Genomic DNA, 57,671 nt, shown 5'->3' with positions numbered 1-57,671 from the left:
CTTTGCAAGCAACTCCTTGGACCTTTCATCGACCTTCCCCGACGGATAGGCAAAGGAGATTACGGGCCGGCCGATATGTTCCTCGATCTTTTTACGGGAAATCTCGATCTCTTCCAGAATCTCTTGAGATGACGATATGTTGGTAAGGATCCTGTGACTGTCCGTATGAGCCCCGAACTCCACACCACCTTCCGACATGGCTTCGACGTCATCCCAAGAGAGGAGCATTCCCTCGCCCACGGCCGGGGAAATGTCGACGTCGAGCGTTTCTTCGAGGGAGGCTAAGACCCTCTCCTTTTCGTCGTCCCCCATGGTCTTGAGCCAGGCGTCCACCTCCCGGATGGCTCTGCTTCTCTCCCCCCTTCCCCTCAGATCAAAGCCTAACGACGGCGCAACATCCATCCTCTTCCTATCCGTCATCTTGATCAGATAGGCGAGCCTATCCCACCAAAAGAGCTTATCCGTGCCGATATGGCCGGTGGCGAGAAAGATTACCGCCGGAAGGCCGTATTTCTTGAGTATGGGATAGGCATTGGTATAGTTGTCCTTGTAGCCGTCATCGAATGTTATAATGAGGGGATTTTTTGGCAACGCCTCTCTTGTGGCGTATCTGTCGAGGTCGCCGAAGGTTATCACATCGAAATGGCGGGATACGAATTTCATCTGCCATTCGAAGTCGGCCACAGAGGCGTCAACCACCCCCTCGTCGTAGGCGAACGCGTTGCGGTCGATATCCAGAACCCGGTGATATGCAAGTATTATCAGCTTCTTTGAACCGAATATGCGGTTGTAAAGTGTCCGCAGCCACAGGACCCCGCTGTAATACAGAAGCCATGCGAGTGCCTTCTTTTTCATGGTATCGCCTGTTCATCTCATTTTCCGCTCTTCCCCCGGTGCCCAAGCCTCACGCCAGACGGATGATCAAGCACCCCTCTTTCGTCTCCACCAGTCACCGGCAGCGGCAGAAGCTGCCTTCTTACTTGGCAAAGTATCATGCTCTCCAGGTGGTAAAGCCAACACCGCCATCCCCCTCGTCTCCACACGAGCAACAAAGCGCCGTCATCATGTAAGGCAGGGCGGCGGCTTCGGCAACCGACACTTCAAAGGTATCCAAGACTCTCCAGAGATTTTCGCACCGTCTCCTCTACCTCCGTGCTCTTTTGCCGGTCACTCCTGTTCCTCCCCCCCTTGAGTGTTTCAAACAGCAATCCCTTGTATTCTTCAACCACCTCAGGCAGCGCCGCAGCGAGGTCCTCGGATTCCGCCGAGTCGGCGATGACGTCGTAAAGGGCCTCTTCCCCGGTGGAGGACCATACGTATTTGTATCGCTTCGTCCTCAATACCTTCATAACGCAGTCGAGGGGTGGGATGTCATCCCGCTCCTTGAGTTCCGGAAATTTCTCAAACCACGGATCCAGCATCTTGCCTCGCTCGGCTATCACAAACCTCTCTTCATCACAGGACGACAGGAGAGTCCGGCCCTGGAGATGATCGAACCGGCCTTGCGTGGCCACGCCGGCAATGTCGAGGAGAGTTGGGAGGATATCCACGATACTTACGAGTTCATCCCTCTCGGTGCCTGGCTCGAAGAGCGCCGGCCACCGCACAAGAAGAGGTATCCGCAGCACGTCTTCGTTCAGAAAGAAGTGGTGATCGTATCTGTCCGTGACGATCTCTCCATGGTCAGCCATGACAAAAAATGCCGTGTTGTCATAACTGCCGAGCCTCTTCAGGTAATCCATAATTTCGGATATACAGTAGTCCACGGTATATATCTTCGAGTCATAAAGGTCTGTAATGAGCTCCTTGTCGAGTGAGTCGAGTTGGAGTGTAAAATGTGGCCAGTTGTAGTGGGATATCTCTTTCGACAGCTTGAGTTTGCCGTCGCAGCCAATGAACTTGCGGTTGTAAAAGCGGTTGAACGAGTAAGGCTTATGTGCGTCTATGTAGTGGATGAACAAGAAAAAAGGCCTTGAGCGGTCGCATCTGCGAAGCCAGTCCTTAACCTTCCAGTTGACGATCTTACCGGGTATGGCGTCCTTCCACCCCAGGCCGGTATGCTTGGCCAGCAACCGCAACGCCAAATACTTTAACATGTATCTATTGAGATTGGCGCCCATCCCTTCCTTATCGAAGCTCTCGAAAAAGGCATCGAATCCCCTATCCAGCCCTGTGGCCCTGCTTACATAGCCGACGGAACTGAAACCTGCCGTCTGGTAGCCAACCTCCCCCAATATCTCCGCCATCGTCGGATAAGTCTTGTCCAGACTGAGGTATTCCTTACTCGCCCCATGAAGAGAAGGGTATACGCCGGTGAACAGGGAAGCATGAGTAGGCAGTGTCCATCCGGAAGTAGTGATAGCCTGCCTGAAGAGGGTCCCTTCCTCCTTTACCATCCTGTCCAAGTTGGGCGTCGTCTCTCTCCGATAGCCGTAACAGGACATGTGATCGGGCCTGACGCAGTCCATGAGAAAAATTATCATGTTGGGTCTACCGGTACCGCTCATAGTTCATCATCCTTTTAGGCTTGGAGTGTTTATACTCTTATGGAAGCTCTGATTTATTACACTGAGGGAAACTTTCTGTAGAAGGGCCATAGGCCCACGTTTTCCCCAGGCCCTTCAAAGACTTTAAATTCCCTGCGGATCACCCCGATTTTGCAAGCAAAATCGGGGTGATCCGCAGGGCGTTAAAAGTTTTTGGAGGGAGTCTGAGGGAACCTTTTTACAAAAAGGTTACCTCAGGGTAATAAAAGGGGCATAGCCCCGCGGTTCCCTCAGACCTATGGCCCTTCTACAGCAAATTTCCTCCAGGGTAATCGATCAGAGCTTCCCTGACCACCAGCAAAGTCAACCTGCAAGTCGTATACGGCCCCCACCTTCAGGTGTTGATTTGTCGTTTATAGCCTTTCAGTTTACGCAAGGCGCCATTAGCCACCCTGTGGAGCCTTCCTTTCAGCGAGTCGCTCCAGAGCAGAGCGGTGAAGAGCTGTCGCTGGGTCTTAGTGAAGTCGTACTTGTAAGGCTCCTCCCCTTTCAGGAAGTCAAACTCAACAAGACCATTGACGATAGACTCCTCGATTACAAAGGCAATGAGTTGCTTGGCCACTCCAAACTTCGACCAGCTGATATCGTAGCCGGCGTTGTAGTGAAAGAGTCGTCGGTCGTATTCGAAGCCGTAGAGCGCCGCCACCGGCTTGCCGTCGACCTTCAAGAAGAAGATGCGAAGCCAGTTCCTTTCAAAGAGCAGAGGTGCCACTTTCCTGTGGAAGGCCATGACATTATTATGGGCGTCAAACATCCCTTTTTTACCCCGTCCCTCCCAGCGGCCTGAATGTAGGGAGAAGAAGGTACTGAGGGCGTCTTCAACATCCTCTCTCCTCTCAAGCCGCACAAACTCCACACGGTGGTCCTTTTTCAGCAGCTTGAGCCTCCTTCTCATCTCGTATCTCTTCTTGCCGGAGATACTCTTGGAGTATTCGTCCCACGTATCGGGCAGACGGATATACGGACAAGCGTTGTGGGGAAAGTCCCACAACTTCAATCCCCGGCTGTCGGCCATTTTCTTCACCATGGCCATCACGATCGAGTTGGAGAGCACATCGTTGAGAGCAACAAGGTCCCAGTCCCTCTTGCCGGCGCCGAGAAGAAAGCCGGCCACCTCTTCCGCTACTTTGTCGCTCATATTCTTACGGACGATTATGTCGAGGTAGTCGGGCGAGACTTCGTCGCCCGAACCAAGCAATCCCACCGCCGTGAAGTCCATTCCGCAAGTCCGGACACGATGTCTCAAGAAGGGCGCGATACCCACAAGCTCTCCCTCGTCGGTATACACGGTTATTATATACAGTCGCTTGCCGTCACCGAAACACTCCCACCACGTCCAGACCCATTCCTCGGTGAGGAATATGTTAGCGCAGCCGCTCTCCTCCAGCAGTTCATTCCATCTGCCCGAGAGCCGCTTGAGGCCGTCGCACGATTCTATAAGCTCTACTCTCATAACTCAGGCGTACACTGATGGAAGAAAAGTCGATTTAACCCATCTCAGGAAACTTCTTCGATACCCAACGGTGGCCGTCAAGTCGACCGGCTATATCTATTATGGAGACTCTGATGTGTTCCGCCGGGGGAGCCGGCGTATAAGCCCCCGGCTCCCTCAAGGTAGTTAAACACAATTTCCATGGAAGTATAGTGGATCTTCACGCCGGAAATACTCTCAAAAGCGTTCCGGCCCCTACCGCGAAAGCCGTCCATGGAGCTGAGCGCCTTATCCGAGCTGATGATCGCCCGGAACGGACACCAACCCGTCAGTCTCTCCATGTAGACCTGCAACTTCCTCCACTTCGGAGGCGACCAATCCCCTTCTTCATCAACCGCAGCGGCTTAAGGCCCTTGTCCTCAAACACTGCTTCGGATAGTCTGCGAGTCTCTATCTTTTCCACGAGATTACTATAGCATATTCAGGCATACTTGTGGCCGGAGTATTAACAGGCCGTCCCGAAAAGACGTTGCCGATGTCTGAGTCGGCCATGGCGAAAAACAATACTATTCGGTTCTTCATACCGTCCACGGTGGCGATCGTCACAAGTACAGGGACCTTACGACCCTGAATGGTCCGGCTATCCCGTTTTCCTTCCACTCGGGATGGCTCCACAAGAATTGAAATCGCACTTTTCTTACAATATGATGAAGCCACGATATGATCGCCAACGGCGCCAGAAGGTTCCTGTCTATTCCAAGAGCTTCGACATACCTTTCCACAAAGTTTTTCTCCAAGGCATCGAACCTCAACGGCAAGATGACCGTCGCAAAGATATCGCCGAGAGTCTTCCTCTGTTGCACTCTTCGCTTGGAAGCGATCAGCTGAAGGCAGTCAATAAAAGGCAGTCCCTCGTGCTCGGAGAACTCCCAGTCTATGATACCATTAACGGAAGCCGTTTCCGGGTCGACCAAGACATTCTCCAGGCTCAAGTCGCCGTGCTGGAGCACCTTCGGAAGCTCCGCCCCCACGAGCCTCGTCCTCACAAACCTCTCGAAGGAGCCGAGACGACCGCCGTCGGCCTTGTCGAGATTGCTTTCAAGAAAGCTCTTATAGGGTTCAAAAAGCCTTACGAAAGAATCAGCCGTCAATGTAGCCCTTCTTGCGGTTCTCAGGTGCATGTCGATCAAGTAATCGGCAATATTCGTAAAGCAGTCTGCGAAGGAAGCGCCGAGGTTGTCTCTGGCCGAAACACCCGCTATCTTATCCTCCACAAAGAAGGTCAGTCCATTGTAAGTCTTTTTCCAGGGACGGGATATGCCGACCCCCTCCCACTTCATCTCCGCCAGCAAGCTCAATGTGTCGGCGTTGCGCTTGCAAAGACCGATGCGTTCTTTGTCGAGAGGCAAGCGTACGACGAAACCTCCGTCACGTACTTTGTTTTCGTCAGATTCGAGTATCGCTATAGGGACATTGCCCAGTTTGAAATCCTTTATCTTGCATCCTTTCTCGCCCAACCCTGAATAATCGATTATTTGTTCCAAGAATCCTGCCCCCCCGGAAGTTGAGGCAGTGACCACAAAGGCCTGAGCGCATATACCCGAACTCTTGAAGTAATCCTTTATAGCGGCTTTAACCCCCCTGCTCCCACCCTTCTCCCTCCAGCTAAAGTCCATGGGAGAACACAACCTCCTGATTTGTCTCATCTCCTCTATTGAGGGGTTTGCCGCATAGAATTTAAACGAGTTTAGACCGCTTTCACGCAGAACCCTCTTAACCTCATACATTGAGAACAACTCCCTCTCACTTCCTGGAGTTGCAACACCGCTCCCGCGCCTTGTCCGGTGAAAAAGATTATAGAGGCCGAGCCTGTTACCGAACGAAAGGTAAAGGGTACCGGACTCCGCCAAGAGCCTTCTTGTCTCCCCCAAAAACCATTTCAACTTTTCTTTATGTGCCGCCCCGCCGTCAAGATACTGGAATACGACACCCATATCGTGCACGACAATCAGATCAAAGGAGTTATCGACAAAAGGCAGGTCCTTGCCGCCATCAAGCCTGCCATGGGTTACATTTTCAATCTTCTTCTCCTTCAACCTTTCCACTACACATTCCAGTATCCGCTGATCGAAGTGCAGCGTGTGGACTTCGCCGCAATGGAGTGCGAATGATTCCGTTATATTCCCCAGCAGAGTCTCAACTATCAAGGCTCTTCTTATTCCAGAGAGATCAAGGAGCAACTTCCAGCCAACAAAGCCGCCGTTGACGACATTGTCCAGGAGCAATACCTCATCGAAAGGCAGAGACGAGGCCAACAGCGAGAATCCTTTAGTCCACCCACCCCTGCGCACCTCGTTGTATAGCAAATCGATCTTTTCCGAAGACAAAACAGCCACGCCATCCTCCGGTCCCTTGATTTCAACCGCTTGCAGAATCGAATATGGTCGTGCATATCTCGATCTTCGGTCGTTTGCCCCGCCGCGCCCTGTAAGGACGTTTTCGAGCACCCGTCTTACCTTGACGAATGCGACCCGCTTCCGCCGAACGGCATCCGCTGTCCCACCAAAGTCATCAATGGAGAAGCATATGGTGTCGAGCCTTGCCTCAGCGAGCGAGGCTGCGAGAGGGCGGTCGAACAACAGGCTCTCGGCCGGGAAGCAGGTGGCCGTGCCGCTTCGACTACAATACTCTATCAGCCGGCAACAGAATGCCCCAACTCCCTCACAGAGTACGGAACGCTGCGTAGTCACTTGCGCCACAGACGTTTGAAGACATCATACTTCGTTGATTAGACGTTTTTATGTGAGGAACTGGCAGGTTTGCCGTCGCCACGTGGAGCACACGGCGGCGGACCTTCCCGAGACCACGCCATTGCCGGTTCGCCGCGGCCGCCGAATCGTCAGATTATGATGCCGCCGGCGACGGGGTATCCCCTGTGCTCCAGGACGAAGCGCCCCATCTCGGGGATGTCGGCGAACCTGTCGATGACCACCGGATGGTCGAGTCTTATCTCAACCTCGGCTACCTCGGCGGGCTTTATGCGGCTGGCGTCCTTTTCTATGATCTCGATGGAGGCGGGATCAAAGCGCTTGCTGATCTTCCTTATCGTGCCGCGCGCCTCCTGGGTGGCGCACTTCCATGTGACGGGAACGCCCATCTCGTAATCCTTCTCCACCATCCAGAAGATATTGGCCTCTATGGTGTCGGTCACGGTCGCCGTGGGCTTGTCGACGAGCACGTGACCTCTGCGCAGCCCCTCTCCCTCGATCCTCAGCCCCACACACTCGCCGGCGCCGGCGCAGGCCATGTCGTCCTCGCCGAATTTCTTCACCTCAAGGATCGTCACCTCCCTGTTGTCGGGAAGGACTATCGCCTTGCGGCCCTTTTCGATCCGTCCGGCCTCCACCCGGCCCACGGCGACGGCGACACCGTCGAGGTCGTAGATGTCCTGGACCGGGAACCTCAACCCCTTCTCCTCCACCTTGAGGGCCTCGAAACTGTCAAGGGCCTCGAGCACCGTTGGACCGTCGAACCAGTCGAGCCGCTCGCAACGGGCCGCCACGTTGTCGCCCAGCTTTGCGCTGATTGGTATCACATAGGAAGGGGTCACGCCGAGACCTTCGAGAAGCGCCGTGATCTCCGTTGCCAGGGCCTCGAAGCGCTGACGGTCGTAGCCGACCATGTCCATCTTGTTGACCACCACCGCCACCTGTCTCACGCCGAGCATGCTCAGTATGTAGCAGTGCCTGCGGGTCTGCTCCCTTATGCCCTGGCTTATGTCGACGAGAAGGAGCGCCGCCTCGGCCTGCGACGTTCCGCTTATCATGTTCTTTATGAACTCCTTGTGGCCGGGCGCGTCTATTATGACGTAGCGGCGCCTGTCGGTGGTGAAGAAGGTATGGGCTATGTCTATGGTGATGCCCTTGTTGCGCTCCTCCTCGAGGTGATCCATCACATAGGCGAACTCCGTGTCCCTGCCCTGGGAAGCGCTTATGCGCCTTATCTCTTCGAGCTTGTCGGGGGGGAGGGAACCGGTGTCGTAGAAGAGCCTCCCTATAAGGGTGCTCTTGCCGTGGTCGACGTGCCCTACTATCACTATGTGAAGCGAATTCTCCTCCATCATCGCGGTTCCTCCTTACATGTAGCCCAGCGAGCGCAGTTTCTGCATGGTGTAGGCATCCTCCTTGTCCTGGGCCCTTCCGGCGCGCTCCGAGGTCGTGGAGTGTTCGATCTCGTATATAATCTCGTCCACGTTCGACGCCGTCGACTCCACGGGGCCGCAGCATGGCACGCATCCCAGGCTCCGGTAGCGCTTGCCGTCCCTGGCAAGATACAGCTCCGAGAGAGGGATATTCTCCCGCCTGATGTAGCGCCAGATGTCAAGCTCCGTCATGTGGAGTATGGGATGTATCCTGAAGTGATTGTCCTCGGCGGCGGTGGACTTGTACTGGTCCCAGAGCTCGGCGGGCTGGTCCTCGTAGTTCCACTTGAAGTCGTCGTCGCGCGGCGAGAAGACCCTCTCTTTTGCGCGTATTCCGTGCTCGTCGCGCCGTATGCCCAGCAAGAGCGCGTCGATCCCGTACTTCGCTATGGTCTGCTTGAGGGCGTTGGTCTTGAGCTCGTTGCAGCAGTCGAGCTTTGCGCCCTTGTCGGGCCCCATGCCCTCGGCTATCTTCTCCTCGTTGCGCCCCACTATGAGGTTGAGCCCCCATTTCCTGGCGTACTCGTCCCTGAACCTGTACATCTCGGGGAACTTGTAGCCCGTGTCGATGTGGATTACCGGAAAGGGTATCCTGCCGAAGAAGGCCTTGCGGCAAAGCCACAGAAGGGTGGTAGAGTCCTTGCCTACAGACCAGAGCATGGCGATGTTGCGGAACCTGTAGTAGGCCTCCCTTATTATGAAGATGCTCTTGTTCTCCAGCGCACTGAGATGATCCATGGCATGTAACTCCTTTCCGAACTAAGCGCCTCGACCGGCGAGGTATTCCAGGGCGATCCAGGCGAGGTTCTCTATCTGAAGGCGCTCCGGCGTCCGCGCTCCCTCGGGCAGCACGCAGTGGGCGTCATAGGATGTGTGCATTCCCGTAAAGTGTCCCTTTCCGAAAGGCTCGTCCTTTTTCAGGGCGCCCTTGATATCGAAGCCGTCGCTGGGGAGACAGACCAGGTCCGGCCCGCTGGCGCGCATGGGTCCGTCGTAGATTTCGTCGCCGTCGTATATCTCCCTTACGACCTTCCTGCCGTCACTGTGGCGGATCTCCGAGAGGAGGGACTTGAGCTCCGACTTCACGGCGTCCCTGTCGGCGGCGGCGACACCGGAACGCGGATACCTCCCCTCGACGTTGATGTATATCCTGGCGGGATCGAGCGCAAAGGCCCTGGTGCCCGCGGCCACCTGCTCGTAGAAGCTGCCCGAGGGGTCGAGCTTGAGGAAGCCCTCGCGCCTGAGCCATGCGTTGATGTAGAATTCCCTCTCGAGTGTAGTGAAACCGTGGTCCGACATGGTCATGAAGAAGCCCTCGCCGCCGGTCATGTCCATGAAGGTGTCGAAGAGCGAGCCCACGAGCGAGTCGATCTCCCGGTAGAGGTCGACGAAGACCCGGTGGCGCGGGTCGCCGTCGTCGCGGGCCGCGTGGAAGAAGAAGTGGTGGAGCCTGTCCGTCTCGGTGACTACGCCGATGAAGAGGTCCCACTCCTCGTTCCTCATGAGGTGCTCGTAGGCGATCCTTCGCTTTTCGAGGGCCTCGAACAGCTCCCTGAAGAAGCCGTCGGCGTCGCTCACCGCCCTGGTTGCGTCGACGTCGGAGAGATAGCCGATGGAGTCGAGGTAGCGGTAGAGCGAGTCTGGGTAGGTGCCCTTTCTCAGGTCGGGGCAGACGAACCCGGCGGTGAGCAGGCCGTTCAGAGGCCGGGCCGGGTAGGTCTGCGGTATGTTGAGCACGACGGAACGAAGAGGCTCGCAAAGGCGGTCTCCGTAACTCTCGGCGAGAGTCGACGTCTTGCCGTCGACTCTCTTCCCGGCGATGTCCCAGAGCGCCGGGGCCTTTATGTCCGACGAGTTGGGGAAGAAGAGCTCGTAGCCTCCGGGCCGCAGGTCCATGAAGCCGTAGATGCCGTGCTCGGCCGGGTTCACGCCGGTCATGAAGGAGGTCCACGACGTGGACGAGACGTCGGGGATCGAGGCGTCCATCTGGTGGAGCCTGAAACCGCCATCGAGTATGCGCGACAGGGACGGCAGATACCCCTTGTCCATGTATTCCTTGAGCAGCGTGCAGGGCACGCCGTCGAGACCGACTATGCAGAGCTTCCTGCTGTTGCGCTTTTTCCTCAGAAGACCTTTGAGCATTCGGCCGTCACCTTCTTTGTCGCACGGCGTCGGAGGGAGTCGCCGGCCGCCGGCACCGTTACAGAGTTCTACGCTTCACCAGTTCAGCGGACGCCGGAGTCGAAAGACCCGACGCCAAAGGCCGCGCACCTGCAAACAGCCCCACCTCCGGCGGCCTTCGGGACCGAGCTACAACCCCTCACCGGCCGCGAGCCTGCCGGCACCGGAACCGGCGGGACGGGAAGACTGTAGACGTCAACACCGGCGGCCCAACCTGCCGTCACCCCACTGCCGATATCTACATGAAAATGGAAAGGCTCCTGGACACCCGGTCACGAAAGGCATTGGTCGAGCGAATAAAGGCGTCACCGCAAATGTCTGTGCAGAATCGAAATCGAAGGTCCCGCCGCACAGGGCTTCGAGGTGTCCGCTTGAGCACCGGAAGGGTCAAGCGACAACCGACCGGGCGACACCGGCCCGGAAGGCCGGTTGCGAGAAGACCGCATCAACGATTGCTTTCCATTATATCCGATCATCAAGAAAAAAACAACCGCATTAAAGGGATCGCCGAAATTCACCCGTCCCGTGACCCACGTCACATATGGCGGCGCGCCCGGACGGCTATAATCAAACAGGGCTCACCCGCCGTCTGCAGCTCTCTGCAAATAGCGCAACCATCGAAGGGCCGCCTATGCTTGACCCCCACAACCGGAGAAGGATCGAAGAGGGCATGGCCCTTGCGCGGGCCGGCCGCTACGCCGAGGCCATAGAGGTCCTCGAAAAGGACCTGCTCTTCACCATGGACGCCGCCGCCCTTTCGTACTACGCCCTCAGTATAGCCAGAGTGGAAGGCGACTACGAACAGGCCCTCTCGCTCGGCATAATGGCCGTTCGACGAGAGATCCACAATCCCGACATATATCTAAACCTCGGTCGCGTCTGCCAGCTCGGAGGATGCCTGGAGTTCGCCGCCAAGGCCTTCAGAAAGGGCCTTGAGATCGACCCCCACCACGGCGAACTGAAAAGGGAGCTGAGGGGGATGGGGCTGCGGCGAAGGCCGGTGGTCGGCCTCCCGCCGCAAGGCCGGCCAGCCGGGCTCGCCGAGTCACTCGGCGACGGCGCCGAACTCGAAAGGAGACTGGCCTTCCTCGACGACCGGTAAACGGGCGGGGCGTGTTCCGCCCCGCCCGTAAGAGACAACCCTCTCCCGCCGTAACGAGACCGGGGGAACCTCCAAAGACCTCTCATTCGCTCTTCGAGCCGCGTCCGCGTTCATGCCCGAAGGAAGGGAACGAGGCCCTTCGGCCCGAGTCAGAGTTATCGAAGTGGTGTGCGGGCGGGGGAGGCGGGCCTGCTCAGAGAGCTTCCCCGCGGGGCTCGGGGTCTCGTCGAGACGGTCTATGCGTCGTCGCCGTCGGCGCCCTTGACCACCACCCGGTCCTTGCCCGTCACCTTGGCGCGGTACATGGCCTGGTCGGCGGCCTGGACGAGGTCGTCGTAGCTGTCTACCTTCACCTCCGGGAGACAGGCGATGCCTATGCTCATGGTCACACCCCGGCCCATCCACTCGAACTTGTGCTCCTTCACGGCGGCGGCCACGCGCTCGGCGAAGACGCGGGCGTCCTCGCCCTTCGTGTCCGGCAGCACGATGACGAACTCCTCTCCACCGTAGCGGGCTGCGATGTCTTCCTTGCGCACGCATTTTTTGATGGTGGCGGCGATGTGCTTGAGGACCTCGTCGCCGCGGTCGTGGCCGTAGGTGTCGTTGACGGACTTGAAGTTGTCGACGTCGGAGAGGAAGATGGAGAGCGGCTCCTTGTGGCGCAGACTGCGTGCCCACTCCTCGCCGAGCCGCTTGTTGAGGTAGCGGCGGTTATAGAGGCCGGTGAGGGCGTCGGTGATGGAGAGCTCCTGGATCTGCTGGTGCATTATGGCGTTGTCGAGGGCGATGGAAATCTGGCTGGCCAGGTAGTCGAAGAGCTGGACCTCGTCTTCGCTGTACCGGCCCGAGCTTCCCACGACGAGCACGCCCAGCAGCTTTTCCTGGTAGGAAAGCGGTATGTAGGCGACCTCCCGGGGCGTGACCTTGGCAAAGCCGAGCTCCATGAGCTCCGCCTCGGCGCCCTCCGGCGTCGCCACGATGAAGGTGCGCATGTCCCTGGCGGCCCGGCCGGGATAGCCGGAGTCAATCTTCAGGGTCTTGAGCTCCGACGCCGTGCCGTAGCGCACGCGCGGCGAGAGGACCGCCTCGCCGCCCTCGTTCTCGCACAGGTATATGATCCCAAGCTGCGAGTCCGTCACCTCCACGACTATGTCGAGTATCCTCTCGAGGAGTTCCTGCAGGTTGAGGGTGCTCATGAGCAGCTTGGCGACCTCGTTGTGCTTTTTCAGACGCTCTTCCCGCCTCTGGATGCCCTGGGCCATGACGTTGAAACCCGAGCCGAGGGTTTCGAACTCGTCGCCCGTCTTGAGGTCGACGCTTATGTCGATCTCGCCTCTGCCGAAGGCCTCCATGGCCTCCACCAGAAGCTTCATGGGCCTGGTGATGTCGGCATGGATGAAAAAGGTGACTACGGCGGCTATTACGAGACCGAGCAGGGCCGCAATGGCAACGCCCTTGGCGATGGTGCGGAGCACAAGCCCCTCGATCTCCTTTGCCGGCATGCTCACGCCGAGGGCGCCGATGATGCGGTTGCGGCTGTCCTTCAGGGGCTCGAAGGCCACGAGGTTTTCCCTGCCGTCTACGGTCACGATGCCGCTGAAGGGCCTGCCGAGCGATATCTCGAAGTTGAGCTTTTCGGGTATGGGCTGGCCGATGACCCAGGTGCTCCTGGGCAGGGAGGCCGTGGCGTGGAGGAAGGAGTACTCCGGGGGCTCGCCTGCGAAGAGCGCGAGCTCTATGCCGTAACGCTCGTAGACCGCGTTGCCGAGCCAGGGGTCGCCGGAGAGGACCATGCCGGCCACGAGGGCGCCGATCACCTTGTCGCCGCCTCTCACAGGAGCGACGACGAACTGGGCTATGGCCGTCTTGTCCTTTATGCGCTCGGTGAGCTCCCGTGACTCGCGGGCCAGGAACTCGGTGCTCACAAGCTCCACCGAGCTTGTCACATCGCCCTGGGTTATGGCGTTGGGGATTGTGTCGCCCAGGCGCATGATATCGCCGCTCGCGCCGCTTCGCCTGGCCACGACACGCTGCTTGTCGTCTACGAAGGCCCAGATGTCGATGAAGGGATTGCGCTTTCCGAGCTCGAGCAGCACCGACCTCAGGGCGGCCTCGTCACGGCCCGCAAGCGCCGAGCGCACCTCCTGACGGCCGGCCGCCTCGGCGGCCAGACTCTCCACCACCTGGCGGCGCTCGCTGAACACCCCCTCCGCCCCCTTGAGGTGGATGTTTATGGAACCGAGCGTCTCTTCATAGACTATGCTCTTGAAAAAGAAAAACAGGACGGCGGCCAGTCCCACGATGGGCACCCAGAATATCACCGACAACGCCATCCATGTCTTGGGACCTACGCCTATCTTGGGCCTGTACAGTTTCAACGAGTACCTCTTGCCACCGCCGGACTGAGACTCTCCGCGAGGAGTATGCACAGTCCCCCTCCTTTTGATGAAATGTTCGGCAAACTCTGATTAATTACCCTGGGGGAAACTTTCTGTAGAAGGGCCATAGGCCCACGTTTCCCCCAGACCCCCTTCAAAGACTTTCAATACGAGTTGGTTTCCCCCTGTTTTGCTTGGCAAAACAGGGGGAAACCAACTCGTATTGAAAGTTTTTGGAGGGAGTCTGAGGGAACCTTTTTTCAAAAAGGTTCCCTCAGGGTAATCGATCATATGAGGCCGTCTCATGGAGCCGATATAATACTTTTCGGAAGGGGGACGGCTTTCTTTAGCAGGTGTTGACAAAAAAACGGTGTGTTGGGGGTGTCGGCGGGCCGTGCCCTACCGGTCGGGGCGCTCCTCTTGAGCGGCCAGGTAGTTCTCCATCTCGGAGAGGCGTTTTTTGTAGTCTTCGTTGTCGGGGCTGAGCTCTGCGGCCCTGCCCAGCGCATCGGCGGCATCCTTTACGCGCCCCTCCATCATGTAGGTGCGCGAGAGGGCGTCGTACACCTCGGGCATGTCCTTGCGGCTCTTGACGACCTCTTCGAGCTGCTCTCTCGCCTTGGCGACCTCTTTCATGCCGAAGTAGAGGGTGGCCAGCTCGAAACGTTTCTCCCACGAGGCTCCGGGTCTCTGTATCTCCTCTTCGAGCTCGGCTATCCTCTTTATGAACTCGATCTTCCGCTCGGCCCTCTTTATCATCTCGTCGAGGAAGGCCGACTGCTCCGGGTCGAGCTCCATGGCGGTATTCCATGCGGAGACGGCCTTCTCGTACTCTCCGCTGCGGAAATAGGCCATGCCGAGGGAGACGTAGGTCTTGTAGAAACGGGGCCTGCGCTCGGCCACGTCCTCGAGCTGGGCCACGGCCTCGGCGATGCGGCCGCTCTGGACGTAGGCCACGCCGAGACGGTAGGCGTCCTGCCAGCTCAGACCCCTGCTCTTTTTCAGGCCCTCGAGCCTTTCGATGTCCTCTTGCATCTGCGCCGCGTCGGTGTAGACGACCTGCTCGGGCGGCGTGTTCTTGAGTTTGTAGCCGTAGTAGCCGCCGTAGATGACCCCGCCTATGAGAAGGGCCATGACGACGACAAGACCGATCTGTTTCATGGACGTTCCTCTTTCCCCTCTGGAAGATATGATTCGTTCACTGCCGGCGTGGAACCCTTTCCGAAGAAGGGAGCCCGGGCCCAGCGCCCGCCTCGGATTCCCCGTCTATTGCGGCCTGCCCGCGTAGCGGAGGCCGCGAGGCCGGAGCGCAAAGGCGTAACAAACCCCGCCTGGCGCGCTCAGGCCTCGCGGCTGCCCATGAGAAGAGGCCTCTGCCGGGAGGCTCCCGAATCTCGCCCGGAACAAGCCAAGAGGGATGCGGCACGGCGGTGGGCCGCCTGAGGCCGGCTACTGGTTGTGGCACTTCTGGCAGACGTTTCGGAGCATGCCGGTGGAGGTGTTGTAGCCGCTCTCGATGTTGAGCTTCGGCGGCACCGACGTATCGAGCTGCACGAGGTTGCTGTGGTCGTAAGCCGGGTCGGTGGCGCTGTTGGGGTTGCCGCCGCCGTGCGCATAGTGGCAGGTGAGGCAGAAGGGCTGCTCGTCGGCCACGCTGGAGGTCGGGTCTACGTCGTCGGGGTTGACCACCCTGAGCTGGGCGGTCGGATACTCGGAGGCCCAGTTGGCCCTGTCGGCGTGCATGTTGGTCTGTCCCTCGTTTATATCGACGTCCCGCACCGGATGGCGTTTCCACGGGTTCCCCGTGTTGGTGTCGCCCGAGGGGCTTCCTCCCATGTTGGAGGCCCCGCCGGCGCCGTGGAAGTCGTTGTGGCAGCCGCCGCACCATGCGGCGATGCCGTTGGTGTTGCTGGCCGTCCTGGTGAACGTCACGTTGTCGCGCTGGTACTTGGTGAGATTGGCCTGCGAAAGGGGGTTTGAGGTGGTATCGTTGTTCACGTCACAGGGCGTGGAGGTCCCGTCCGAGCACTGCGAGCTGTTGTCGAGCCTGTAGCTGACCGTTATGTCCGATGTGGCGTTGCCGGGACGAAAGCGCAGGTTCCTGAAATTCGTGTTGCCGTGCTGATCGTGGCAGCTTATGCAGCTGAAGTAGGGTATGGTGAGCGTCGGGTTGGAGCCCGGCGGAACCTTGTTGCTCTGCCCCACCGAATGGCGGTTGGCCTCGTTGGCCGGAGAGACCCCCCTGTCGTTGAAGTCGCCGGCCGAGGCCACGTAGCCGAGCGTGTTGTTCCACACGTCGGGCGGCGTGGGATTGCTCATCCCCAGGGAGTTGGCCTCGTGGCAGGTGCGGCACAGCTCCACTATGGAGGCGGCGCGGATGAGCGCCGGATAGGTGGCCGTCCCCCCCGTGTATATCATGGACGCCCCGCCCTGGGTGCCGTGCATGGTGTGGCACTGCGAGCAGGCCAGTGTCTCCGTGGTCTTGGAGAAGGTCTCCTCCTTGGTGGCGTGATACTCGCCGGCCAGGCCGACGCCGATGCCGATATGCAGCGCCGCTGCAAGAGAAACGACCCTGCTTATCAGCCTCCAGAGGGCTCCACGGTTTGAGACTCCAGTCGACAAAGGCATTCGCTTTCCTCTCGGGGCTGTGTGGGCCTATCCCTGCCACGGCCGGCCCGGGAGCCGGGGGTACTGGCACACTTCCGCGTTGCTCTCGCCGTCTACCGCCGGACTCAGTCGAGCATCCTGAAAACGCTGATTCTTTTAGTGCCTTTTTCTAATAAATATACCATATTTTCCCTGCCGAAATCAATATCGACGGGGAAAAAGACCTCTCCACGGGCCGTTCCGTAGCGGTCGAAACGCCAGCGCTCCCGTCCGTCCCGGTCGTAGACCACCACGCCGCGGAGCGCATCGACGAGCCACAGGTTCCCGGAGGCGTCGACACGGCCGTCGATGGGGAGCCCCAGCGTCCCCCCCCTCGTCTCCAGCGCCTCGTAGCTCATGATGAAGGCGCCGTCGAGGCCGTAGACGTTGACGGCCTGCTCTTCGTAGGGGGTTATGAGATACACCCTCTCCTCGGAGACGGCCACGGCCGTCAGCGAGTTGAAGCGCCTGCCCACGGCGCCCACGTAGTTGAGCTCACTGTCGAAGACGATACAGGTGGACCGGGCCTTGTTCACCACGTAGAGGTTTCCCGCCACGTCAAAACGCATCTTGCCCGGGCTGAAGGGGACGCCGCCGTCCGGGGCTATGCGTCCCACGCTCTCGCCGCGGTAGTTGAATATCTCGATATAGTCCTTTCCCTCCTGGCTGAGGTAGATAAGCCCGTCCCTCACGGCCACGGCCGTGGGATTGGAGACGCCCTGGCGCCTGCCGAAGCGGAAGATGGGGGTGCCCTCGAGGTCGAAGATGAAGACCTCGCTCCTTCCGCCGTCGACGAGGTATATCTCCTCGTCGTCGAGGCTCACGAAGATGTCGAGCGGCGTATCGAAGGTCTCGCCGTAGTAGCGCTCTATGGTGCTGAGCAGGCGCAGTCCATGGACGCTGCCCAGGGCCTCCCCGCCTCCGGCCCACGGCGCGAGCAGGAGCGCCGCGGCGGCGAGGACGAGGGCGCCTATGCGGCAGGCGCCGGCCATGGACGCCGCATCACGCCGTGGGCGCCGGCGCAAGGAAGCTCTCTGCGGGGACGCTTCGCTCACTCCACCACCTCGAATACCTTGATGACCCCGGTGTTGTCGGCCACGTATATGCGCCCCTCGAAGTCCACGCCCACGGCGCGGGGCCACTTGAAGACCGTGGGGCCGCCGAACTCGAAGAGGGCCTTGCCGTCCCAGTCGAACCCTATGATCATCATCCTGTTCGTGTCGACTACGATTATCCTCCCGTTGGCCTTGTCCACGGCCATGCCCGTGGCCATGCTGAACCCTCCCATGAGACTGGAGACACGGCCGAAGCGGTGGATGAACTCGCCGTCGAGACCGAAGATGAAGACGCTGAACATGCCGGGATCGAGGAAGACGAGCTCTTCGTTCTCCTCGTCGACGTAGAGGCCCTTGACATTGCCGAAGACCACGTCGTCCCTCACGAACTGGCCGACGAACTCGCCGTCGAGGGTTACGGTCACCACCCTGCCGAGCGTATTGTCGCCCATGTATATGCGGCCGCCGCCGTCGTCGTCGTATACGATGTAGAAGGACTGTATCTGGAGTCTTTCGTAGTCCGGCACCTTGGTGAGGTCCACGTCGCGCTTGTAGTCTCCCCTGTAGTTGAGCACGGCGATGCGGTTGTTCTCGGCCATGTAGATGTCGCCGTTTCGGGGATCGACGGAGAGGTAGCGGGGGTTTGAGAGTCCGGCCTCGCTGTAGCGGAACTGGTAGAGGAAGATGCCCTCCCTGTCGGTGACGACGACCCGACTGTTGCCGGAGTCGAGGAGGTAGACCTCCTCGCTGGCCGGGTCGATGAAGATGCAGCTCACCCAGGTGAGGGGTGTGCCGCTGAGCTTTGCGTCGAAGCCGAAGAGGAACTTCACGTAGACGGTGGCCGGCCCGCGCTGCTCGTCCTGTGCGTGGACGCCTGACGGTGTTGGGAGCAGCAGGACCGCGGCCGCAACAACCGCGCCTATGAGCCTGTAGATGACTGCCGACATCTGCGCACCCGGTTTCCCGGCCCTGTCGCGGCGGACCGTTGAAGCCCTGAGTTACCTTTCTCTCCGGTCTCCTCCCGCCGGCGACAGCGGCCGCCACAAAAAAAGGGGGGAGTGTGAATCCCTCCCCCCTTCAGAAGTTCAGCCTTGTCGAACCGTCGTCCGACTACCGGTCGTCTTTACCTGTTGTGGCAGAGCTGACAACCGACGGTCGAGGCGATGGAGTTACCGGACTGACCGGCCGAGCCGCCCGGCCACACCTCACTGAGGTAGTCCCACCTGAGGTTGTCGTAGTAGGGACCGCCGTGGGCGAAGTGACAGGAGAGACAGAAGACCCTGTCAGTGCTGTTGTAGCTCGCCGGGTCGAGGTAGTATACACCGCTGCCGTCGGACGCGTTGTTGGCCACAGGCAGCGCCTTACCGGCCGCGATGAGCGCCTGGGTGTAGTTGCTCAGGTTGATGATGTCCACGCCGGCGCCGGACTTCTGGTTGGCGTTACCGGGGGCGTAGATTATCTCGTCCACCGGGTGGCGTCTCCAGTCGCCGCTGCCCGTGTCGTTGGTCGTGGCGATGTCCTCGTGCCAGTTGTCGTGGCAGGTGGCGCACCAGTTGGAGATGCTGTCGCCCGAGTTGACGGGGTAGTAGTTGGATATCGCCTGGTCGGCCGTGCCGCCGTCACCGACGAGGGTGTTGTCCGAGTCGTAGACGGGCCAGATGGCCGTCGTCTTGTCGGTACCGATCATGACGGCGTTGGCGAAGGCCGCCGAGCTCTGCCCGCCCATGCCTATCCAGCTCGTCGTGTTGTCGTTGACGTTGACCGAAGTGGAGCCAGAGCCGGTGGGGGTCTTCCTCAGGTTACGATACTTGTCGACCGTGCTGGTGTCGGCGTCGTACGCGCCGTGCGGGTCGTGACAGCTCGTGCAGGAGAAAGCGGCGAGGTTGCCGTCGGCCGAGCCGGGAGGCAGCACGTTGGTGGCGCCCAGCGAATGGCCGAAGCCGCGGGCTATGTTGTTCTGGCCCCTGTCGGTCCTCACACTCCAGCCGGAGCTGTTACCGGTGAGCTCGCCGGAGAAGTCGCCGCCGGCGCCTATCTGGCCGAAGTCGCCGGTGCTCTTGAAGTCCACACCGGTACCGCCTATGCCGCCGCCGTCGGAGCCGTCGATGTAGACCTTGGGAGCCGGGTGGTTGTTGTTGAAGGTGTCGCCGGCCTGGGCGCCGTTGGAGGCGTGACACTGGAGACAGAAGTTGTGGATCTCCTGCCTGCCGGAGACGTTGCCCCTGAGAAGCACGAGCGCCCCGGTACCCGTGGTACCGCCGATCTCGCTGTTACCCTGACTGTTGTGCATGGTGTGGCAGTTGCCGCATGTGAGCTTGTTGTCGAAGTTCTTGTGGAGAGCCATGGACGGCCCGGCCGCGAAGAGCCCGACAGCGACAGCTGCGAGGGTTGCCACCACAAGCCTTTTCATACCCTATCCTCCTTTCCTGATGGTACGGTTAAAAAACGATTATGAGCCTGAAACCCTTTGCTGAACCCTGACGCCGCCCTTTCGAGACACAGAAAAAGCCTCAAAAGTATAGTGGAGACCGTCACCTGCAGTAACCGTGTGAGGCTGCCGTAACCTCTGAGGCCGCGCAAGGCGGATACTCGAGCAACCGTCGCTCCGCAGGGACGCCCCTGTCATGATCCGTCCCCTTCAACTCCGCCTTTACCCTCATGTTATCAGACAACGGTGCGGGTGTCAAGCTTAAAATTACAAACTTTTAATACACGATTAATTCTGGAACAACCGGCCAGCCGCTTTGCCGGGGCTACATGAGTTTGCTCGCCGAGATGACCATCTCCGCGATATCCTTGAGTTTCCTGTTCTCCCTCTGCGAGTGGGCCTGGAGCATCCTGAAGGCCTCGTCCTCGCCTACATTACATCTCTTCATGAGAATGCCCTTGGCCCGCTCCACCAATTTGCGCGTTTCGAGGGCCTCCTTGAGGTTGTCTATGCCCTCGCTCAGCGCCCTGAACTCGCCGTAGCGGGCGAGCGCCAGCTTGATGGCCGGCTGGAGCGCGGCGCGGGTGACCGGTTTCGTGAGGTAGGCGAAGACGCCGGCCCCGGCGGCGTCGTCCATGAGCTCCTCCTGCGAGTGGCCGGTCACGATGATGACGGGGCAGGGGTGTCTCTGGCTCACGAGCCTCGCCGCCTCGATGCCGTCCATGCCCGGCATCTTGATGTCCATTATCACGAGCGAAGGCCTTATCCGCTCCACCTGCTCGACGGCCTCCTCGCCGGAAGTGAGCGCGCCGGCCACCTTGAAGCCCAGCGTTGTGAGCTGGTCGCAGAGACACCGCCTCGTCGCCTCGTCATCCTCGACGACGAGGACACCGGCCGGGCGGCTCTCAGACCCTGGTCTCATCTGCTCGGTCCTGGTCATCGGTGGAAAGATGGAAACCCTGATTAATTGCCCTGGGGGAAACTTTCTGTAGAAGGGCCATAGGCCCACGTCTCCCCCAGGGTAATGAAAGGATAACATTGCGGGAGGCGGAAGACAAGCACAAACGTGCCGGAGGGGGAGAAAAACGGGTCAGACGCCGATGGCCCGGGCGGGGGTGCGCCCGGCGGTGCCTTCCTCGCGGAGCAGGCCGGCGAAGGCGTCGACGAGCCTTCTGTCCCAGAAGCCCTTGATCGCCTCGGCCTTCATCACCTCGACGGCCACGTTGGGCGGCATGCCGCGCCTGTAGGGCCGCACCGTGGTGAGGGCGTCGTAGACGTCGACGATGGCGATTATCCTGCCGCCCAGGGGGATCTCTTCGCCCGCGAGGCCGTCGGGGTAGCCCGTGCCGTTGTGCTTTTCATGGTGGTGTCTGATGGCCGGGAGGAAGGGCTGCGCGAACTTAAGCGGCCTGCATATCTTCTCGCCCACCACGGGGTGCTGCTTCACGTGGTCGTACTCCGTGTCGTTGAGGGCGCCGGGCTTGTGGAGCACGCCCTTGTCGGTCGCTATCTTGCCTATGTCGTGGAGGATGCCGGCGTTGCGTATGTTGCCCTGCTCCTCCTCGGAGAGGCCGATGAAGGCCGCGAGCCTTGCGGCGTACTCGGCCACCCGCTGGGAGTGGCCGTGGGTGTAGGGGTCGTTGAAGTCGAGGGCCACGGCGAGGCTTATGAGGACGTTGTGGGCGTTCTCGAGCTCGTCGAGCAGACCCTTGACCCGCACCAGCGACTTGACCCTGGCCAGCAGCTCCGGGCGCTGGAAGGGCTTGGATATGAAGTCGTCGGCGCCGGCCTCGATGCCGCGCACCCGGTCCTCGAGGCTGTTGAGGGCCGTCACCATGACAACGGGGATAAAACGCGTCTTCTCGCTCTCCTTGAGCCTGCGGCACGTCTCGTAGCCGTCCATCACGGGCATGAGCACGTCGAGGAGGATGATGTGGGGCGGGTCCTCTTCCACGCGCTCCAGCGCCTCCCTGCCGTTCGAGGCCCTTACGACCTCGTAGCCGCTCGTGGTCAGCAGGGCGTCGAGAAGCTCCAGGTTCTGGGCATTGTCGTCGACGATGAGCACCCTGTGAGGCCTGGCTATGGAGCCGCCGCTGCCGGTGTGGCGCGCCTCTTCAGTCTTGTACCCCATGGTATCCATGAGCTCGCCTTTCACCATGTTTCGGGCCCGGCCCGCCGGAGGCGCGCACCAACCCTCGGAGCGGCCTCACCCTCGAACGAAGAGGCCCGCCCCCCCATGATTCATCAATCCAGACCGGAAACATCCCAAGGAAACATTACTATTATAACTCAGGGAACAAAAAAAATCAACCTGTAATCGTGACAGGGCGTCACCGGGGGAGATCTCCCTTTGACCGCGCCTTCACGGCGTCCTCCGGGAGGTCGGGGCGCGCCGGGACGGGATTATACGCCCTTGCGCCCCGACCTCCCGGAGGACGCCGCTGGGAACCACCGGGGACAGGGGTCGGAGGCCGGCTGCGGCTCCGCGGCCCCTTTTTCAAAGGTTCCCCCGCCGTTCAAACGGCGGCCGCCGGGGCCCGGCGCCGATCAGTCCTCGAGCCTGTGGGCGTAGAAGGGAAAGCGCTTGCAGAGGTCCCTGACCTCGGCCTTTATCCTGTCGAGCCCGGCCTCGTCGGCGCGGCCCTTGACGGCCCGGTCTATGAGGTCCCCTATGAGCCGCATCTCGTCCTCCTTCATGCCCCTGGTGGTCGCGGCCGGCACGCCGATCCTTATGCCGCTCGTCACGAAGGGGCTTCGCGTCTCGAAGGGTATGGTGTTCTTGTTGACCGTTATGCCCGCCCTCTGGAGGGCCTCCTCGGCCTCCTTGCCCGTTATGTCGAGCGCCGTGAGGTCCACGAGCATGAGGTGGTTGTCCGTCCCGCCGGAGACGAGGTCGTAGCCGAGCTCCATGAGCCTTTCGGCGAGCGCCGCCGCGTTGCGCACTATCTGGCGCTGGTAGTCCCTGAAGGACGGCTCCAGGGCCTCCTTGAGGGCCACGGCCTTGGCGGCGATTACGTGCATGAGCGGGCCGCCCTGCATTCCCGGGAAGACGTGCTTGTCGAGCGTCTTTGCGAACTCCCGGCGGCACATGACCATGCCGCCTCGCGGGCCGCGGAGAGTCTTGTGGTTGGTGGTCGTCACGAACTCGGCGTGGGGCACGGGCGAGGGGTGGATGCCGGCGGCCACGAGTCCCGCTATGTGGGCGATGTCGGCCATGAGCATGGCCCCCGTCTCGTCGGCCACGGCGCGGAAGGCCTCGAAGTCTATGGTCCTCGGATAGGCGCTCGCTCCCACGACGATGAGCCTGGGCCTGTGCTCCAGTGCAAGGCGCCTCACCTCGTCCATGTCTATGCGGTGGGTCTCCCTGTCCACGCCGTAGAAGACCGAGCGGTAGACCTGGCCGGAGAAGTTGACGGGGCTTCCGTGGCTCAGGTGGCCGCCGTGGCTCAGGTTCATGCCGAGAATCGTATCGCCCGGCTTGAGCACCGTCATGTAGACGGCCATGTTGGCCTGCGTGCCCGAGTGGGCCTGCACGTTGACGTGCTCGCAGCCGAAGAGCCTCCTGGCCCTGCTTCTCGCAAGCTCCTCGGCCATGTCCACGTACTCGCACCCGCCGTAGTAGCGCCTGCCCGGATAGCCCTCGGCGTACTTGTTGGTCATGACGCTCCCCTGGGCCTCGAGCACGGCCTCGCTCACGATGTTCTCCGAGGCTATGAGCTCGAGCTTGTACTCCTGGCGCTCCGTCTCGAGCCTTATGGCCTCGTATATCTCCGGGTCGAATTCCTTAAGCACCGACATCTCACGTCTCCTACCATCTCAGGGAAGCCCTGATCGATTTACGCCGGGGGAACCGCCCCCCCTTCTTCAGATCCACTTCCCCCGCCCCCGCGAGGGGTCGGCCCGCGCCAGGCGGGGGGGGTACGCCTTTGCGGCCCGACCCCTCGCGGGGGCGGGGGGAAACATAACGACACACAAGGCGACTCGAACGAACCTCGGCCCTCAAGCCCCTTCACGAAGAGGCTCCGCCTGGGAGGACTCAAGGTTTGACCATCCTGGCCTCTATCTCTCTTATCTTGTCGAGGCGGCGCTGGTGGCGTCCGCCTTCGAAACGCGCCTCGAGCCAGGCCCTGACCATCTCGCGGGCGAGCCCCTTGCCCACGAGGCGGCCGCCGATGACGAGCACGTTGGCGTCGTTGTGTTCCCTCGCCATCCTGGCGGCGTATATGTCGCCCACCAGGGCGGCGCGCACACCCTTGAACTTGTTGGCCACGATGCTCATGCCCACGCCCGTGCCGCACAGGAGTATGGCCCGCTCGATCTCGCCGCTCGAGACCTTCTCGGCCACGGGGATGCCGTAGTCGGGGTAGTCGACGGAGGCGTCGCTGTTGACGCCCATGTCGAGCACCTCGTAGCCGGACTCTTTGAGGAACTCCTTTATGTCCTCCTTGAGCTCCCTGCCGGCGTGGTCGCTCGCTATGGCCACGACCCTGCTCTCCCGCGCGCCCATGGCCTGCGCTACCCCCGGAAGGCCCGGAAGGCGAGCACGGCGTTGGTGCCTCCGAAGCCGAAGGAATTGCTTATGGCCGCCCGGAGCCGCGCGCCGCGCGCGCTGTTGGGCACGTAGTCGAGGTCGCAGTCCGGGTCCGGGTTCTCGTAGTTCACGGTCGGAGGCACGACGCCGTCGTGTAGCGCCTTTACGGTGAAGACCGCTTCTATGCCGCCGGCCGCGCCGAGGAGATGGCCGGTCATGGACTTGGTGGAACTCATCATGAGGCGGCGGGCGTGGTCGCCGAAGACCCTCTTGACCGCCATGGTCTCGTACATGTCGTTATAGTAGGTAGACGTGCCGTGGGCGTTGATGTAGTCGATATCCTCGGGGTTGAGCCGCCCGTCCTCGAGGGCCATCTCCATGCAGCGGGCCGCTCCCTCGCCGCCCTCGGAGGGGGTGGTCATGTGGAAGGCGTCGGAGTTGAGGCCGTAGCCGACGAGCTCGGCGTATATGCGGGCGCCCCGCTTTCTGGCGTGCCCGTACTCCTCGAGCACCATTACGCCCGCGCCCTCGCCGACGACGAAGCCGTCGCGCTCGGCGTCGAAGGGGCGGCTTGCCCGACGGGGCTCGTCGTTGCGGCGCGACAGGGCCTTCATGGCGTTGAACCCGGCGATGCAAAGGGGCGTTATGGTCGACTCGGCGCCTCCGGCTATCATCACGTCGGCGGCGCCGCGCTCTATGAGCTTGGCGGCGTCGCCGATGGAGTGGGTGCCGGTGGCGCAGGCCGTGACGGCGCAGCTGTTGGGCCCCTTGGCGCCGAGCCTTATGGAGACCTGGCCGGAGGCGAGGTTTATTATGACCATGGGGATGAAGAAGGGGGTCAGCCGCTCCGGCCCCTTTTCGAGCATAACGTTGTGCCAGTGCTCGATGGCGGGAAGCCCCCCCATGCCGGCGCCGATGTACACGCCCACCCGCTCGGCGTTGTCCTCGTCTATGACCAGCCCCGAGTCCTCGAAGGCCATGAGACTCGCCGCCATGGCGTACTGGATGAAGAGGTCCATCTTCTTGAGGTCCTTGCGGGGGATGAAGGGCGAGGGATCGAAACGGGGCACCTCTCCGGCTATGCGCACCGGGAAGCCGGAGGCGTCGAACCTCGTTATGGGTCCGATGCCGCTGCGGCCCTCCCTCGCGGCCTCCCATACGGCGTCGGTGCCCGTCCCCAGCGGGCAAATGATTCCCAAGCCTGTGACAACTACCCTTCTCATCTGGCCGTATCTCTCCGTTCTCCGGGGTCGCGGGCGTACACGGCGGCCGCCCGGCGGCGTCTTCTCCGGCGGTCAAAAAGAAAACAGGACGCAAGGCCCTCGGCCTACATCCTGTTCCCGGCGGGTCTTCGATGCCCTACTTGGCCTTCTTGTCGATGTAGTCGATGGCGTCCTGGACGGTCAGTATCTTTTCGGCGTCCTCGTCCGGTATGTCTATGGAGAACTCCTCCTCGAAGGCCATGACCATCTCGACCCTGTCGAGCGAATCGGCGCCGAGGTCGTCGACGAAGGACGCCTGGGGCGTCACCTCGTCCTCCGAGACGCCGAGCTGGTCTACGATGATCTTCTTAACCTTGTTTGCGGTCGACATTTCCTGCACCTCCTGAAGTGGTTGACCCCGCCTGAGCGGGCCTCGTCCCCCTCAAACCGATAGCGTCGATTGAAGCGGAAGCCTTTGGATAATGAGAACAGACCGGGCCGGGGCCGCCCGAAGACCAGAGGCCGCGGACAGCGCCCCCCTTTACTCCCAAGCAAGCTCCGATTAAGCACTCCGGGGGAAACTTTCCGAAGAAGGGCCATAGGTCCGCCCCTCCCCCCGCGCCCCTCGCATGTTATTGTGATCTCCGGCGGCGCCGGGGGTGTCCGGCCCGCGCCGGGCGGGGTTTTACGCCCTTGCGGCCCGGACACCCCCGGCGCCGCCCCCCGAGGCGGCCGGCGCGGGGAGGACGCCCCTTCAAAGACTTTCTATTGGGGCCAAAGGAATCTCATATCCTCCGGCCGTCGCAAGAGGCGACGCGGCTCGAAGAGCGAAATAAATCGGAGTTTCCTTAATCAGAGCTTCCCTGACGGTCGTTCGAAAGGACGGCACACTGTGTATACCATCCTTTGACGACGATTGTCAATTTCCCCGGGGAAACTTCCCGCGCAGCCCCCGCGGCGCTCCCCCCTTCCAGGCCCCTGCGAGGGGGGCCTACGAGGGGTCTCACATGTACATGCCGCCGTTTATGCTCAGCACGTGTCCCGTTATGTAGGACGAGGCGTCGGAGGCGAGAAAGAGCACGCCGTCGGCCACGTCTTCCGGCGAGCCCAGCCGTCCCATCGGTATCCGGGCGGAGAGCTCGTCCCTCACATTCTCCGGGAGTTTGTCGGTCATGGCCGTCTCTATGAAGCCCGGGGCCACGGCGTTGCAGGTGATGCCCCGGCGGGCGAACTCGCGGGCCACCGTCTTGGTGAGGCCGATGAGCCCGGCCTTGCTGGCCGAGTAGTTGGCCTGCCCGACGTTGCCCATGAGCCCCACTATGGAGGCTATGTTCACTATGCGGCCGTAGCGCTTCCTGCTCATGTGTCTCACGGCCGCCTTGGTGCAGTTGAAGGCGCCCTTGAGGTTCACCGCCATGACGAGGTCCCAGTCCTCTTCCTTCATCCGCAGGAGGAGGCCGTCGCGGGTTATGCCGGCGTTGTTCACCAGTATGTCGATGGACCCGAGGGCGCCGGCCGCGGCGTCGACCATCGCCTCCGCCTCCTGAGCCATGGAGACGTCGGCCTTGAGGGCCGCCGACTTCCTCCCCATGGCCTCGACCGCCGCCGCCGTCTCGGCGGCCTTGTCGGCGTTCACGTCGGCGACGGCCACGTGGGCCCCCGCCGAGGCGAGCCTCAGCGCCACAGTCTTTCCTATGCCCTGACCTGCGCCCGTGACGAGCGCACACCTGCCATCCATTTCCTCACCTCCCCACAGTGCCGCAGCGAAGCGTTCTCCCCGCCGCCCTTTCGCGCCCCCGGTCCGCGCCCCCCGGTCTCGACGGCCTACGCCTCCCGCAACGCCGCGACCACCCCTTCGAGGTCGGCGGGGGAGTCTATGTTGAGCGTTCGCAGGGACCTGTCGATGCGGCGCACGAGGCCGCTCAGGACCTTGCCGGGCCCGATCTCGACGGTCGTGGTCACGCCGGCCCGGGCCATGAACCTCACCGACTCGACCCAGCGCACCGGACAGATGAGCTGGCGCGCAAGCAGCTCCAGTATCGGCCCCTCGTCGCTCACCGCAGCGGCCTCGACGTTTGAGACGACCGGCACCCTCGGCTTCCTGAATTCCACGCCCTCGAGCTCGGCCGTGAGTCTTTCCACGGCCCTGCTCATGAGATGGGAGTGGGACGGCACGCTCACCGGCAGGGGTATGACCCTTCGCGCGCCGCGCTCCGAGGCAAGGGCCGCGAACCTCTCGACGGCCTCGGCGTGGCCCGAGACGACCACCTGCTCCGGGCTGTTGAGGTTGGCCGCAACCACCTGCGTCGTGTCGTTGGAGGCCTCCCTGCACAGCTCCGAGACCGTGTCGGCGTCGAGCCCTATGACGGCGCTCATCCTGCCGACGCCGTCGGCCACGCACTCCTGCATGAACCTGCCGCGCAGCCTCACCAGACGCAGCGCCGTCTCGAAGTCGAGGGCGCCGGAGGCCACAAGCGCCGTGTACTCGCCGAGGCTGTGGCCCGCCACGAAGGCGGGCTCGCCGTCGCAGGCGCCGCGCAGGGCCGTAAGCGCCGCCACGCTGGCCGTGAGGATCGCGGGCTGGGTCTTCTCTGTCCTGTCGAGCTCGTCGCGGGGCCCCTCGAAGCAGAGGGCGGCCATGTCGTAGCCCAGACATTCGCTCGCCCTCTCGAAGACATCCCTCGCGTCCCTGCGGTCATCGAAGAATCCCTTGGCCATGCCCACGTACTGCGAGCCCTGGCCCGGAAATATGAACGCCGTCCTCTTCACGTCTTGTCCGCTCCGTGGTGTCTTTCCTGCTGACCGCGCGCCGGCAACCGGCCGCGGCGATGGCGCCCTACCACCTGACGGCGGTGGCGCCCCAGGTGAGCCCCCCTCCGAAGGCGACAAAGAGCACGATGTCGCCGTCCTTTATCCTGCCGTCGCGCACGGCCTCGTCGAGGGCGAGCGGTATGGAGCCCGCCGAGGTGTTGCCGTAGCGCTCGATGTTGGAGTATACCCGGTCCTCGGCAAGCCGCAGCTTTTCGCTGAGGGCCTTGATGATCCGTATGTTGGCCTGGTGCGGGATGACGAGCGAGACGTCCGACATCGCAAGGCCCGTCTCCTCGAGGAGCTCGCCGCATACGGCCCTCATCGTCTTTATGGCTATCTTGAAGGTTTCGTTGCCCTGCATCTTCAGCGGCCCCGGGTCCTGGCCCCTCTCCCCCCTCTCGAAGGGGCTGGCCGCGGCCGGTCCCCTGGCGTAGAGCATCTCCCAGCGCCTTCCGTCGGAATGGATGCGCGACGAGAGTATGCCTCGCCTGCCCCTGTGGGCCGTGAGCGCCACGGCCCCGGCGCCGTCGCCGAAGAGGATGCAGGTGGAGCGGTCTTTCCAGTCCACTATCCTCGAGAAGGCGTCGACCCCTATGACGAGGGCGTTTGTGCAGGCGCCGCTGCGTATGTACTTGTCGGCGGCGTCGAGGGCGTATATGAAGCCCGAACATGCGGCCGAGACGTCGAAGACGGGCACGCCGCTTCGTATGTGGAGCTGCGACTGGACGAAGCAGGCCGTCGACGGAAAGGTCATCTCCGGCGTTACGGTGCCGACGACGACGAGGTCTATGTCGCGCGGCGCCAGGGCGGCGCTGCGCAGCGCCGCCCTGGCGGCCTTGGCGGCCATCTCCGAGGGGTTCTCGCCCGTCGTGACCCTGCGCTCGCTTATGCCCGTGCGGGTCCTTATCCACTCGTCCGTGGTCTCCACCATCAGCTCGATCTCGCGGTTGGTGACCACACGTTCGGGCGCATAGGAGCCCGTGCCGACTATCCTCGCACGCACCACGGCCCGCCTCAGGCGTTCATGACCCCGCCGGCCTCCCCCCTGGCCAGCCTGTCGAGGTCCCTGTTCCTCTCGAGCTCTTCGAGCAGGTGGGTGTTGACCTTTATCCTCGCGTACTCGGCGGCGAGCCTTATGGCGTTGCGTATGGCCTTGGCCGACGAGCCGCCGTGGCTTATGATGCAGACCCCTCCTATGCCCAGAAGAGGCGCGCCGCCGTACTCCGAGTAGTCGAGCTTCTTTCTCAGCCCGGCCAGGGCCCCCCTGCCGAGCAGGTAGCCGAGCTTCGCGGCCGGACGCTTTGTTATCTCGGCCTTGAGCATGGCGCCCGCGGCCTCGACGATGCCCTCGCTTATCTTGAGCGCCACGTTGCCTACGAAGCCGTCGGTCACCACGACGTCGACGTTGCCGTAGAAGATGTCGCGCCCTTCGACGGGTCCCATGTAGTTGAGCGATGTCTTCTTGAGGATGGCGTGGGTCGCCCTGGTGAGCTCGTTGCCCTTGCCCTCCTCCTCGCCGTTGGAGAGCAGCCCTATGCGGGGGCGGTCCTTTCCGAGCACGTACCTCGCGTAGACCTCGCCCATGATGGCGAACTGCACGAGGTGAACGGGCTTGCAGTCCACGTTGCCGCCCACGTCGAGCATGACGGCCGGCTCTCCGAGGGTGGGCATGCAGACCGTTATGGCCGGACGGTCCACGCCCTTGAGCTTTTTGAGCACGAAGATGCCCGATGCCATGGCGGCGCCCGAGTTGCCGGCGCTCACAACCGCGCTCGCCTCGCCGCCGCGCACCAGGTCGAAGCAGACCCGTATGGACGAGTCCTTCTTCTTTCGGAAGGCGAGAACGGGAGACTCGTCCATGCCCACCACCTCGGAGGCGTGCTTCACCGAGACGAGGGGGTGCTTGGAGCCGAGCCTTGCAAGCTCGGCCTCTATCCTCTCCCGGTCTCCCACGAGGATGGAGGCGATGCCCAGGTCCTCGGCGGCCTGGACGCTGCCCTCGACGACGACCGCCGGGGCGTAGTCCCCTCCCATCGCATCAACGGCTATCTTCATGCGTCAAAAGGACCGGACCTTCAGACCGTCTCCCCGGTCCTCAAGACTTCCCTTCCCCTGTACGTGCCGCAGGCCGGACATGCGTGGTGGGGACGCTTGGGTTCGCCGCACCTGGGACAGGTCGACGCGGCCGGAGCCGCCAGGGCGTCGTGGCTTCGCCTCATGTTGCGCTTGGACCTGGACTTCTTCTTTCTCGGAGTGGGCATGGGTCTGTCACCTCTCTTTTTTCCGTTTCTTGTTCCCGCCGGCCCGGGCGCGCGTCCCGGCGACGTCCGCTCCCCCTGTCCGCCGCTTTGGCCGCCCCCTGGCCGCCTGGCAGCCCCCCTGGCCGCCTGTCCGCCTCCCTTGCCGCCCCCTTGTCGCCTGGCAGCCCCCCTTGTCGCCCCCCGGCCGCCGGCTTCGGCCGTGAGATTCACTTCTTCCTGAGTCTTTCGAGAACGGCGAAGCGGGGGTCCACCCTGCCGGCGGCAGCGCAGCCGCACTCCGTCCTGTTGCGGTCGGCGCCGCAGACCGGACAGAGCCCCTTGCACTCCTCCGAGCAGAGCGGCTGAATGGGCAGCTCGAGCGCCAGTTGCTCCACGACGAGCTCGGTCAGGTCGAGCTCGTCGCCCTCGAGGATCGCCGTCTCCACATCCCGGGGGCCGAGCTCCACATCCCCGGCGCGGCGTCTCCCGCCTCCGCCCGCGCCCTTGCGGCCGGAGGGCGCCGGGACGGCGACCTTGAAGTGGCGCGAGAGCCCGGCGTCGACGGTATGGGGGAAGGTCTCGGTGCAGCGCGAGCAGACAAGCGAGCAGACGACGGTCATAGTCCCCCGGACACAGACGTCCGCGCCGCTGCGCGTCACTTCGAGACGGGCCCTGAGCGGGGAGAGGAAGACGTAGCCGAGCCCCCGCGTCTTCTCGTCGAGGTCCGCAACCGACTCCGCAAGCTCCACGGTGCGGCCGGCTTCGCCTATATCCCGGACGTTGAGCTTCATTGGGGGAGCCCGCATTAAAGGGTAATAATATACTTGACTTTCACGGAACTTGTCAACAGCTTTTCCGCGCCGCGCGGAGCCTGAGCGCCACGCCGGCCTTCTCAAGCCACGCCCTGCTCGCCGGGGCGGCGGCGCTCTCCATGAGGGCGGCCAGGTCCCCAGGCCGGTCCACGTCCCGCCACGGCTCGAGCAGCGAGAAACGGAGCCCGGCCTCCTCGAGCCTTGCGACTGTTACGTCCAGCACCCTCTCGCTGCTCCACGGCACCTCCCGGAAGGGCGCGCCGTGAGGCCCGGACATGGCTATGAGGCAGTAGCCGCCGTCGTCGGCCGGAACGAGCACCACGTCGTCTCCGCCGTCGAGCCTCGAGAAGGCCTCGGCGATGAGCCGCGGCGGCAGGTCGGGACTGTCGCCGCCGATTACGGCCGCCCGGGCGTATCCGCGGGCGAAGAGCCCGGCGAAGAGGCGCAAGAGCCGCTCCCCCAGGTCCCGGCCCCGCTGGGGCTCGAGGCGCCAGCCTGGGGGCACGAGCGCCCGGACCCGCGAAAGCGCATCGTCGGGGCTGTAGACTCCGAAGCGGTCGGCTCCCTCGACGGCCGAGGCGAGCGCGAAGGTGTCGGCCAGAAAAGAGCGGTAGAGCGAGGCCGCCTCGTCCGCCGTGAGCGGCGGCACGAGCCTCGTCTTCACCCGGCCCGCCTCTGGCGCCTTGAACATGACGGCAAGGGCCTTTCTCGCTCCCATGACGGAGAGCGTACCACGTCCCGGGGCCGATGGCAACCGCGCCCTCCCGGCTCCGGCGCTCCCCCCTGACGGAGGCAGCCCGCCGCGCAGTCAAGCACGATCGAGACGAGGCGGAGAGCAGGGAGTCAGGTAAAGCTCCGGTCGGCCGCCATGGGGGAAACTTTCTTCAGGGAGTCCGAGGGGACCGGAGGTCTCCGGCCCTTTACAAGAGGCTGCCCCGGCGGAGTAAGTCGGAGTCTCCCACGAGGCATTCGGAGGGGATGGGGGACCCCGCGGGCGAGGTCCCCCTCCGGCGCGGGCGTGCGCTCAGAGGCGCTCTCTTTCGTTGGTGTAGGCTATGGTCCTCTTGAAGCCATTGAAGGGCTTTCCGTCGACCTCGATATAGGGGTCGGGTCCGAAGTAGTTGAGGGGCTCGCCGTCCTGGGGCGGCATGAGCACTATGTCGCGCCCCCGGCTGAAGCGTATCCTGTTCTCGCAGAGGGAGCCGAAGAAGTAGTCACGACGGGAGGGGTCCTTGTCGGCCTCCGATATGTCGACCGGCACCCAGCCCGCCTCGGGTATGTAGAACCTTGCCCAGCAGTGGTAGCCCCCCTCCTTCGGCTCGCGCTGCTCGCCGCCGGGAGCGAGGGGATAGCCCATCTCGAAGACTACGGGTATGCCCTGGGCCTGCATGAGCGAGGAGAAGAAAGAGTGGAAGTCCGTGCAGTTGCCCGTGCCCTTGCCGCGGGCGCCGATGGACAGACAGACCCTCTTCACGTCGCCGCGGCCCCAGCCGGGCGTTTTCTTGTCGTAGTCCATCTTTTCCAGCACGAAATCGTATATGGCCCGCGCCTTTTCAAGCGGGTCGCTGCGGCCGTCGACGGCCATGCGCGAAAGCCTCTCCACCCTCTCGTCACGGACGGCCAGCCTCGAGGGGGCCAGGTACTTGGCGAAGAGCCTCCGGTCGGCCGCCGTGGCGTTACGTATCTTGCCGAGGTCCTCGGACCTCGCCTCGCGGCGTTCGACCCTGAACTTCATCTCGAAGGTGAAGTCGCGGGGCTCGCCCTTGAAGTATATGATGGCGTTGCCCCATACCTTGTCATAGTTGATCTCGAAGGGAAAGGGGCTGTTGACCCTCATGTCGTAGATGCGCTGCTCGGCCGTGTCCGTGGGAAAGGGGACCCAGACGCGCACGCTGCGGGCCCCTTCCGGGATGCCCGTGACCTCGAAGGCGTAGGTTATCTCACTCTTTCTCGTCTTGACCGGCTGCGCCGGCGCGGCCGAAGCGGCAAAAAGCAGAGACGAGACGACGACAAAGGCCGCGGCGTTGAGTAGCATCTTCTTGCTCATAACCAACTCCCCTTGCTCAGAAAGACCGGACGGAAGGACCCGACAACACCCGTTACCGCCCGGCGCCGGTGAATACCGGGGATACTCTGATTAATTGCCCCGGGGGAAACTTTCTGTAGAAGGGCCATAGGCCCACGTTTCCCCCCTCCCCCACCGTATGTTACTCGGATGTCTGTGGCGGTCCTCTGGAGGTTCGGCCCGCGCCAGGCGGGGTTTTCTTACGCCTTTGCGGCCCGAACCTCCAGAGGACCGCCACCCCGGCCAGCCAATGCGGGCAGGACACCCCCTTCAAAGACCTTTAATTCCCTGCGGCTCATCCCGATTTTGCAAGCAAAATCGGGATGAGCCGCAGGGCGTTAAAAGTTTTTGGAGGGAGTCTGAGGGAACCGTGGGTCTGTGACCCTTTTACAAACCTGACCTGTAGTAAAAGATACCTCAAATTCATGAATAAGTCAAATTGGAATCATCAATAGAAGGCGGCGGTGTCTTTGATGCGGCCTATGGAAATCTACGGACGCGCCGAGAGGAAATCGAGGAAGGAGACGGCTATGGGCGAGAGGAACCTCAGGCGGTGGGTGATGACGTAGAAGCTCCTATCGAGGTTCAGGCCCTTCACCTCCACGGCCTTGAGCGTACCGGAGCGGAGCTCCTCGGCGACGGCCATCCTGGAGATGAAGGCGAGCCCCATAGCGGACTTCACCCCCTCTTTCAGCGCCTGGGTGGAGCCGAGACTGGCGGCGTAGACGAGCGTGGCCGGGTCCACGCCCGCCTCGGCGAGACGGGCCTCGACGGAGCTGCGCGAGCCCGAACCCTCCTCGCGGGCGAGCAGCGCCACGCCGGCCAGCTCTCCGGGGGCGAGCGCGGAGCGGTCGAAGTCCGGCGGCGCCACAAGGACCATCTCGTCGCTTGCGAAGGGGGCGCACCGCACGTTCCTGTCCTTTATGGGCGAGCCGACCACGCCGACTTCCACGCGGCCCGCCAGCACCTCCCCGTAGATGGAGCGCGTATCTCCCACCCGCAGCACGGGCCGCACATCGGGATGGGCGCGCTTGAACTCGCCTATCAAGCGAGGCAGGATGTACTCTCCGGGTATGGTGCTCGCCCCGACCTCGAGCACGCCCTTCATGGTGCCCGTGAACTGGTCTATCGCCTGGCGGGCCTCGTGCTTGAGGCGCACTATCTTACCGGCGTAGCGGTAGAGGATGGCGCCGGCCCTGGTGGGCGTGACGGTGCGGCCCAGCCTGTCGAGGAGTCTTACGGAGAGCTCTCTTTCCAGGGCCTTGATGTGGATGCTGACCGTGGACTGGGTGAGACAGAGGGAGGCCGCGGCCTTCGAAAAGCTGCGGCACTCGACGACCTTGCAGAATATCTCGAGGTATCTGAGTTCCATGGCCGAAAGCGGAGGCCACGCCTTCGCGCGGGGAACCGGCCGCGCGGCCGGTCAGACGGCGACGTAACGGGCCCCCTCTCTGCGGTAGACGGCCCTGACGGCAGGGCCGCCCCGCTCCAGGGCTTCCATCGCAGCCGAGAGCGCTCCTTCGCCATCGACGGCGATGACGAGGTCGCAGGCCCTGTCCATCCCCCTGGGCCCGGGCATGAGACGGAAGGCGGCGCCCGCCTCCCTGAGAACGCTCTCGGCCTTGAGGGCCTTGTGGGCGGAGCCGAAGGTGAGGATATACTCGCTCACATGACAATCCTGAAGCCGAGACGTCCCAGTCGTCAAGAACGGCCGGAGATGGACTCCGACCGAGAAAGCTCCGATTCATTGCACCGGGGGAAACTCTCTGTAGAAGGGCCACAGGCCCGCGTTTCCCCCTGCCCCATCGTATGTTATTCGGATCTTCGGCTGTACCGGGGGGGCGGCCCGCGCCAGGCGGGATTTTTTTACGCCTTTGCGGCCCGACCCCCCGGTACAGCCTCCGAGGAGCCGACGCGGGCAATCTGGGGGAAACTTTCTGTAGAAGGGCCATAGGCCCACGTTTCCCCCAGACCCCCTTCAAAGACTTTTAATTCCCTGCGGCTCATCCCGATTTTGCAAGCAAAATCGGGATGAGCCGCAGGGCGTTGAAAGTTTTTGGAGGGAGTCTGAGGGAACCGTGGGTCTGTGACCCTTTTACAAAAAGGTTCCCTCAGTGCAATAAATCAGAGCTTCCTCTACTTTATGCCCATGGTTTTCTTCTTGACCTTGTGGCAGCGCTGGCAGTTCTCGAACCCCTTGGGCTGAAAGGCCACCTTGCCGTGACAGCGGCCGCAGTACTTGCCTTCCCAGACGTCGTACATGGTAAAGACGTTGGCACCCTTCTTGGCGACGAATATGCCGGGATGGCAGACCTTGCAGCCCAGCCAGTAGGAGTGCACTTTGTGGGGGAAGAGGACGTTGGCCATGAGCCGGTCGTTGATCTCGAAGACTATGTCCAGGTCGTAGGGCGCGTCTTCTATCTCGCGCTCCACGTCCTCGAGGGTTATCTCCTTGCCCTTCTTGACCTCTCCGCTGTCGCTGAGCTTGAGCATCACGTCCGAGGAGACGGCCCACTGCCAGTAGTCCCTCTGGTACTCGCCCTTGACCTTCTTGTTCAGAAGCCCCGCCCTGGGCATGATGATCCCCTCCTGTACCGAGGCCGTCCAGTCGGGATAGCCGAACTTGTCCTTGGGGAAGGCCCGCAGGGCCTTGGGTAGCGAGGATGCGCTGCGGTAGGCCGGCGGGATCCAGGGGTCCGGTATCTCCAGCGACGAGGTCTCCTCGCCCCTGAAACGCTCCTCCAGCGCCGCCTTCCTGTCCTGCTCGGCGAGCCTCAGGGCCTCGGCAGTGCTGAAGGATACGGAGCCCTTCCTGTAGACCGGCACGGTGTCCAGGCCTGGATGCTCTTCGAGGAGCGCCGGGTTGTCAACCCTTTTTACCGGCGGCTCGCAGCCGACGAGCAGGAGCGCGGCCGCGAGGACCACTGTTGTGAGGAGAGGGCGGGACATGGGGGGTCATCCCTTCTCGCCCTTGAAGACCTGTATCCTCGTTACGTCTATCGTATAGAGCCTGCCCTCCCCGTCGAGGTAGATGTAGAAGGGGTAGGAGAGCTCGCCCTCGCGGAAGCCGGGCCTTGAAATGGCGCGCAGGAATATGCCGCTGCGGTCGTAGACGAGGACCATGCCGCCGTGGCGGTCGGCGACGTAGATATGGCCGTTGCGGTCCACGGCGATGCTCGTGGGGAAGCGCAACATGCCCCGTCCCGTGCCGCGCCTGGAAAAACTCTTGACCACCTCGCCACTGCCGTCGAATATATAGATGGTGCCGCTGAGCGTGTCGATGGCGTAGACCTCGCCGTTTTCGGCCACCCTCACGTCGGCGAAACCGGTGAGCCTCTCGTCGCCCGGCACGGTGTACTGGGCCACGAAGACGCCGTCGCCGTCCAAGGCCAGTATCCTCTTGTTGAGCTTGTCGACGACGTAGAGTGTGTCGCTGCCGTCGATGGCGATCCTGCCGGGGATGAAGGGCTCTCCGGCCTCGGGCACGCCGCTTGGTTCGATGGGCTCGACCACGTTGTTGCGCACGTCTATCCTGAGGATGGCGGCCTTGCCGCTGTCCACCACGTAGAAGAGACCGGCGCTGTCCTTGACGATGCCGGAAGGGAGGTCGAATTCCTCGAGGTAGAGCTCGGCCAGGTACTTGTACTCGTTGTCGAAGGAGACGAGACGCCTGTTGCCCGTGTCGGCGACGTATATGCGCTTTTTCACCTCGTCGAAGAAGAGGGCCGAGGGGTTCTTGAGCCGCCCTATCATCTCGTTGCCGCTGATGACGGCCAGCATCTCGGTCCCCTCGTCCTGCGACGATACGGCCTGCGGCGCAACAAGGGAGACCGCAACGGCGGCCGCGGCGAAGAGGCTCCGGCCCAGCACAGCCCGCACCGAAGCAGCCGGGGCGCGCTCGCTCACTCCCGCCGGCGCCGACCTGTAAATCCCAGAAGCCATGAAACTCACTCCCTCTCTCTTAAACCTGGTGACACTGTATGCACAGCCCCCTGTCCTTCTCGTCGCGCAGTATCGTCTCCTCCGGCGAGCCCATGGGGTTGTGGCAGGTGTTGCAGTCCATGGCGCCTCCCGAGCGGGGATCGATGACGTCCTCTCCTATGGGATGGGTGAAAGTGCCCTGTGTGGCGTGGCACCGCGACGACGAGCAGGTCTCGGCCCCGCGGGCCATGAGGAACGGCTCGTTGGAGCCGTGCGAGGCGTGGCACTCGGTGCACTTTTCGAGGTCGGGATGGACGTAGAGGCTGTCGGCGACGAACTGCCTGGCGTCGCTGTGACATCTATAGCAGATGCGCGACTCCTTGTCCCTGAGCAGCGCCATGCGGTCCGAGCCGTGGGGGTTGTGGCAGTTGGAGCAGGCGTTGCCGCCGCCGGGAGCCGGCATGAGGTGGCTCGCCAGCTTGTTGAAGCCTTCCATGACCTTTTCGTGGCACTTCAGGCACACCGCTATGCCGGGCCTGACCTCGCCGCCGTCGGCTCCGCTGTGGCAGGCGGCGCAGTCCTTCTTCTCGAAGGGGTCGTGGAGCGAGGCCCTGAGGATGGCTCTCCTGTCCGACGAGTGGGGGCTGTGACAGCCGAGGCAGTCGGTGCCGGCCACCTCGTAGGGGCATGGGATGACGGGCGCGCCGTCCTTGTAGTGGCAGCGGGCGCACACCGAGTTCCTGTCGGCGGTGAGAAGTCCCACGTTGTCGGAAGAGTGCGGGTTGTGGCACGCCGTACAGTGGTCCTTTTTCACCTCCGGGTGGACGTTGGCCCCCGCCACTATCTCATCGCGCTTGTGGCAGAGGTAGCAGCCCTTGCCGCCGGCCACCTTCAGGAGTCCGGCGTTGTCGGAGACGTGGGCCTCGTGACACTCGAGACAGCGGCCCGAGGCGTAGGGGGCGTGGAGCACCGCGCCCTTGAAGCCCTCGTCCTGCTCGTGGCAGTTGAAGCAGAGCCTGCCGCCCTCCTCGCTGAGCAGCCCGGCGTGCCTGGAGGCATGGGGGTTGTGGCAGGCCGTGCACTTGCCGAGCTCGACGGGCCTGTGCTGGTAGGGCTTGGCCGCCAGGGCGCGTGACGTGTCGTGGCACTCGGCACAGAGCTGCTTTGTCACCCTGTGACTCACCTCGCCCGCCTCCGCCGCGGCCGGCCCGAGGACCGAGGCGGCGAGCAGGGCGGCGGCGCCGGCGAGGGCCGTTAGGGCGCCCGCCGCGGGCCGTCTCCGTCGCTTTGCGTATACCATCCTCTTAACCATCGACTGCGCCCTCAAAGCTTCTGGTGGCACTTTTCGCAGAGTCTCTTGCGGAAGGGTTCATGCTTCACCTTGTGGAGCAGCTTGGCGTCCTCGGCCGCGTGGGGCTCGTGACAGCCGAGGCACTCGACCCCCTCGGTCGGGATGCCTCCGTGGGCCGCGGCGTACCCGGGTGTCTTCATGCGCTCGCCGTGGCACTCCACGCACAGGGCCGCGCCCGTGGCGACGAGGAGGTTGTCGTTGTCGCCGACGTGGTGGTCGTGGCAACTGTCGCACCGCCCCTCGGAGACGGGCTTGTGGCTGGTGAGCGATATGTCCTTGAGCCTTGCCTGGAGGCCGTCGTGACAGGAGTAGCAGAGCGCGTCGAGCGGCCTGGGCAGCGAGCCCTCGATCTTGCTGCCGTGGGGCATGTGGCAGACCAGGCACCTGCCCTGCGATATGGGCCTGTGCCTCGTCGGCGCACTGTCGAAGGCGGCCTTCGTCTCTTTGTGGCACTTGTAGCACAGCGAGCTGTCCACGGCCAGAAGCTGCATGGCGTTCACGCTGCCGTGGGCGTCGTGACAGCTGAGGCACTCGCCGCGGCTCACCACGGGGTGCTCTCCCGCCATGTCCCGAAGCTTTGCGTAGCTCTCATGACACGTGAAGCACAGCTCCCGGCGCCCGCTCTTGAGGAGCCCCTCCCTCGCAGAGGCGTGGGGCGAGTGGCAGGCCGTGCAGGCCCCTTCCCTCACCTTGGGGTGCATGGAGACCTTGGTGAAGCGCTCCTTCTCGGCGCTGTGGCAGCCGTAGCAGAGCGGACCAAGCGCCGCGGTAAGCTGGGACGGCTCGTCCGAGGCGTGGGGGTCGTGGCAGTTGAGGCAGTCGCCCTCGCGTATGGGGGCGTGCGTCACGGCGTCGGCAAAGCCGTCCCTGGAGTGGCACTCGTAGCAGAGGGCCGCGCCCGTGGCCTTGAGGATCATCCTGTTGTCCGAGCCGTGGGGCAGGTGGCAGGCCGAGCACTTCCCCTCCTCCACCACGCCGTGGACGAACTTCCTGTCGTGACGGGCCGCCGAGTCGGTGTGGCAGCCGTAGCAGAGCTCTTTCTGGGGCCTTGAGAGGATGCTCTCGTAGTCGGAGACATGGGGGTCGTGACAGGTCGTGCAGCGCCCCCCGGCCACGGGCTCGTGGCTGTGGGTCCTGTTGAACTCGGCCCTCTGCTCGTCGTGGCACTCGTAGCATAGCCGCTCGCCGCCGACCTTGAGGGCAAGGGGGGGGCTGGAGTCCGGTCCCCGGTGGCAGTCGGCGCAGGCACGCCTTGCGAAAGGCTCGTGGACGTAGGCCCTCACGAGCCGGTCCTTGTCGGTCGAATGGGGCTCGTGACAGGCCAGGCAGGCCGTGCCCTCGACGTCGTAACCGGAGTGGCCGCTGCGGAAGGCCGAGGCCCCGGGGTCATGGCAGTCCAGGCACAGTCTGTCGCCCTCGGCCCTGAGTCCGAAGGGAAGGTCCGAGGCGTGGGGGTCGTGGCAGCTCATGCAACCCTTCTCAACCGCGCCGTGGACCGTCTTGCCTCCGCTGTAGGAGTCCCTGTCGTGGCACTGGTAACAGAGGTCGTTGCCCGCGGCGCTGACAAGCCCCCTGCTGCCGGGCGCCCTGTATGACGAATGCGAGTCGTGACAGAAGAGGCACTTGCCGTCCCCGAAGGGCCGGTGGACGCTCTTCTTCTCCAGCGTCTTTTTCTGCCCCTCGTGGCACTGGTAGCACAGCGGCGCGCCGTCGGAGCGCAGGCTCAGGCCGCCGAGAAGACCGTGGGGCTTGTGGCACTCCTCGCACCTGTTCTCCGCCACCGGGGCGTGCAGGGTTCCGGCCTTGTACTTGTCGAGCGATGCCTGATGGCAGTCGACGCACTGCTTCCTGAAGGCCTTTTTGGGCTGAGGCGCGCACCCGCCGGCAAGGCCGACCGCAACGGCAAGGAGCAAAAGACTCAAGACCCTGTAGATCCTCAACTCTCCCTCCTCACTCACCGCTTATCCGCTTGAGTTCGTCCTCGTTTATCTCGATGGGGACGTGCTCTCGCAGACGCGCCACATAGGCGTTGAGCTGCTCGTCGAACTTCTCCCTGCCCAGGCGCTTCACGATGGAAGACCTGACCTTTTCAACGGGCACGTACTCGCCCTTGCTCATCTCCAGCAGCTTTATTATGGCGTACTTGCCGTTGAGCGTGAATGGACCGAGGATATCGCCCTTGTGGGACCTGTAGAAGAGGGTGTATATCTCCCGCGCAAAGACGTTGACCGGCACCGACGTCATGAGCCCGCCCTTCTCGGCAGAGGAGTCTATGGAGCGCTTCTTGGCGAGATAGGCGAAGTCGGCCCCCTTGCGCAGCTCTTCGAGGAGCGAGAGGGCCTCGTCCTCGGTCTCGACGATGATGATCCTGAAGTCCACCTCATCGGGCTTGCGGTAGCGCTGCTTGTTCTCCTCGTAGAACTTCTTCACCTCCTCGTCGGTGATGACCACGAGGGGGCGTATGATCTCGCGCTTGAAGATGTCGACGAGGAGCTTTTCCCTGTAGGCGGCAAGCTTTTTGCGGACCTCTTCGTCCTCCTCGTAGCCCCTTGAGAGGGCCTCGTGGTCGAGGGCGCGGTGGAGTATGAGCGCGTCGAGGCGGCGGCGCATCTGCTCCGGGCCGGGCACGCTGTCACGGTTTACGAGCTCCACGGCGTAGATTGGGTCGCCGTCCACCTCGGCCACGACCCTCTCGCCCAGGTCCGGGTCGTCGAGGGAGATATCCTCGAGGTTCTCTTCGTAGACGACCACCTGGGCCTTGGACTTGACGGCCTCGAAGTACTCCTTCTCCCTGGCCGAAACCTTCTCCCTGTAAATCTCGCGCCAGATGTTGCCCTTCTCCACCGCCGGGAGGGCCTCGAACCTCTCTTCCGGGGTCTTGGTCTCCTCGGGCTGCTCCTTTTCTTCCTCCCCCTCCTCCTCGGCCTTCTTCCTGCGCTCCTCTTCGGCCTTGCGGAGCCGTTCGAAGAAACGGGCCTTGACCTCGTCGTCGGTGACGGTCACCTTGTCGAGCACCTCTTCCTGGCGGAGCCTTTCGAGAAAGAGGTTGAGCCGGAAGGTGTCGTACCTGCTTCTGAAGAGCGCCCCCTCGTCAAGACCGAGACTCTCGCTGTCGAGGATGATGAGCTTTTTGTCTATCATCTCGTCGAGGAAGGCGCGGTAGTTCTGTTTTGTGAAGGATTTGTCGTGGCTTTCGGCCAGGGCCTTGCCGACGCGGTTAGACGTATGGAGCTTGTTTACGGCCTCGACGAACTCCCCGGTCGTTATGACCTTCTCGCCCACCTTGGCGAGGTAGGGCTCCCGGGGCGAGGAAAAGGGCCAGAACCCGAAAGAGCGGCCCGGAAGCAGAAGGACCGTCAGGACGACAAGAAACCTTGCAAAGAGTGCGAAGCTGTTCACGATCTCCCTTGATGCGGCGGACCGGACGGCGGAGGCCGCCTGAAAGTTCCCGTCCGCCGGTATGCCGTCGAAGAGCCCCGGCGGACGCCTTCTATCCGTGACCATGGGCCGGGAAGACTTGCCGGCTCCGTCCGACGCGGGGCAAGCGCCGCGGGCTTTGCGCGCCAGCGGCCCACGGCTGCATGGCGGCCGTCTGGCTCGGAAGGCTGCGTGGTCCCTGCGCGAACCCCCAAGGCCCCGGGCTTCCGTGACCGCGGCCTTTCCCCTTCACGCCCCTTCGCGCCCCGGACGGCCGGTTCGATTGCAGAACTCTCACCCCGGGTATGACCTGGCTGGCGGCTTTCCAGACCTTCACGCCCCGCGCGGCCGGTTCGACTGTAAAACTTAACACAAGAGCGCCGGCCTTTTCCAGGGATTTCTTGACTCCCTCCCCGGCGTTCGCGCCGTCAAATGAGGGTCTCTATCATCTCTCTCACGACGGTTCCGGCAAGACCGGTCACGGTCCTTATCTTGCCGAAGTCGAAGATTATTATGAAGTCGTCGCCCCGGCGCTTGACGTGGTGCGACCAGACGATCCTGCCCGTGGCGGAGTCGATCATCCTCGCCGAGAGCGAGACCACGGGCACCGACGAACTCTTGGAGGCGTCCTCGAACTCCTCGACCTGGCCCACTATGACGGCGTCCACGTTGAGCCGCTTGCCGAGTATCCGCACCCTGTCCAGCTCCATCTCGCCGAGGCTGTCTATGCGTTCCTGAATGAGAAACTGCATGACGTTGCCGGGCTCTTCCACGTCGAAGAGGCCGGTCTTGAAGAGCTCGGTGATGAATATGTTGGAGACTATGCGGCCGGCGTCGCGCCTGCCGCTTATATTGCTGAAGGGGATGACGGCTATCTTGTGTATGGCCGAGAGGTCCGGCCGCGGCACCCTTGCCCGGCGGGCGTAGCAGCCGGCGGAGACTGAAAGCAGGGAGACGACGAGGACGGCGAGGCAGGCGGCGGAGAATACGCGTCTCATAGCTTGAATTCTTTCAGTGTCTCCCTCAGGCGGCTCTCCACGTCGGCGAGCCTGGTGTCAGTCTCCGCTCCGCCGCCTCCGGCGCGCAGCCCCTCCAGTTCCCTCGCCGCCGACTTCACCTCGGCGAGCCTCTCCCTGAAGTTGTCGACCACCTCGTTGAGGGCCGTCACGAGATCGGTGAGTTCGTCGCCCTCGCGGAGTCTGAACCTGACGGTCAGGTCCCCCCTGGCCAGCCTCTCCTTTATGTCCTTTTCCAGCCTGTAGACCGGTCCCGCTATGTTGCGCGGGAAAAAGAGCGTCAGCACCGCGGCCGCCGCGACGCCGAGCACAAGCGATATGCCGATGACCGGCAGGAGGTAGTCGAGGAAGTTCCTGGCCTGCACGTGGAACTGCCTGTAGGAGCCCGATATCTCCTGGTAGCTGTAGAGATAGAAGACGATGGATGTGGCGGCCACGGAGCAGAGCACTATGATCATTATCCTGGCGAAGATCCTCAGTTGCATGGCACGCTTTATGCTGAAGTTCAACATGCGCCTTCTGTCTTTAACCCTGTCTTCCATTTGCCATACCGCCTTTTATTGAAGTGGACACGGCTCCGCCATCGTGGTGTCACATAAAAGGCTCGCCGATGTGGCATTCTACGCAGAGGTCCCTGTTCTTGTCGAGCCTCGAAAAGTGCCTCGCGTCGCCGCCGTGAGGATAGTGGCAGGTTACACACGTCAGGAGGCCGTGCTCGATGGTCGGCAGGTTCGGCGGGATGCGCGTCTTTCTGCCGTCGCTTCTTACGGCCACGGGGTGCGATACGCCGTCGGAGTGGCACTTGAGGCAGGCGTCGATCTGGACGTATCGGCTCCTGCTCCCCGTCGCGCCGTGTCCTCCGGCAGCGGCTCCCGGGCCCGCGGCCGGGGCGCCCGCCTCCGAGACGCGCACGACGGCCCGCGACGGTCTCCTGGTCCTGACGAGCAGGTGGATCAGGCCCGTTGCCGGGACCTTGACGAAGTCTTCCGCTCGAAGCGAGGGCTTCTCCAACCCGCCGCCGGGGTTTCTCTTCTCCCGCAGGCGCCTGGGCTTTCTGGCGTCGAGGATGTACTCCTTGGAGACGCCCCTGTTGCCGAAGATGTCGGTGGAGACGACGCGGAAGCGGTAGACCTCGGCCTTGAGGCCCTTGAGGACGGCCCTGTGCTCCTTGGAGTAGACCTGCGGCGCGGGCGATCTCTCCAGGACCACGGCGTCGCGGGGGCCGTACTCGATGTACGAGGTCGCGGCCTTGTCGGTCTTCCAGTCGATCACCGACTCGATGAAGACGGCCTGCTTCACCCCCACCACTTTGACGTCCGTCGCCCTGGGCTCCCGGCCGTCGTCCTTAAGCGAGCTGCTCACGGACCGGGGGTCGAGGTCGAAGCCGGCCTTACCGATGACGCGGCCGCGCTCGTCCTCGATGGTGAGGTCCACCCTGTAGGTCGAGCCGGCCTTGTCGGCGGCCACGGGTATGTAGCGTCTTCTCAGCCCGCCGGGTCCCTTGATCGTCTTCGTCCCGCCCGCCGCGGCGCCGAAGCGTCTCGACGGAGAGGTGCTGACGCGGTGGCAGATCGTGCAGTTGCCCTGGATGACCGGCGTATGGGGGAAGCGGTACGAGGCGATCCTGCCGTAGATGTCGACGAGACCGCGCTTGCGCGCTTCGGGACCGGCATGGCAGCGGCGGCAGTCGCCGCCCCTGGGCTGCGCCAGCCCGTCGCCGCTTATCACTGGTGACATGGCAAAGATGGAGAGGATGACGGTGAAGGGAAGAACCTTGAAAGTGAACTTCGACGCTCTTCTTTTCATCTAATCAGAAATCCTTCATCATGAAACCGCCGTCGCCGCGCAGTTCGGCAAAGGGTCGCTTGCGTGAGAGGATCGTGGGCAGCGCCTTGGAATACTTGAAGGGATTGCCGGCCTTGTCGGTGGCCGTCACGACAAAGGCCATCTTGCTGAGGTCGTAGTCCCGGCCCACGGGGTACTCGACCCGCGATGGAAGCGCTCCTTTTCCGTCTATTATGTCGAGTATCCGGCCGTCGAGGTCCTGGATGGCGATCTGCCAGCGCTCTATCTTCTCCTGCGGGTCGTAGTCGAAGGAGAAGATGAGCTTGTCCCTGACGAACTTGCGCAGCTCCTCCACGTCGACCTTGACCTTGTCGAGCTTGAAGGGGTTGCCGGCCCTGTCTGTGGCCGTCACCGAATAGGCGAGGTTCGTCGCGTCAACGCCCGGAGCCACGGGGTACTCGATTTGCCGGGGCAGGGGCCCCTCGCCGTCGATGACGTCGAGGACCTCGCCGTCCTCGCCGAGTATGGATATCCGCCACGACTCTATGGGCTCGCTCGTGTCGTAGTTGAACGAGAAGATGAGCTTGTCGGAGACCCGGTCCTCAACCTTGATGTTGGTGAGCCTCATGGGGTTGCCGACCTTGTCGACGGCCGTCACCACGAAGGAGAGCCCGCTTGCGTCCACCCCCTCCTTCAGGGGGTATTCGAGGCGCTCGGGCAGGGGGCCCTCGCCGTCGATGACGTCGATTTCGGCGCCCGAGGCGTCGAGTATGGCGAGTCTCCAGGCGCTTATCTCCTCGCTGCGGTCGTACCTGAAGGAGAAGATGAGCCCGCCCTCTTCTTCGCCTCTGTCGAGGTCTATCCACACGTTGGAGAGCTTTGTGACGTTGCCGTCGCTGTCGACGACCGATACGGAGCAGGTCATCCTCTCCACGTCGAGCCCGGCCTTGAGGGGATAGTCGAGCCGCTCGGGCAGGGGGCCCTCGCCGTCGATGATGTCGATCACCCGGCCGTCCTTGTCGTTTATGGTGAGCCGCCAGGACCTGACCCTCTCGCGCCCCTCGTAGTTGAAGCCGAATATGAGCTTGTCCTTCGCCCTGACGGGCCCCCTCACCTTGTCGACGTCGACCTTGATGTCGGGCGGCTTGTTCTTGACCTGGAGCTTGCCGTCGACGGTGCTCGTGTTGCCCGCCGGGTCCTTGATGATGAACCTGTAGGTGTAGGTGCCGTCGTCGACCATGCGCCTCTTGTCGGTCTCGCCCTTCCAGACGAGCCCCTTGGGGAGACTGCCGAAGCCCCTGTCGTTTCTGATGACGAGGCCGTCGGCGTCGAGTATCTCCATCTTCCATTCGTCGACGATGTCGAAGTTGTTGAGCCTGGGCGTGAAGATGACGTAGCCGCGCCTTCTGGGGGCGAAGATCGTCCTGGAGAGGGAGACGTCCACGTCGGGCGGAGTTGTGTCCACGCTCACCTGGGCGGCGGCGTCGAAGACGAAGGCCTTATGGGAGTCCCTGGGGCGGGCGATTATGGTCACCGGATAGAGCCCCTCCCGCCGGGGGGCCGGTATCTCGGCGTCGTAGTAGCCGCCGCGAGAGCGGCGCAGCTCGGTCTGGCGGCCGTCGATGACGGCCGTGACCGCCGCGGGCAGCTCGCCCTTGAGGCTCAGAAACCTCACGCGCAGGTCGATGGGCTGCCCCCCCTTGGCCACCTTGGGGTTCAGGTATATCTTCTCTATCTCGTAGGGACTCAGCTCCGAGAGCTCGACGGCGTAGCTGTCGGGCAGACCGGCGACGAGGCGGTGCACGATCCTCTCCGAGAGTGTTTCCGGCGAGGTGATCGTCCCGAGGCCGAGTATGCCCTGGAAGTCGAGCCCGGCGTAGGCGAGGTTATCGGCCCACATGATGGAGCCGTCGACGGTGTTGACGAGCCTCATGTTGATGCTCACCGCCGAGTCGCGCCCCTCTGCGGAAAAGAGGTCTATCGATCCGAGCAGCACGGCGTCGATGCCGAAGATCTTGCGCATCTCGCGCACGCTGGTCCTCGTGATGGCGCCGGTGTAGCGGATGCGTCTCTTGGCCAGGTACTCGTCGACGAGCCTGGCGCCGGAGACCACGCGCCAGCCCCTGCGCCCGATCTCCTGAGCGACCATGTCCGCCACGAGCTTCGAAGCGCCGGGGTAGTCGGTGAGGTTCTCGAAGGGGAGTATGGCGATGCTGTCGATCTCGACTCTCTGCGACGAAACCTCGTCGCCGTGACGGGCCGACACCGACGCCCATGCGCTCGGCGGGGCGGACAGGTCCGCCGCCGTGAAGAGAAGGACCGCTGCGGCCACCAGTGTCGCCGCGAGACTGCGCGGCAGGCGGCCGGGCGGGGAACCTTCACGGGTCACAGGCAAACCGACAGCTATTTGGAGGATGCCTTTCATAACGAATCATCCTTAGCCGCTTGGCGGCCTCTTCCCGGCGACGGCAGCGGGTCCCGGGCGATCCCGGCGCAAGCCGCTCCCCTACCGCCTCCCGTCACACCCTTGTTCGCGGGGGCCGCCCCCGCCCGGAGCCGGCAAGAACCGCACTCTGCGCTCCGGCCTCAGACCAGCGTGTCCAGTGCCCTCTTCACGGCCCGCTGGGTAAGGACGCTCTTGTCTATGTCCTCCAGGCCGATGAGCTTGCGCCATATGCTGCCGCCCAGCTCCGTTACGCTCACCTGCCAGAGGATGATCCCCGAGCTCGTGTCGAGCATCCTCAGCGAGATGGAGACGACCGTGTTGCCGCCGTAGCGTCCTCCCGAGTACTCGTCGACGCTTCCGAGGATGACGGCCTGCACGCCGAGACGCTGCTCTATGAGGTTGAGCGTCTCCTTGTCGACCTGCACCGCCCTCCCCTCTTCGAAGCCCTCTTCCCTGAAGATGATGCTCAGGACCTTGGAGACCTCGCCCTGCTCCATGACCTCGAAGACCTGGCGGCTCATGAGGTCGACGGTGACGATGCTGCGCACCCGCTCTCCGGCGTAACGGTCCTCGCTCAGGTTGTTGAAGGGCAGCACGGCCACCTTCTTGATGTAGGAGAAGTTGGCCGAAGGGCTTATGTATATGAGCGATGTGGGCGCGCAACCCCCTGCCAGCAGCGCCGCAAGCACAAGACCGCAAACGATGTGTCTTCTCAGTAAATTATACATTATCCCCTCATGGCTTTCAATGGTTTTATATGTTACACTTTTCAAACCGAAAACAATCGTACTACGGGGGAGCGACAAAAGACGCCGATGAACCCGCAAATCCGGCCGGTCCGACCGGGACCTCCGGAAAAACAGGTTCGTACGGAGATTTATTAAAAAAAATTAACCAATAGGCATTATACCTTTCAATCCCTGACAGTTCAACCACTTTTCTTCCTTTTCCGGCGCATTCCCTCCGTTTGCCCGGCGCCGCGTCCTCCTCTATTCGAAGCGGGCCGAGAACCTGGCGTAAAAGGAGTCCACCTTGGTGACGACGCTCCTGCTCACATCCTCCGTCTCCGCCCTGTTGTAGCCCACCGAGACGGAGAGCTTGCGTATGGGGCTCCAGCTGAGGTCCAGGCCCGCGTTCGTTGTGGTATCGGTCAGGCCGTAGCGCATGTTGAGCTGGAAGGCGGCGGTCGGCAGCCACGCCAGCGTGACGATCTTCGCATCCGTGGGCTCCATGGTCCATACCATGGAGAGGTAGAGCTTGCGCGTCGGCGTGTAGGAGAGCATCATCTCCAGAGAGTTCAGGTCCGAGTCCCTGGTGCCGGACTTGGAGTGCACGCTGCTGGAGATGAGGCCGCCGTTGAAGATGACCGTCACCGTCTCCCAGGGAGTGAGCCGCAGGTTGTAGAGATGGGAGACGGAATCGGTGGTCTGGTCGGAGCGGAACTCCTCTATGTTCGTGACCGTCGAGGTCAGAGTGAGGTCTATGCCGGAGTAGAGGACCATGTTGGCGGCCAGGTTGGCGTTGCGGTTTGTCGATATCATTACGCCGTCCTCCTTGGAGTCGAAGCGGCCGAAGGTGAGGCTCGAGCTCAGGGTGTCGAGGGGGTTGGAGCTGAGGGTGAGCGTGTAGTTGGAGCTCTCCGTCTCGAGGGAGGTGGCGGTTGTGGTGCCCGCGAGCCGCTGGGAGGAATCGAGGATGTTGCGCGACAGGCCCGACTGTATGACGAGGTAGCGCGGCGAGACGACGAGGCTTGAGTTCACGGCGTGGGTGACCGACGTGTTCTCAAGGTCGTTCGAGTCCTGCCTGAAGTGTTCGAACGACAGGTCATAGCGGATGTTGAACCACGAACGCGGGGAGAAGGCGAGGCTGAAGCCGCCGAAGTCCCTGTCCGTGCCGAAGGTGATCGTCTCCTTCGGCGTCGTGAGGATATATCTCAGGGCCTCGATCTCGGTGGCCGACACGGTCTGCGAGACGAGCGGCACCTGGGTGTTGACGACCTTGAAGTACTTGGCGCTCGTCTCGACGAAGTTGAAGACCAGGCGCTTGAAGGCCGAGTCGTAATTTATCGTCAGGCCCGTGACCGCCTTCCAGTTGGTGCCGTCGTTGCTCCAGTAGACGTACCAGCCGTAGTTCCTGAAGACGTTCTGGAAGTTGGTGTAGTCGGTGGTGGTGATGTAGTAGTAGAGCTTGTGGATCGTCTGGGGCAGCGTGAACTTCAGACCGATGCTCCTGTAGGGCTGATCGAGGTCGATGCCGGCGGAGCTCGACGTGTTCTTGTCGGTGAGCTCGGTGACGACGCCGGTGTCGACGAGCGTCGTCACTGCGGGCGTGTCGTCAAAGGGGACGTAGAAGCCGAAGTCGGGGCTCGCCGTCTCTTCGAACCTCGTGGGCGTGCCGATGCTCGTGCTCTTGGTCTCCTGGGTGTAATAGCCGGCGTAGCCCCTCACCCAGAGCGCCTTCCTGAAGAACGAGCGCGCCAGGTTGGCCGTCACGTTGTGTGTCGGCGACTCGGTCTCCACGTCCGAGACCCTGTCCTCGGTGACGGTGTTGTTGAAGGAGTAGCTCAGGGCCACGTCGGTGTCGAGGAGCGTGGTGTTGTAGTCGGCCGTGGCGCCGAGGATGCTCGAGACGGAGTCGGTCTTCTTGGGGACGGCGAAGTCCTCCATGGTCGACCGGTTGTAGGTGAGCGAGACGGAGGGCCACTTCTCGAAGGGGAGCACGAGCGAGGCGTTGAGGATCGACGTGGAGAGGCGGTCCCCCTCGGACGGAGCCGTCTCGGTCCTGCTGAACCCCATGGTGAAGTAGTAGAAGCTCGGCGGCCTGAAGTCGAGGGTGAGCTGCGGGAAGAGGCTCTCGCTCTTGTCGCCGTCCACATCCGAGACGGTGAGCCGCACGTCGGCGGCGAGCCTTATGGTCCTTGTCAGGTCCCGGCTGAAGCCGAGGGTGTAGCCCTGGACCAGGCGGACCTGCTCGGTGTCGAGGGTCGCGCTGCGGGTCCTGGACTTCTGGTAGTTGAGGTCCGCCTGGGCGTAGACGTCGGCCATGGCCCGGCCCGAAAGGGGCCACAGCCACAGCGCCGCCAAGGGCAGCGACACAAGGAGCTTTGCCAGGGGAGATCGTCTCATGTCACCTGTCTAAGATGAGAAGCCCGTAAGGATTTTCCCCGACGCGAAGCTCCTTCAAGAGCCTTTCGGCGAAGGGGTCGGCCACGGAGACGGTGTCGCCGTTGAAGTTGGAGATATAGAGGCGGTTGCGGCGCTCGTCGCCGGCGAAGGCGATGGGGCCGGGGCCTGCCGGTATGGTCCTGGTGGGGACGTTGAGCGTGTTGAAGAAGGTCAGGGTATCGACCGCCGTGTTGGCCACGAAGAGCCTGCCGCCGAAGCCGACTGCGCCCCGTCGCGGCGGGTCCACGACGGTGAACGTGCTCACCACCTTGCGCTGCGACGGCGAGACTATGTTTATCCTGTTGGCGCCCTCGCAGAAGACGTAGACCGAGCCGTCCTTGACCGCCACCCCGCCGGGGTTCTGGTCGACGGGCACGACGGCCACCACGCGGTCGTCGACGGCGCTTATGATGTGCAGGTCGTTGGACCTCTCGTTGACCACGTAGAGCTCGCGGCGCTCCGGGTCCGATGCTATGAAGGCGGGCCTCATGCCCACGGGGATGACGCCGATGACGCGCCTTGCGGTTGTGCTCACGACGGTCACGTCGTTGCTGATGCGGTTGACGATGTAGAGCTTCCCGTCGGCCGCGCCCTCCCTCTCCGGCATGAAGGCTATGTCCGTGGGATCCACGCCGGTGGTGAGGACGATCCTGTCGAGCACCTGGAGGTGGACGGCGTCGACGACGGTGATCTCGCCGGAGCCGCGGCCCACGACGTAGATACGGTTGGCCGTCTCGTTGAGGGCCATGCCCATGGGCCGCGAGCCCACCGTCACGGCGCCGACCACCCTTTCGAGGCTGCGGTCTATGATGGAAAGGTAGTTGGAGCCGCTGTTGGAGACGAAGAGCAGAAGCCCCCGGGCCGAGTGGACCTGGACCTCCATGGCGATGTCGGGCGAGAAGCGGTACCCCTTTTCAATCGACCTGTCGGCGTCCCAGGCAAAGGAGAGGACCGTGCTCTCGCCGCGCTCGAGCTTGAGCTGCCTTGTGAAGACGACGGTGCCCTCGGGCTCGGGCAGCGCAAGGCTCACCCTCTCGCCCTCGCCCCCCGTGGAGGCCCGGCTCACAACGAGCCTCACGGCCTTGTAGGCGCCCGGCCTTACGAAGCTCTCGCCAAGGAAACGCTGACCGGCCGCAAGCACCCTGGAGTCGACGTCTATCGTCCTGTCGACGAGGGTCCCCCACTCACCGTCGGCCGACTCTATCTCTATGGACTCTATGGTGAAGGCCACTTCCGGCGGCGACGGCGACGTGGAGTGGATGTAGAGGAGCAGCCTCGATGCCGCCGGGTCGAAGGAGCCCCTCCCGCCAAGCGGCACAGCCTCGCAGGAGAGCAGCACAACGGCCGCCAGAGAGAGCACGGCCCACGCCGGAACAAGACGTCTCATATTCCACCTGCCAACTCGATACGGATGCCCCGCCTGCCGCGGGCACAAAAAAACGCCTCGCTGGAGCGGCCCTCCCCCGATTGAGGCGTCCGTGCCTCGGTTCTTCGGCCGTACCGGGGTTCGGCCCGCGCCAGGCGGGATCTTTACGCCTTTGCGGCCCGAACCCCGGTACGGCCTCCCCGAGGCAACCGCCGCGGGCATACGACGCCCCCTTCAAAGACTCAGGCACACCATCCCACCTCCCCACCACGGCGGCGAGCCAGGAGGCTACTTACCATATCGGACGATGATTATCAATAGGAAGCTCTGATTTGTTTCACCGGGAGAGACTTTCTGAAAAAGGGCCACAGGCCCGCATTTCTCCCGGACCCATCGTATGTTATTCGGATGTTCGGCTGTACCGGGGGTTCGGCCCGCGCCAGGCGGGATTTTTACGCCTTTGCGGCCCGAACCCCCCGGTACAGCCCCCCCGAGACGGCCGGCACGGGCAGGACGCCCCCTTTAATTGCTCTGGGGGAAACTTTCTGTAGAAAGTTTCCCCCAGACCCCCTTCAAAGACTTTCGATACGAGTTGGTTTCCCCCTGTTTTGCCAGGCAAAACAGGGGGAAACCAACTCGCGTCGAAAGTTTTTGGAGGGAGTCTGAGGGAACCTTTTTTCAAAAAGGTTCCCTCAGGGCAATTATATAAGCTTATCGCATCGTGAGGGCCGCAACTTGAGTCCTCCCGTCCGAAGGCCCGAAGCGACGGCGCCGGTTCCATGTTTTTCCTTGCCAAGCTGGGTATTTTTTAATAAGATCAGCGGGCTTGATAAAGGCGTCTAACCAAGGAGACTGCCATGCTCGAATCGATCCATCCCGCAGAGGAGACTGTCGCAGGGGGGGTGGCCTGCACGCTGTCGGGCTCGCCCATCCCGCCGCTCACAAGGGGGCTGCCCAAGACGGTGGACTCCATATGCCCCGAGTGCCTGAAGGTGGTCAGGGCGCGCTACTTCGTCGAAGACGGCCGCGTCATGTCCGCCAAGACCTGTCCCGACCACGGCACGTTCCGGGACCTCGTCTTCTCCGACGCCGAGCTCTACCTCGAGCTCGAGGACTGGCACTTCGGCGACGGCCGGGGCCTTGAAAACCCGCAGGTTCGCGGCGCCGCGCGGTGTCCCTCGTCGTGCGGCATCTGCAACATGCACACCACCCACACCTCGCTCGCCAACGTGGACCTCACGGCCCGCTGCAACCTGAGCTGCAACGTCTGCTTCGCCGACTCGAACACCAATCCCTACGAGCCCTCCTACGAGGAGATCGTCTGCATGCTCGAGAGGCTCCGCGCCCAGCGGCCCGCGCCGGCGGCGACGGTCCAGTACACGGGCGGCGAGCCGACGGTGCACCCCAGATTCATGGACATCGTAAGGAAGACGCGCGAGCTCGGCTTCACGCACATCCAGTGCGCCACAAACGGGCTGCGCTTCGCGGACAAAGGCTTCGCCGCGGCGGCAAGGGAGGCGGGCCTCCAGTACCTCTATCTCCAGATCGACGGCACCGACGACGCCGTCTACGAGAAGATCCGGGGGCGCGGGCTCTTCGACAGGAAACTCGCCGCCATCGAGGGGGCGAGAGCGGCCGGGCTTCGCATAATCTTCGTGCCCACCATCGTCAGGGGCGTAAACGACGGCCAGATAGGACCTCTCCTGAGGCTCGCCTTCGAGAACCTCGACGTGGTGACGGGCATCTCGATCCAGCCCGTCGTCTTCACGGGCCGCTACCCCGAGGCCGAGCGCCTGGAAAAGCGTTACACGCTGGGCGACATGGCAAGGGACGTGAGCCTCCAGACGGGACTGACCGACCCGAGGACCGACTGGTTCCCCGTGAGCTCGGCTACCCCCTTCGTAAAGCTCGGCATGGCGCTCACGGGCCGGGACCTCACAAACCACACATGCCACCACCACTGCGTCATAGGCACGCTCCTCTTCGTGGACCGCCGGCGGCGCGCCGTGCCGGTGACGCGCTTTCTCGACTACAAGAAGGCCCTGGCCGACATCGACGCCCTTGCGGCCAGGGCGTCGAAACGCAGGTTCAGGCTCTTCTCGGACCTCAAGCTCCTCTCGATCCTCAAGAAACACTTTCACGGCGACAGGGCCCCGGAGGGGCTGACGTTCAGGAAGTTCCTCCGCACCCTCGACGGCTACACCGACAAGAAATACTCGTGGGACGAGGCCCACAAAGGCCACACCTACAAGACCTTCTTCATCCTCGGAATGCACTTCATGGACAACTACAACTACTCGATAGAGCGGGTGCGCCGCTGCGCCGTCCACTACTCGGCGTCCAACGGCAGGCTATACCCCTTCTGCACCTACAACTCCGGGCACACCTTCAGGCGCAAGGTCGAGCGCGCCTGGGCCGAGGCCGCCGGCGGGCGGACGTAGAGGAAGCGCCGGTGGCCGCCGGGGCGGGGCTGCGTGGGGCGGAACTGCGTGGGGGGCTGCGTGGGGGGCTGCGTTCCATGGGGCTCGCCGCGATGGGGTTAGCCGCAGTGTGGTTCGCCGCGATGGGGTTCGCCGCGGCGACGGCCCTCTCCGCCCACGCCGGCGGCGATGGCCTGGCTCCCGGCCCCTGCGAAGGCCCAGTGCTCGAGGGAGAGCGCCGGGCCGCCGAGCTCGAGCGGCTCCAGGGGCTCGCCGGGGCCGTGGAGACGCTCTCCGCGTCGTTCCGCCAGTACAAACGCACGGTCCTGCTGAAAGGGGAGATACGCTCCGGCGGCTCGCTCCTTCTCGGCCGTCCCGGTCTCATGCGCTGGGAGGTGACGGAGCCCGAAAGGCTCGTGGTCGTCTCGGACGGCCGGACCCTCTGGGTCTACAGCCCCGGGGAGGGCGTGGTCCGCAAGCGGGCCGTGGCGGACGACCCCGGCGTGCGCACCGCCATGGAGTTCTTCTCCAGGGCGACGCACTCGCTCGGCGCCCTGGAAGAGAGGTTCGTCGTGACCGTCCGCGACGGCGGCGCATACAGCGACCTTTCGCTGAGGCCGAAGAGCGCGCTCGCCGGCCGGTTCGTCGAGTCCCTGTGCATACGCTACGGCGGCGACGGCGCGCCGCGGCTCATCGAGCTGCGGGGCAGGGGCGGGGCGCTCACCAGGACCGAGCTCTTCGACGTGCGGCTCAACCCCCCTCTCCCGGCCGACGCCTTCACCTTCACGCCGCCCGAGGGCGTGGCGGTCCTCACCGGTGAGGAAGATGAGTTCTACTGAAAGGAGCGCCTGGGCGTGCGGGGACAGCCGCGGCGAAGCTCGGGACTCGGCGCAGTGGGGCCGCGGCGCCGGGGCCGGTCCCCTGAAACTCCTGGCATCGACGGCGGCCGTCGGCGCGGCCCTGGCGGTAGCCCTGAACCTTCCGGGCCTGGACGCCGCCTCGGTAAGGGCCTTCGTCGAGAGACAGGGGGCCGTCGCGCCCCTCGTCTTCATCGGGCTGTGCGCCGTGAAGCCGCTGCTCTTCTTCGTCCCATCCCTGGGACTGACCGTCGTGGCGGGCGCGCTCTTCGGCCCTCTTATGGGCACGCTCTACGTGGCCCTCGGGGGTATGGCCTCGACGGTCGTGGGCTTCTACGCGGCCCGCATCGTGCTGCGCGAGGCCGTTACGAAACACCTGGGGCGAAAGGCCCTGGTGCGGCGCATGGACGAGCGGTGGAGAGAGAAGGGTTTTTCAACGACCCTCATGCTGCGGCTCATGAACATACCGTGGGACCTCGTGAGCTACGCCGCCGGCCTCTCGCCGGTCCGCTTCCGCGACTTCTACCTGGCGAGCCTCGCGGCGCTGGGTCCGGTAAGCTTCGTCTTTACTTACTTCGGCCATTCGGTTACAATGATGCGGGGCTACAGCCTCCTCTACGCCACGGCCGCCGTAGCGGCCCTCGGCGCGCTGCCCCACGTGGTCAAGAGGCTCTCCAAACCGCAGGCAGCCGCGAACTCCCATGACAAGAGACGCCGATAACGCCCGTTGCGCCTGGCCGGGGAGCCCCCCGCAAGAAGGTCCGCGCCCCGTCCCATCCCGAGGCCTTCAGCGCCCCGCGGCTCCGCCTGTCTCGCGCGGAGAAAGGGGGCGGGGGCTCAACGGAAACCGTTTGAAGAAGGGCTGCCGCGGCAAAAGACTCCTTCTCGTCTCGCCGGTCGTCAAGGGCGGCATCATGGGCGAGGACTTCTTCTTCAGGCTCCCGACCCTGGGGCTTCTCAAGGTGGCGGCCCTGACACCGCGGGAGTGGGACGTGACCATAGTGGACGAGAAGGTGGAGGCGCTGGACCCGGGGGCCGACGCCGACCTCGTGGGCATAACGGCCATGACGCCCGCCGTGAAGCGGGGCTACGAGATAGCCGACGCCTTCAGGGAGCGCGGCATACCGGTCGTGATGGGGGGGATGCACCCGTCGAAGATGCCCGATGAGGCGCTCTCCCACTGCGACGCCGTGGTGGTCGGCGAGGCCGAGGGGCTGTGGCCGCGCCTGCTCTCGGACCTGGAGCGGGGGACCCTGCGCAGGATATACCGCCACGACTCCTACCCCGCGCTCGAGGGGCTCCCCCCCGTGGACTGGTCGCTCTACGAGGGCAAGCGCTACCTGCCGGTCCACTTCGTGGAGACCGCGAGGGGCTGTCCCCACGACTGCGAGTTCTGCTCGGTGACCAACTCCTTCGGCGCCACGTTCCGCACGAGGCCGCTTGAAGAGGTGGCCGCCGAGATCGCCTCGCTCAAACCCTTCGAGGGCCGCTTCATCCTCAGAAACGTCGTCTTCTTCGTGGACGACAACATAGTCGGCAACCGCCGCTACGCCCGCGCCTTCTTCGAGCGCATAGCGGACTTCAACCTCAAGTGGCTCGGCCAGGCCTCGGTCAACGCCGCGCGCGATCCCGAGATACTGAGGCTCATGCAGAAGAGCGGCTGCATGGGCCTTCTCGTGGGCTTCGAGACCCTCTCCGAGGAGAACCTAAGGCGCGTGGGCAAGAGCTTCAACCACCCCGAGGCCTACATCGACGTGGTGAGACGCTTCCACGACCACGGCATAGGTGTCGACGGGGCCTTCGTCTTCGGCCTCGACGGCGACGACGAGGGGGTCTTCGACAGAACGCTCGAGTTCGTGCTCAGGGCAAGGCTCGACATATGCTACATGTCCATACTCACCCCCTTTCCGGGCACGGCCCTATACGAAAGGCTCGACGCCGAGGGGCGCATCATCGACCGCGACTGGTCGAACTACACGACCAACACCGTCGTCTTCAGGCCCGGCAGACTCACCCCCGAGCGGCTCCTCGAAGGTTACCGCTCGGCTCTGCGCGAGGCATACTCCCTTTCCTCCATAGTCAGGAGGCTCTGGGGGGCGACGACGAAGAAAAACTTCTTCTGGCCCATGAACATAGGCTTCAGGCAGAGCGTGAGGAAGGCTTCGGCGGGGGCGGCTGCCCATGGGGCGTAAGGAGCGACACGGCCGCCTGCGCGTACTGGTGCTCGACGGCATGTGGAACAAGACGCTCGCCGTGGTGCGAAGCCTCGGCGAAAAGGGCGTCTTCGTGACGGCCGGC

46 protein-coding genes (1 of these 46 running past the window's edge) are annotated in these 57,671 nt (G+C 63.1%); 5 read left to right on the top strand and 41 right to left on the bottom strand.

The genetic code is table 11. The features are described from left to right. The 7 genes from ENJ37_06290 to ENJ37_06260 form a co-directional block, all read right to left on the bottom strand. A protein-coding gene (locus ENJ37_06290; GenBank protein ID HHL40096.1) for a polysaccharide deacetylase family protein crosses the window boundary here: on the bottom strand, positions 1-855 show its 5' portion. The gene continues 189 nt to the left of window position 1, outside the view; the window shows 855 of its 1,044 coding nt (coding positions 1-855); the start codon lies at positions 853-855; its stop codon lies beyond the left edge, outside the window. 245 nt (positions 856-1,100) lie between these two features. Then, the gene (locus ENJ37_06285) at positions 1,101-2,507 is read right to left on the bottom strand and encodes a hypothetical protein (GenBank protein HHL40095.1); all 1,407 of its coding nucleotides are present in this window, start codon (positions 2,505-2,507) and stop codon (positions 1,101-1,103) included. A gap of 373 nt (positions 2,508-2,880) precedes the next feature. After that, complete coding sequence (locus tag ENJ37_06280) at positions 2,881-3,999, bottom strand: GNAT family N-acetyltransferase (GenBank protein ID HHL40094.1); 1,119 nt, start codon at positions 3,997-3,999, stop codon at positions 2,881-2,883. A gap of 581 nt (positions 4,000-4,580) precedes the next feature. Beyond that, positions 4,581-6,737 carry a methyltransferase domain-containing protein gene (locus ENJ37_06275; protein ID HHL40093.1) on the bottom strand — a complete coding sequence of 719 codons (2,157 nt, stop codon included), beginning with the start codon at positions 6,735-6,737 and terminating at the stop codon, positions 4,581-4,583. 140 nt (positions 6,738-6,877) lie between these two features. Next, positions 6,878-8,101 (bottom strand): elongation factor Tu, encoded by a 1,224-nt coding sequence (locus ENJ37_06270; protein HHL40092.1) that lies wholly within the window; start codon positions 8,099-8,101, stop codon positions 6,878-6,880. 12 nt (positions 8,102-8,113) lie between these two features. Further along, positions 8,114-8,917: a sulfate adenylyltransferase subunit 2 gene (locus ENJ37_06265; GenBank protein HHL40091.1), complete on the bottom strand. Its 804-nt coding sequence runs from the start codon at positions 8,915-8,917 to the stop codon at positions 8,114-8,116. Positions 8,918-8,938: 21 nt separating this feature from the next. Then, the gene (locus tag ENJ37_06260; GenBank protein HHL40090.1) at positions 8,939-10,321 is read right to left on the bottom strand and encodes a hypothetical protein; all 1,383 of its coding nucleotides are present in this window, start codon (positions 10,319-10,321) and stop codon (positions 8,939-8,941) included. Positions 10,322-10,991: 670 nt separating this feature from the next. On the opposite strand from ENJ37_06260, the gene ENJ37_06255 reads away from it, so the two are divergent. After that, positions 10,992-11,462, top strand: a complete 471-nt coding sequence (locus ENJ37_06255) for a hypothetical protein (protein HHL40089.1) — start codon at positions 10,992-10,994, stop codon at positions 11,460-11,462. Between the two features lie 236 nt (positions 11,463-11,698). On the opposite strand, the gene ENJ37_06250 is transcribed toward ENJ37_06255, so the two are convergent. The 34 genes from ENJ37_06250 to ENJ37_06085 form a co-directional block, all read right to left on the bottom strand. After that, positions 11,699-13,840 carry a diguanylate cyclase gene (locus ENJ37_06250; protein HHL40088.1) on the bottom strand — a complete coding sequence of 714 codons (2,142 nt, stop codon included), beginning with the start codon at positions 13,838-13,840 and terminating at the stop codon, positions 11,699-11,701. Positions 13,841-14,239: 399 nt separating this feature from the next. After that, the gene (locus ENJ37_06245; protein ID HHL40087.1) at positions 14,240-15,001 is read right to left on the bottom strand and encodes a tetratricopeptide repeat protein; all 762 of its coding nucleotides are present in this window, start codon (positions 14,999-15,001) and stop codon (positions 14,240-14,242) included. A 288-nt stretch (positions 15,002-15,289) separates the two neighbouring features. Beyond that, a complete protein-coding gene (locus ENJ37_06240; protein HHL40086.1) occupies positions 15,290-16,468 on the bottom strand; it encodes a hypothetical protein in 1,179 nt (392 codons plus the stop codon). 104 nt (positions 16,469-16,572) lie between these two features. Beyond that, positions 16,573-17,541 carry a hypothetical protein gene (locus ENJ37_06235; GenBank protein ID HHL40085.1) on the bottom strand — a complete coding sequence of 323 codons (969 nt, stop codon included), beginning with the start codon at positions 17,539-17,541 and terminating at the stop codon, positions 16,573-16,575. Next, positions 17,538-18,488: a hypothetical protein gene (locus ENJ37_06230; GenBank protein HHL40084.1), complete on the bottom strand. Its 951-nt coding sequence runs from the start codon at positions 18,486-18,488 to the stop codon at positions 17,538-17,540. Before ENJ37_06230 ends, ENJ37_06235 begins: the two co-directional genes overlap by 4 nt. Positions 18,489-18,664: 176 nt before the next feature. Continuing rightward, positions 18,665-19,951 carry a hypothetical protein gene (locus ENJ37_06225; GenBank protein HHL40083.1) on the bottom strand — a complete coding sequence of 429 codons (1,287 nt, stop codon included), beginning with the start codon at positions 19,949-19,951 and terminating at the stop codon, positions 18,665-18,667. Positions 19,952-20,294: 343 nt separating this feature from the next. Then, positions 20,295-21,008, bottom strand: a complete 714-nt coding sequence (locus tag ENJ37_06220; GenBank protein ID HHL40082.1) for a response regulator — start codon at positions 21,006-21,008, stop codon at positions 20,295-20,297. 51 nt (positions 21,009-21,059) lie between these two features. Further along, entirely contained in the window at positions 21,060-22,127 is a 1,068-nt protein-coding gene (locus ENJ37_06215; GenBank protein HHL40081.1) for a response regulator, read from the bottom strand. A gap of 389 nt (positions 22,128-22,516) precedes the next feature. Continuing rightward, positions 22,517-23,767 carry a serine hydroxymethyltransferase gene (locus tag ENJ37_06210; GenBank protein ID HHL40080.1) on the bottom strand — a complete coding sequence of 417 codons (1,251 nt, stop codon included), beginning with the start codon at positions 23,765-23,767 and terminating at the stop codon, positions 22,517-22,519. 238 nt (positions 23,768-24,005) lie between these two features. Then, complete coding sequence (rpiB, locus tag ENJ37_06205; protein HHL40079.1) at positions 24,006-24,476, bottom strand: ribose 5-phosphate isomerase B; 471 nt, start codon at positions 24,474-24,476, stop codon at positions 24,006-24,008. Positions 24,477-24,484: 8 nt separating this feature from the next. After that, positions 24,485-25,723 carry a beta-ketoacyl-[acyl-carrier-protein] synthase II gene (fabF, locus tag ENJ37_06200; protein ID HHL40078.1) on the bottom strand — a complete coding sequence of 413 codons (1,239 nt, stop codon included), beginning with the start codon at positions 25,721-25,723 and terminating at the stop codon, positions 24,485-24,487. Between the two features lie 136 nt (positions 25,724-25,859). Beyond that, on the bottom strand, positions 25,860-26,093 hold the full coding sequence (locus tag ENJ37_06195; protein ID HHL40077.1) for an acyl carrier protein: 234 nt from the start codon (positions 26,091-26,093) through the stop codon (positions 25,860-25,862). A 612-nt stretch (positions 26,094-26,705) separates the two neighbouring features. After that, a complete protein-coding gene (fabG, locus tag ENJ37_06190; protein HHL40076.1) occupies positions 26,706-27,440 on the bottom strand; it encodes a 3-oxoacyl-[acyl-carrier-protein] reductase in 735 nt (244 codons plus the stop codon). An 86-nt stretch (positions 27,441-27,526) separates the two neighbouring features. Beyond that, positions 27,527-28,471, bottom strand: a complete 945-nt coding sequence (gene fabD / locus ENJ37_06185; protein ID HHL40075.1) for a [acyl-carrier-protein] S-malonyltransferase — start codon at positions 28,469-28,471, stop codon at positions 27,527-27,529. 67 nt (positions 28,472-28,538) lie between these two features. Continuing rightward, complete coding sequence (locus ENJ37_06180; GenBank protein ID HHL40074.1) at positions 28,539-29,519, bottom strand: ketoacyl-ACP synthase III; 981 nt, start codon at positions 29,517-29,519, stop codon at positions 28,539-28,541. An 8-nt stretch (positions 29,520-29,527) separates the two neighbouring features. Continuing rightward, complete coding sequence (gene plsX / locus ENJ37_06175) at positions 29,528-30,568, bottom strand: phosphate acyltransferase PlsX (protein ID HHL40073.1); 1,041 nt, start codon at positions 30,566-30,568, stop codon at positions 29,528-29,530. A 20-nt stretch (positions 30,569-30,588) separates the two neighbouring features. After that, positions 30,589-30,774 (bottom strand): 50S ribosomal protein L32, encoded by a 186-nt coding sequence (gene rpmF, locus ENJ37_06170; protein ID HHL40072.1) that lies wholly within the window; start codon positions 30,772-30,774, stop codon positions 30,589-30,591. 206 nt (positions 30,775-30,980) lie between these two features. Then, a complete protein-coding gene (locus ENJ37_06165; GenBank protein ID HHL40071.1) occupies positions 30,981-31,559 on the bottom strand; it encodes a DUF177 domain-containing protein in 579 nt (192 codons plus the stop codon). Positions 31,560-31,596: 37 nt separating this feature from the next. Then, entirely contained in the window at positions 31,597-32,319 is a 723-nt protein-coding gene (locus ENJ37_06160; protein HHL40070.1) for a glycosyltransferase, read from the bottom strand. 270 nt (positions 32,320-32,589) lie between these two features. After that, positions 32,590-33,612: a transglutaminase domain-containing protein gene (locus ENJ37_06155; protein ID HHL40069.1), complete on the bottom strand. Its 1,023-nt coding sequence runs from the start codon at positions 33,610-33,612 to the stop codon at positions 32,590-32,592. A gap of 508 nt (positions 33,613-34,120) precedes the next feature. Continuing rightward, complete coding sequence (locus ENJ37_06150; GenBank protein HHL40068.1) at positions 34,121-35,002, bottom strand: LysR family transcriptional regulator; 882 nt, start codon at positions 35,000-35,002, stop codon at positions 34,121-34,123. Positions 35,003-35,053: 51 nt separating this feature from the next. Continuing rightward, on the bottom strand, positions 35,054-35,374 hold the full coding sequence (locus tag ENJ37_06145; protein HHL40067.1) for a DUF3343 domain-containing protein: 321 nt from the start codon (positions 35,372-35,374) through the stop codon (positions 35,054-35,056). Positions 35,375-35,766: 392 nt separating this feature from the next. Then, positions 35,767-36,579 carry a hypothetical protein gene (locus ENJ37_06140; GenBank protein ID HHL40066.1) on the bottom strand — a complete coding sequence of 271 codons (813 nt, stop codon included), beginning with the start codon at positions 36,577-36,579 and terminating at the stop codon, positions 35,767-35,769. A gap of 6 nt (positions 36,580-36,585) precedes the next feature. Beyond that, a complete protein-coding gene (locus ENJ37_06135) occupies positions 36,586-37,572 on the bottom strand; it encodes a 6-bladed beta-propeller (GenBank protein HHL40065.1) in 987 nt (328 codons plus the stop codon). A 19-nt stretch (positions 37,573-37,591) separates the two neighbouring features. After that, entirely contained in the window at positions 37,592-38,863 is a 1,272-nt protein-coding gene (locus ENJ37_06130; protein ID HHL40064.1) for a hypothetical protein, read from the bottom strand. An 11-nt stretch (positions 38,864-38,874) separates the two neighbouring features. Further along, a complete protein-coding gene (locus ENJ37_06125) occupies positions 38,875-40,860 on the bottom strand; it encodes a hypothetical protein (GenBank protein HHL40063.1) in 1,986 nt (661 codons plus the stop codon). Further along, a complete protein-coding gene (locus ENJ37_06120; GenBank protein HHL40062.1) occupies positions 40,853-42,406 on the bottom strand; it encodes a hypothetical protein in 1,554 nt (517 codons plus the stop codon). The genes ENJ37_06125 and ENJ37_06120 overlap by 8 nt, the downstream gene beginning before the upstream one ends. Before the next feature lie 341 nt (positions 42,407-42,747). After that, positions 42,748-43,317: a hypothetical protein gene (locus tag ENJ37_06115; protein HHL40061.1), complete on the bottom strand. Its 570-nt coding sequence runs from the start codon at positions 43,315-43,317 to the stop codon at positions 42,748-42,750. After that, positions 43,314-43,877: a methyl-accepting chemotaxis protein gene (locus ENJ37_06110; GenBank protein HHL40060.1), complete on the bottom strand. Its 564-nt coding sequence runs from the start codon at positions 43,875-43,877 to the stop codon at positions 43,314-43,316. The genes ENJ37_06115 and ENJ37_06110 overlap by 4 nt, the downstream gene beginning before the upstream one ends. Before the next feature lie 49 nt (positions 43,878-43,926). Beyond that, positions 43,927-45,141 (bottom strand): hypothetical protein, encoded by a 1,215-nt coding sequence (locus ENJ37_06105; GenBank protein HHL40059.1) that lies wholly within the window; start codon positions 45,139-45,141, stop codon positions 43,927-43,929. Positions 45,142-45,145: 4 nt separating this feature from the next. Continuing rightward, positions 45,146-47,545 carry a hypothetical protein gene (locus ENJ37_06100; GenBank protein ID HHL40058.1) on the bottom strand — a complete coding sequence of 800 codons (2,400 nt, stop codon included), beginning with the start codon at positions 47,543-47,545 and terminating at the stop codon, positions 45,146-45,148. 161 nt (positions 47,546-47,706) lie between these two features. Next, positions 47,707-48,294 (bottom strand): hypothetical protein, encoded by a 588-nt coding sequence (locus tag ENJ37_06095; GenBank protein HHL40057.1) that lies wholly within the window; start codon positions 48,292-48,294, stop codon positions 47,707-47,709. 261 nt (positions 48,295-48,555) lie between these two features. Next, positions 48,556-50,691, bottom strand: coding sequence for a hypothetical protein (locus ENJ37_06090; GenBank protein ID HHL40056.1), 2,136 nt, complete (start codon positions 50,689-50,691; stop codon positions 48,556-48,558). Between the two features lies 1 nt (position 50,692). Continuing rightward, positions 50,693-52,318 (bottom strand): hypothetical protein, encoded by a 1,626-nt coding sequence (locus ENJ37_06085; protein HHL40055.1) that lies wholly within the window; start codon positions 52,316-52,318, stop codon positions 50,693-50,695. 635 nt (positions 52,319-52,953) lie between these two features. On the opposite strand from ENJ37_06085, the gene ENJ37_06080 reads away from it, so the two are divergent. The 4 genes from ENJ37_06080 to ENJ37_06065 are packed head-to-tail and all read left to right on the top strand — an operon-like array spanning position 52,954 to position 57,565. Then, a complete protein-coding gene (locus tag ENJ37_06080; GenBank protein HHL40054.1) occupies positions 52,954-54,537 on the top strand; it encodes a radical SAM protein in 1,584 nt (527 codons plus the stop codon). Beyond that, a complete protein-coding gene (locus ENJ37_06075) occupies positions 54,045-55,355 on the top strand; it encodes an outer membrane lipoprotein carrier protein LolA (protein ID HHL40053.1) in 1,311 nt (436 codons plus the stop codon). The genes ENJ37_06080 and ENJ37_06075 overlap by 493 nt, the downstream gene beginning before the upstream one ends. After that, positions 55,342-56,094: a TVP38/TMEM64 family protein gene (locus ENJ37_06070; GenBank protein ID HHL40052.1), complete on the top strand. Its 753-nt coding sequence runs from the start codon at positions 55,342-55,344 to the stop codon at positions 56,092-56,094. Before ENJ37_06075 ends, ENJ37_06070 begins: the two co-directional genes overlap by 14 nt. Further along, entirely contained in the window at positions 56,075-57,565 is a 1,491-nt protein-coding gene (locus ENJ37_06065; GenBank protein HHL40051.1) for a B12-binding domain-containing radical SAM protein, read from the top strand. Before ENJ37_06070 ends, ENJ37_06065 begins: the two co-directional genes overlap by 20 nt. Positions 57,566-57,671: the final 106 nt, after the last annotated feature.

Source organism: Deltaproteobacteria bacterium, assembly GCA_011375175.1.
GTDB lineage: Bacteria > Desulfobacterota > GWC2-55-46 > GWC2-55-46 > DRME01 > DRME01.
This window is presented reverse-complemented; position numbering and strand designations above follow the sequence as displayed.

What these genes read in the sequence shown, in the direction of transcription:
- rpmF (HHL40072.1), bottom strand. Translation starts at nt 30,774, where the DNA reads ATGCCCACTCCGAGAAAGAAGAAGTCCAGGTCCAAGCGCAACATGAGG.
- ENJ37_06065 (HHL40051.1), top strand. Translation starts at nt 56,075, where the DNA reads ATGACAAGAGACGCCGATAACGCCCGTTGCGCCTGGCCGGGGAGCCCC.
- ENJ37_06155 (HHL40069.1), bottom strand. Translation starts at nt 33,612, where the DNA reads ATGAGCAAGAAGATGCTACTCAACGCCGCGGCCTTTGTCGTCGTCTCG.
- ENJ37_06085 (HHL40055.1), bottom strand. Translation starts at nt 52,318, where the DNA reads ATGCCCGCGGCGGTTGCCTCGGGGAGGCCGTACCGGGGTTCGGGCCGC.
- ENJ37_06230 (HHL40084.1), bottom strand. Translation starts at nt 18,488, where the DNA reads ATGTCGGCAGTCATCTACAGGCTCATAGGCGCGGTTGTTGCGGCCGCG.
- ENJ37_06225 (HHL40083.1), bottom strand. Translation starts at nt 19,951, where the DNA reads ATGAAAAGGCTTGTGGTGGCAACCCTCGCAGCTGTCGCTGTCGGGCTC.
- fabG (HHL40076.1), bottom strand. Translation starts at nt 27,440, where the DNA reads ATGGATGGCAGGTGTGCGCTCGTCACGGGCGCAGGTCAGGGCATAGGA.
- ENJ37_06115 (HHL40061.1), bottom strand. Translation starts at nt 43,317, where the DNA reads ATGAGACGCGTATTCTCCGCCGCCTGCCTCGCCGTCCTCGTCGTCTCC.
- ENJ37_06075 (HHL40053.1), top strand. Translation starts at nt 54,045, where the DNA reads ATGCCACCACCACTGCGTCATAGGCACGCTCCTCTTCGTGGACCGCCG.
- fabF (HHL40078.1), bottom strand. Translation starts at nt 25,723, where the DNA reads ATGAGAAGGGTAGTTGTCACAGGCTTGGGAATCATTTGCCCGCTGGGG.
- ENJ37_06140 (HHL40066.1), bottom strand. Translation starts at nt 36,579, where the DNA reads ATGTCCCGCCCTCTCCTCACAACAGTGGTCCTCGCGGCCGCGCTCCTG.
- ENJ37_06270 (HHL40092.1), bottom strand. Translation starts at nt 8,101, where the DNA reads ATGATGGAGGAGAATTCGCTTCACATAGTGATAGTAGGGCACGTCGAC.
- ENJ37_06285 (HHL40095.1), bottom strand. Translation starts at nt 2,507, where the DNA reads ATGAGCGGTACCGGTAGACCCAACATGATAATTTTTCTCATGGACTGC.
- ENJ37_06240 (HHL40086.1), bottom strand. Translation starts at nt 16,468, where the DNA reads ATGCCTTTGTCGACTGGAGTCTCAAACCGTGGAGCCCTCTGGAGGCTG.
- ENJ37_06120 (HHL40062.1), bottom strand. Translation starts at nt 42,406, where the DNA reads ATGGTCACGGATAGAAGGCGTCCGCCGGGGCTCTTCGACGGCATACCG.
- ENJ37_06130 (HHL40064.1), bottom strand. Translation starts at nt 38,863, where the DNA reads ATGGTTAAGAGGATGGTATACGCAAAGCGACGGAGACGGCCCGCGGCG.
- ENJ37_06280 (HHL40094.1), bottom strand. Translation starts at nt 3,999, where the DNA reads ATGAGAGTAGAGCTTATAGAATCGTGCGACGGCCTCAAGCGGCTCTCG.
- ENJ37_06195 (HHL40077.1), bottom strand. Translation starts at nt 26,093, where the DNA reads ATGTCGACCGCAAACAAGGTTAAGAAGATCATCGTAGACCAGCTCGGC.
- ENJ37_06110 (HHL40060.1), bottom strand. Translation starts at nt 43,877, where the DNA reads ATGGAAGACAGGGTTAAAGACAGAAGGCGCATGTTGAACTTCAGCATA.
- ENJ37_06165 (HHL40071.1), bottom strand. Translation starts at nt 31,559, where the DNA reads ATGCGGGCTCCCCCAATGAAGCTCAACGTCCGGGATATAGGCGAAGCC.
- rpiB (HHL40079.1), bottom strand. Translation starts at nt 24,476, where the DNA reads ATGGGCGCGCGGGAGAGCAGGGTCGTGGCCATAGCGAGCGACCACGCC.
- ENJ37_06070 (HHL40052.1), top strand. Translation starts at nt 55,342, where the DNA reads ATGAGTTCTACTGAAAGGAGCGCCTGGGCGTGCGGGGACAGCCGCGGC.
- ENJ37_06215 (HHL40081.1), bottom strand. Translation starts at nt 22,127, where the DNA reads ATGGTGAAAGGCGAGCTCATGGATACCATGGGGTACAAGACTGAAGAG.
- plsX (HHL40073.1), bottom strand. Translation starts at nt 30,568, where the DNA reads ATGAAGATAGCCGTTGATGCGATGGGAGGGGACTACGCCCCGGCGGTC.
- ENJ37_06150 (HHL40068.1), bottom strand. Translation starts at nt 35,002, where the DNA reads ATGGAACTCAGATACCTCGAGATATTCTGCAAGGTCGTCGAGTGCCGC.
- ENJ37_06210 (HHL40080.1), bottom strand. Translation starts at nt 23,767, where the DNA reads ATGTCGGTGCTTAAGGAATTCGACCCGGAGATATACGAGGCCATAAGG.
- ENJ37_06095 (HHL40057.1), bottom strand. Translation starts at nt 48,294, where the DNA reads ATGTATAATTTACTGAGAAGACACATCGTTTGCGGTCTTGTGCTTGCG.
- ENJ37_06265 (HHL40091.1), bottom strand. Translation starts at nt 8,917, where the DNA reads ATGGATCATCTCAGTGCGCTGGAGAACAAGAGCATCTTCATAATAAGG.
- ENJ37_06135 (HHL40065.1), bottom strand. Translation starts at nt 37,572, where the DNA reads ATGGCTTCTGGGATTTACAGGTCGGCGCCGGCGGGAGTGAGCGAGCGC.
- ENJ37_06255 (HHL40089.1), top strand. Translation starts at nt 10,992, where the DNA reads ATGCTTGACCCCCACAACCGGAGAAGGATCGAAGAGGGCATGGCCCTT.
- ENJ37_06100 (HHL40058.1), bottom strand. Translation starts at nt 47,545, where the DNA reads ATGAAAGGCATCCTCCAAATAGCTGTCGGTTTGCCTGTGACCCGTGAA.
- ENJ37_06090 (HHL40056.1), bottom strand. Translation starts at nt 50,691, where the DNA reads ATGAGACGATCTCCCCTGGCAAAGCTCCTTGTGTCGCTGCCCTTGGCG.
- ENJ37_06260 (HHL40090.1), bottom strand. Translation starts at nt 10,321, where the DNA reads ATGCTCAAAGGTCTTCTGAGGAAAAAGCGCAACAGCAGGAAGCTCTGC.
- ENJ37_06105 (HHL40059.1), bottom strand. Translation starts at nt 45,141, where the DNA reads ATGAAAAGAAGAGCGTCGAAGTTCACTTTCAAGGTTCTTCCCTTCACC.
- ENJ37_06245 (HHL40087.1), bottom strand. Translation starts at nt 15,001, where the DNA reads ATGAAACAGATCGGTCTTGTCGTCGTCATGGCCCTTCTCATAGGCGGG.
- ENJ37_06220 (HHL40082.1), bottom strand. Translation starts at nt 21,008, where the DNA reads ATGTTATCCTTTCATTACCCTGGGGGAGACGTGGGCCTATGGCCCTTC.
- ENJ37_06080 (HHL40054.1), top strand. Translation starts at nt 52,954, where the DNA reads ATGCTCGAATCGATCCATCCCGCAGAGGAGACTGTCGCAGGGGGGGTG.